The sequence below is a fragment of the Streptomyces sp. VTCC 41912 genome, assembly GCF_045799175.1.
GTDB lineage: Bacteria > Actinomycetota > Actinomycetes > Streptomycetales > Streptomycetaceae > Streptomyces > Streptomyces albulus_C.
In genome coordinates this window covers 1-50,361 of the sequence record NZ_JBJMAB010000052.1, presented here as the reverse complement: position 1 = coordinate 50,361, position 50,361 = coordinate 1, and the positions used below count along the sequence as shown (strand labels likewise).

General features: G+C 73.7%; 46 protein-coding genes. 13 read left to right on the top strand and 33 right to left on the bottom strand.

The window, feature by feature from the left end; translation table 11 throughout:
- Window positions 1-184: 184 nt before the first annotated feature.
- Entirely contained in the window at window positions 185-1,126 is a 942-nt protein-coding gene (locus ACJ6WD_RS37770; RefSeq protein ID WP_233658876.1) for an SDR family NAD(P)-dependent oxidoreductase, read from the bottom strand.
- 209 nt (window positions 1,127-1,335) lie between these two features.
- Here ACJ6WD_RS37770 and ACJ6WD_RS37765 point away from each other — a divergent pair, with 209 nt between their 5' ends.
- A complete protein-coding gene (locus ACJ6WD_RS37765) occupies window positions 1,336-2,262 on the top strand; it encodes a cyclase family protein (protein WP_407617503.1) in 927 nt (308 codons plus the stop codon).
- Window positions 2,263-2,364: 102 nt separating this feature from the next.
- Here ACJ6WD_RS37765 and ACJ6WD_RS37760 read toward each other — a convergent pair whose 3' ends face one another.
- From ACJ6WD_RS37760 to ACJ6WD_RS37750, 3 genes are all read right to left on the bottom strand, one after another.
- Window positions 2,365-2,838, bottom strand: coding sequence for an ATP-binding protein (locus tag ACJ6WD_RS37760; protein WP_016575401.1), 474 nt, complete (start codon window positions 2,836-2,838; stop codon window positions 2,365-2,367).
- Between the two features lie 481 nt (window positions 2,839-3,319).
- Window positions 3,320-4,279: an acyl-CoA dehydrogenase family protein gene (locus ACJ6WD_RS37755; RefSeq protein ID WP_331247709.1), complete on the bottom strand. Its 960-nt coding sequence runs from the start codon at window positions 4,277-4,279 to the stop codon at window positions 3,320-3,322.
- Window positions 4,280-4,286: 7 nt separating this feature from the next.
- Window positions 4,287-5,441 (bottom strand): acyl-CoA dehydrogenase, encoded by a 1,155-nt coding sequence (locus ACJ6WD_RS37750; RefSeq protein WP_233658878.1) that lies wholly within the window; start codon window positions 5,439-5,441, stop codon window positions 4,287-4,289.
- 263 nt (window positions 5,442-5,704) lie between these two features.
- Between ACJ6WD_RS37750 and ACJ6WD_RS37745 the strand changes: the two genes are divergently transcribed.
- Window positions 5,705-7,246, top strand: a complete 1,542-nt coding sequence (locus ACJ6WD_RS37745) for a class I adenylate-forming enzyme family protein (RefSeq protein ID WP_407617502.1) — start codon at window positions 5,705-5,707, stop codon at window positions 7,244-7,246.
- 22 nt (window positions 7,247-7,268) lie between these two features.
- On the top strand, window positions 7,269-8,474 hold the full coding sequence (locus ACJ6WD_RS37740; protein WP_233658887.1) for a winged helix DNA-binding domain-containing protein: 1,206 nt from the start codon (window positions 7,269-7,271) through the stop codon (window positions 8,472-8,474).
- 21 nt (window positions 8,475-8,495) lie between these two features.
- Here ACJ6WD_RS37740 and ACJ6WD_RS37735 read toward each other — a convergent pair whose 3' ends face one another.
- Together ACJ6WD_RS37735 and ACJ6WD_RS37730 are read right to left on the bottom strand one after the other, a co-directional pair.
- Window positions 8,496-10,679 carry a serine/threonine-protein kinase gene (locus ACJ6WD_RS37735; RefSeq protein WP_407617501.1) on the bottom strand — a complete coding sequence of 728 codons (2,184 nt, stop codon included), beginning with the start codon at window positions 10,677-10,679 and terminating at the stop codon, window positions 8,496-8,498.
- 162 nt (window positions 10,680-10,841) lie between these two features.
- Window positions 10,842-12,926, bottom strand: a complete 2,085-nt coding sequence (locus ACJ6WD_RS37730) for a protein kinase domain-containing protein (protein ID WP_407617500.1) — start codon at window positions 12,924-12,926, stop codon at window positions 10,842-10,844.
- Between the two features lie 189 nt (window positions 12,927-13,115).
- On the opposite strand from ACJ6WD_RS37730, the gene ACJ6WD_RS37725 reads away from it, so the two are divergent.
- Window positions 13,116-14,324, top strand: a complete 1,209-nt coding sequence (locus tag ACJ6WD_RS37725) for a serine hydrolase (protein ID WP_233658901.1) — start codon at window positions 13,116-13,118, stop codon at window positions 14,322-14,324.
- A gap of 48 nt (window positions 14,325-14,372) precedes the next feature.
- Here the strand turns inward: ACJ6WD_RS37725 and ACJ6WD_RS37720 are convergent, their stop codons facing one another.
- Window positions 14,373-16,082, bottom strand: coding sequence for a glycerol-3-phosphate dehydrogenase/oxidase (locus ACJ6WD_RS37720; RefSeq protein WP_376447070.1), 1,710 nt, complete (start codon window positions 16,080-16,082; stop codon window positions 14,373-14,375).
- 251 nt (window positions 16,083-16,333) lie between these two features.
- Here ACJ6WD_RS37720 and ACJ6WD_RS37715 point away from each other — a divergent pair, with 251 nt between their 5' ends.
- Window positions 16,334-17,581, top strand: coding sequence for a nucleotide sugar dehydrogenase (locus ACJ6WD_RS37715; protein WP_407617499.1), 1,248 nt, complete (start codon window positions 16,334-16,336; stop codon window positions 17,579-17,581).
- A gap of 238 nt (window positions 17,582-17,819) precedes the next feature.
- Here ACJ6WD_RS37715 and ACJ6WD_RS37710 read toward each other — a convergent pair whose 3' ends face one another.
- The 4 genes from ACJ6WD_RS37710 to ACJ6WD_RS37695 all read right to left on the bottom strand — a co-directional run bounded on the left by ACJ6WD_RS37710 (window position 17,820) and on the right by ACJ6WD_RS37695 (window position 22,173).
- The gene (locus ACJ6WD_RS37710; protein WP_020929935.1) at window positions 17,820-18,935 is read right to left on the bottom strand and encodes a GuaB3 family IMP dehydrogenase-related protein; all 1,116 of its coding nucleotides are present in this window, start codon (window positions 18,933-18,935) and stop codon (window positions 17,820-17,822) included.
- A 99-nt stretch (window positions 18,936-19,034) separates the two neighbouring features.
- Window positions 19,035-20,537 carry an IMP dehydrogenase gene (gene guaB, locus ACJ6WD_RS37705; RefSeq protein ID WP_016571316.1) on the bottom strand — a complete coding sequence of 501 codons (1,503 nt, stop codon included), beginning with the start codon at window positions 20,535-20,537 and terminating at the stop codon, window positions 19,035-19,037.
- Between the two features lie 169 nt (window positions 20,538-20,706).
- Entirely contained in the window at window positions 20,707-21,282 is a 576-nt protein-coding gene (locus ACJ6WD_RS37700) for a sigma-70 family RNA polymerase sigma factor (RefSeq protein ID WP_308401768.1), read from the bottom strand.
- A gap of 279 nt (window positions 21,283-21,561) precedes the next feature.
- Window positions 21,562-22,173 carry a response regulator transcription factor gene (locus ACJ6WD_RS37695; protein ID WP_003948568.1) on the bottom strand — a complete coding sequence of 204 codons (612 nt, stop codon included), beginning with the start codon at window positions 22,171-22,173 and terminating at the stop codon, window positions 21,562-21,564.
- 382 nt (window positions 22,174-22,555) lie between these two features.
- On the opposite strand from ACJ6WD_RS37695, the gene ACJ6WD_RS37690 reads away from it, so the two are divergent.
- Window positions 22,556-22,888: a WhiB family transcriptional regulator gene (locus ACJ6WD_RS37690; protein ID WP_016571318.1), complete on the top strand. Its 333-nt coding sequence runs from the start codon at window positions 22,556-22,558 to the stop codon at window positions 22,886-22,888.
- Between the two features lie 90 nt (window positions 22,889-22,978).
- Here ACJ6WD_RS37690 and ACJ6WD_RS37685 read toward each other — a convergent pair whose 3' ends face one another.
- Entirely contained in the window at window positions 22,979-23,890 is a 912-nt protein-coding gene (locus ACJ6WD_RS37685; RefSeq protein WP_016571319.1) for a LysR family transcriptional regulator, read from the bottom strand.
- Window positions 23,891-23,968: 78 nt separating this feature from the next.
- On the opposite strand from ACJ6WD_RS37685, the gene ACJ6WD_RS37680 reads away from it, so the two are divergent.
- Window positions 23,969-24,640 (top strand): MOSC domain-containing protein, encoded by a 672-nt coding sequence (locus ACJ6WD_RS37680; protein WP_407617498.1) that lies wholly within the window; start codon window positions 23,969-23,971, stop codon window positions 24,638-24,640.
- A gap of 66 nt (window positions 24,641-24,706) precedes the next feature.
- On the opposite strand, the gene ACJ6WD_RS37675 is transcribed toward ACJ6WD_RS37680, so the two are convergent.
- The gene (locus tag ACJ6WD_RS37675; protein WP_016571321.1) at window positions 24,707-25,480 is read right to left on the bottom strand and encodes an SDR family oxidoreductase; all 774 of its coding nucleotides are present in this window, start codon (window positions 25,478-25,480) and stop codon (window positions 24,707-24,709) included.
- Between the two features lie 180 nt (window positions 25,481-25,660).
- On the opposite strand from ACJ6WD_RS37675, the gene ACJ6WD_RS37670 reads away from it, so the two are divergent.
- Window positions 25,661-26,671 carry a hydroxyacid dehydrogenase gene (locus ACJ6WD_RS37670; protein WP_407617497.1) on the top strand — a complete coding sequence of 337 codons (1,011 nt, stop codon included), beginning with the start codon at window positions 25,661-25,663 and terminating at the stop codon, window positions 26,669-26,671.
- A gap of 123 nt (window positions 26,672-26,794) precedes the next feature.
- On the opposite strand, the gene groL is transcribed toward ACJ6WD_RS37670, so the two are convergent.
- Both groL and groES read right to left on the bottom strand, forming a co-directional pair.
- On the bottom strand, window positions 26,795-28,417 hold the full coding sequence (gene groL / locus ACJ6WD_RS37665) for a chaperonin GroEL (RefSeq protein WP_233658907.1): 1,623 nt from the start codon (window positions 28,415-28,417) through the stop codon (window positions 26,795-26,797).
- A 135-nt stretch (window positions 28,418-28,552) separates the two neighbouring features.
- A complete protein-coding gene (groES, locus tag ACJ6WD_RS37660) occupies window positions 28,553-28,861 on the bottom strand; it encodes a co-chaperone GroES (RefSeq protein WP_233658908.1) in 309 nt (102 codons plus the stop codon).
- Window positions 28,862-29,269: 408 nt separating this feature from the next.
- Here groES and ACJ6WD_RS37655 point away from each other — a divergent pair, with 408 nt between their 5' ends.
- Both ACJ6WD_RS37655 and ACJ6WD_RS37650 read left to right on the top strand, forming a co-directional pair.
- Window positions 29,270-30,703, top strand: a complete 1,434-nt coding sequence (locus tag ACJ6WD_RS37655) for an FtsW/RodA/SpoVE family cell cycle protein (protein WP_233658931.1) — start codon at window positions 29,270-29,272, stop codon at window positions 30,701-30,703.
- Window positions 30,704-30,770: 67 nt separating this feature from the next.
- Window positions 30,771-32,018: a class I SAM-dependent methyltransferase gene (locus ACJ6WD_RS37650; protein ID WP_331247717.1), complete on the top strand. Its 1,248-nt coding sequence runs from the start codon at window positions 30,771-30,773 to the stop codon at window positions 32,016-32,018.
- A 7-nt stretch (window positions 32,019-32,025) separates the two neighbouring features.
- On the opposite strand, the gene ACJ6WD_RS37645 is transcribed toward ACJ6WD_RS37650, so the two are convergent.
- From ACJ6WD_RS37645 to tsaB, 4 genes are all read right to left on the bottom strand, one after another.
- Entirely contained in the window at window positions 32,026-32,394 is a 369-nt protein-coding gene (locus ACJ6WD_RS37645) for a hypothetical protein (protein WP_407617496.1), read from the bottom strand.
- Between the two features lie 104 nt (window positions 32,395-32,498).
- Entirely contained in the window at window positions 32,499-33,632 is a 1,134-nt protein-coding gene (tsaD, locus tag ACJ6WD_RS37640; RefSeq protein ID WP_407617495.1) for a tRNA (adenosine(37)-N6)-threonylcarbamoyltransferase complex transferase subunit TsaD, read from the bottom strand.
- A 2-nt stretch (window positions 33,633-33,634) separates the two neighbouring features.
- Entirely contained in the window at window positions 33,635-34,156 is a 522-nt protein-coding gene (gene rimI / locus ACJ6WD_RS37635) for a ribosomal protein S18-alanine N-acetyltransferase (protein WP_016571329.1), read from the bottom strand.
- The gene (tsaB, locus tag ACJ6WD_RS37630; protein ID WP_275464165.1) at window positions 34,153-34,860 is read right to left on the bottom strand and encodes a tRNA (adenosine(37)-N6)-threonylcarbamoyltransferase complex dimerization subunit type 1 TsaB; all 708 of its coding nucleotides are present in this window, start codon (window positions 34,858-34,860) and stop codon (window positions 34,153-34,155) included. Before tsaB ends, rimI begins: the two co-directional genes overlap by 4 nt.
- Before the next feature lie 120 nt (window positions 34,861-34,980).
- On the opposite strand from tsaB, the gene ACJ6WD_RS37625 reads away from it, so the two are divergent.
- A complete protein-coding gene (locus ACJ6WD_RS37625; RefSeq protein ID WP_331247719.1) occupies window positions 34,981-35,559 on the top strand; it encodes a hypothetical protein in 579 nt (192 codons plus the stop codon).
- A 47-nt stretch (window positions 35,560-35,606) separates the two neighbouring features.
- On the opposite strand, the gene ACJ6WD_RS37620 is transcribed toward ACJ6WD_RS37625, so the two are convergent.
- The 8 genes from ACJ6WD_RS37620 to ACJ6WD_RS37585 form a co-directional block, all read right to left on the bottom strand.
- Window positions 35,607-35,870 carry a hypothetical protein gene (locus ACJ6WD_RS37620; protein WP_331247720.1) on the bottom strand — a complete coding sequence of 88 codons (264 nt, stop codon included), beginning with the start codon at window positions 35,868-35,870 and terminating at the stop codon, window positions 35,607-35,609.
- Window positions 35,871-36,047: 177 nt separating this feature from the next.
- Window positions 36,048-36,596: a tRNA (adenosine(37)-N6)-threonylcarbamoyltransferase complex ATPase subunit type 1 TsaE gene (tsaE, locus tag ACJ6WD_RS37615; protein WP_233658914.1), complete on the bottom strand. Its 549-nt coding sequence runs from the start codon at window positions 36,594-36,596 to the stop codon at window positions 36,048-36,050.
- A 70-nt stretch (window positions 36,597-36,666) separates the two neighbouring features.
- Entirely contained in the window at window positions 36,667-37,953 is a 1,287-nt protein-coding gene (locus ACJ6WD_RS37610) for an alpha/beta fold hydrolase (protein ID WP_233658915.1), read from the bottom strand.
- Window positions 37,950-39,149 carry an alanine racemase gene (gene alr, locus ACJ6WD_RS37605; protein WP_233658916.1) on the bottom strand — a complete coding sequence of 400 codons (1,200 nt, stop codon included), beginning with the start codon at window positions 39,147-39,149 and terminating at the stop codon, window positions 37,950-37,952. The genes ACJ6WD_RS37610 and alr overlap by 4 nt, the downstream gene beginning before the upstream one ends.
- A gap of 186 nt (window positions 39,150-39,335) precedes the next feature.
- The gene (locus tag ACJ6WD_RS37600; RefSeq protein ID WP_407617494.1) at window positions 39,336-40,769 is read right to left on the bottom strand and encodes an NAD(P)H-hydrate dehydratase; all 1,434 of its coding nucleotides are present in this window, start codon (window positions 40,767-40,769) and stop codon (window positions 39,336-39,338) included.
- An 87-nt stretch (window positions 40,770-40,856) separates the two neighbouring features.
- Window positions 40,857-41,228, bottom strand: a complete 372-nt coding sequence (locus tag ACJ6WD_RS37595; protein ID WP_037633743.1) for a holo-ACP synthase — start codon at window positions 41,226-41,228, stop codon at window positions 40,857-40,859.
- Between the two features lies 1 nt (window position 41,229).
- A complete protein-coding gene (glmS, locus tag ACJ6WD_RS37590) occupies window positions 41,230-43,077 on the bottom strand; it encodes a glutamine--fructose-6-phosphate transaminase (isomerizing) (protein ID WP_233658918.1) in 1,848 nt (615 codons plus the stop codon).
- A gap of 25 nt (window positions 43,078-43,102) precedes the next feature.
- On the bottom strand, window positions 43,103-43,339 hold the full coding sequence (locus ACJ6WD_RS37585; RefSeq protein ID WP_016575941.1) for a hypothetical protein: 237 nt from the start codon (window positions 43,337-43,339) through the stop codon (window positions 43,103-43,105).
- Window positions 43,340-43,503: 164 nt separating this feature from the next.
- Here ACJ6WD_RS37585 and coaA point away from each other — a divergent pair, with 164 nt between their 5' ends.
- Complete coding sequence (gene coaA / locus ACJ6WD_RS37580) at window positions 43,504-44,493, top strand: type I pantothenate kinase (protein WP_016575942.1); 990 nt, start codon at window positions 43,504-43,506, stop codon at window positions 44,491-44,493.
- Window positions 44,494-44,514: 21 nt separating this feature from the next.
- On the opposite strand, the gene glmM is transcribed toward coaA, so the two are convergent.
- The 3 genes from glmM to rplM form a co-directional block, all read right to left on the bottom strand.
- Window positions 44,515-45,873, bottom strand: a complete 1,359-nt coding sequence (glmM, locus tag ACJ6WD_RS37575) for a phosphoglucosamine mutase (RefSeq protein ID WP_233658919.1) — start codon at window positions 45,871-45,873, stop codon at window positions 44,515-44,517.
- Between the two features lie 140 nt (window positions 45,874-46,013).
- A complete protein-coding gene (gene rpsI, locus ACJ6WD_RS37570) occupies window positions 46,014-46,526 on the bottom strand; it encodes a 30S ribosomal protein S9 (protein ID WP_016578436.1) in 513 nt (170 codons plus the stop codon).
- A gap of 44 nt (window positions 46,527-46,570) precedes the next feature.
- Window positions 46,571-47,014, bottom strand: coding sequence for a 50S ribosomal protein L13 (rplM, locus tag ACJ6WD_RS37565; protein WP_016578437.1), 444 nt, complete (start codon window positions 47,012-47,014; stop codon window positions 46,571-46,573).
- A gap of 431 nt (window positions 47,015-47,445) precedes the next feature.
- On the opposite strand from rplM, the gene ACJ6WD_RS37560 reads away from it, so the two are divergent.
- Window positions 47,446-48,309, top strand: a complete 864-nt coding sequence (locus tag ACJ6WD_RS37560; RefSeq protein WP_233658920.1) for a hypothetical protein — start codon at window positions 47,446-47,448, stop codon at window positions 48,307-48,309.
- Window positions 48,310-48,360: 51 nt separating this feature from the next.
- Here ACJ6WD_RS37560 and truA read toward each other — a convergent pair whose 3' ends face one another.
- The 3 genes from truA to ACJ6WD_RS37545 form a co-directional block, all read right to left on the bottom strand.
- The gene (gene truA / locus ACJ6WD_RS37555) at window positions 48,361-49,212 is read right to left on the bottom strand and encodes a tRNA pseudouridine(38-40) synthase TruA (RefSeq protein ID WP_044376194.1); all 852 of its coding nucleotides are present in this window, start codon (window positions 49,210-49,212) and stop codon (window positions 48,361-48,363) included.
- A gap of 85 nt (window positions 49,213-49,297) precedes the next feature.
- The gene (gene rplQ, locus ACJ6WD_RS37550; protein WP_016571072.1) at window positions 49,298-49,762 is read right to left on the bottom strand and encodes a 50S ribosomal protein L17; all 465 of its coding nucleotides are present in this window, start codon (window positions 49,760-49,762) and stop codon (window positions 49,298-49,300) included.
- A gap of 192 nt (window positions 49,763-49,954) precedes the next feature.
- On the bottom strand, window positions 49,955-50,361 hold a 407-nt coding region (locus ACJ6WD_RS37545), incomplete at its 5' end, for a DNA-directed RNA polymerase subunit alpha C-terminal domain-containing protein (RefSeq protein WP_355843952.1).

Sequence of the window (50,361 nt, the reverse complement as noted above, 5' to 3'; positions counted from 1 at the left end):
AGGACGTAAAGCGCAGCAGTCCTGCACACCACCCCCGCAGGCCCGTCACCGCCACCCAACAGCCCCGCGCAGCGGACAACGCCCGCGCCGCAGGCGCAAACAGCACCCCCACGGCGGGAAAGCCGACAACGTGGGAAGAAGCCCACGCCGCAGACGCAACGGCGCAAACGCCGACAACGTGGGCCTACGAATTGGGCCGCTCCTTGGCCGCCGCCGCCCTGGCCATCTCCTCCAGTTGCGCCAGCATCGGCATGGGGTCGACGCCCACCGGCCCGGCCACCGCCTCGGCGACCCGCTCCGGCGTCCACCACCGGCCCCCGTCGGCGCCGTCCGGCCGCTCCTCGTCGGCGTGCACCGCCCGCAGTTCCACCGGCTGGGCCCACACCGCGATCTTCGGCCCCGCCACGGTGTAGACCTGGCCGGTGACCCCGTCGGTGCGCGCCCGTTCGCTGAGCAGGTAGACGACGAACGCCGCCACGTCCTCCGGCTCGCCGATCTCCTTGAGCTCCATCGGGACGTTGGCCGACATCCGCGTCCGGGCGACCGGCGCCACCGCGTTGGCCGTGACCCCGTACTTGTGCAGGCCGAGCGCCGCACTGCGCACCAGCGAGATGATCCCGCCCTTCGCCGAGGCGTAGTTGGCCTGGGCGACGCTGCCCTGGTGGTTGCCGCTGGTGAAGCCGATCAACGTGCCGGACTTCTGCTTGCGCATCACCGCGGCGGCGGCCCGGAACACCGTGAAGGTGCCCTTGAGGTGCGTGGCGACGACCGGGTCCCACTCCTCCTCGGACATGTTGAAGAGCATCCGTTCGCGCAGGATGCCGGCCACGCACACCACGCCGTCGATCCGGCCGTACTCGGCCAGCGCGGTGTCCACGATGCGCTGGCCGCCGGCCATGGTGGCGACGTCGTCGGCGACGGCGACGGCGGTGCCGCCGGCCGCCTCGATCTCCTTGACGACCGCCTGGGCCACCGCGCTGCTGGGCTCACCGCCCTCGATGGAGACGCCGTAGTCGTTGACCACCACCTTCGCGCCCTCGGCGGCCGCCGCCAGGGCGACGGCCCGGCCGATGCCGCGGCCGGCCCCGGTGACGGCGACCACCTTGCCGGCCAAGAAGTTCCCCATGCCGCGCCCCTTCCCACGGTTTCTGACGGACCGTTAGATTTTTGAGCAGACGCGGTGCGAGCACAAGACCCCGGACGCAACCCCGAAGGCCCAAGGTGGCACGATGCGCCAGTACGGCACAGGACGCACCATCGGAGACATCGGCGCACCGCCCCCGCCCGCGCCCCTCTTCGGCACCGACCGACCGCACCCGACGCCAAGGAGCACCCATGCCCCTGCCGCAGGAGTTCCACGACCTCGCCCGACGCGTGAACAACTGGGGCCGCTGGGGACCGGACGACGAACTCGGCACCCTGAACCTGATCACCCCGGACGTGGTGCGCGCCGCCGCCGCGACCGTCCGCAGCGGCCGCCGCGTCCCGCTCGCCCTCCCGCTCCAACAGGACGGCGTGCAGAACGGCATGATCCTGGGGCGGGTCAACCCGCTGCACACCATGGTCGCCATCAACCACGAGCTCTTCGGTCCGGACACGGTCGCCGTCTCCGACGACACCGTCACCATGGGCCTCCAGGCCGCCACCCACTGGGACGCCCTGACCCACGTCTCGCACTCCGGGCGGTTCTACAACGGCCGGCCCGCCGGCATCGTCACCCCGCACCGGGGCGCCACCGCCCTGGGCATCGAGAAGGCCGCTCCGGTCGTCTCCCGCGGCGTGCTGCTCGACGTGGCCCGGGCCCGCGGCACCGAGCGGCTGCCGGGCGGGCACGCGATCACGCCGGAGGACCTGGACGCCGCCGAGGAGTGGGCCGGCACGACGGTCCGCGCCGGCGACGTCGTGCTGGTCAGGACCGGACAGCTCCAGCACTACCTGGCCGGCGACCGGGACGCGTACGCGATGCCGACGCCCGGACTGTCGCTGCGCACGCCGGAGTGGTTCCACGCCCGCGACGTCGCCGCGGTCGCCAACGACACCCTGGTCTTCGAGACCTTCCCACCGGAGATCGAGGGCCTGTGGCTGCCGGTGCACGCCCTGCACCTGGTCGAGATGGGCATGCTCCAGGGCCAGAACTGGAACCTGGAGGAGCTGTCGACGGCCTGCGCGGAAGAGGGCCGCTACGCCTTCCTGCTGACCGCGATGGCGGAACCCTTCGTCGGCGGCACCGGGAGTCCGGTCGCACCGGTGGCGGTGCTCTGAGGCGCGGCGGGGCGCCTCGGGCCGGCCCGGTGGCGGCGCGGGGCACACCGCATCAACACCTGACCTGGACCCACTCCCCGCCAGGCGAACCGATTCAGCGGCCTACGCCCTATTTGTCGCGGCGCAAGCGGGGTCGTACGTGCCCAGGTCCGCGCCGGCCGTCATCAGGAGCGACTGCCCACGGTCCACCTCGCACCAGATCCGCTTGCCGGCCCCCTCCTGCTGCCACCCCCAGCGGTCCGCGAGGCCGTCGACGAGTTCCAGGCCGCGGCCGTTGGTGTCGTCCCCCTCCGCGTGCCGCGGGCGCGGCGGGCGGGCGCTGGCGTCCACCACCTCGACCCGCACGGTGGCCACCACGGCACCGGACCCGGAGAAGCACATCCGCAGCCGGGCCGCCGAGCCGGTGTGCACCACCGCGTTGGTGACCAACTCGGAGATCAGCAGGATCAGCGTCTCGGCGAGCGGCTCGTCCGCCCCTATGCCCGACCCCGCGAGCCTCGACCGGGCCCACCGTCGGGCCCGCCCCACTTCCGCGGGGTCGGGCCGCACTTCCAACTGCACCTGAAGCACCTGCACCGCTCACACCATCCGAACCGGCGGAAACATCGCCTCGCGCCTCCACGGAGTCACGGTGCGTGACTCCGACGAAGCACAGCATGGTTGACGTTCAGTCACCGCAACAACCGCTTCGGGCATATTCCAGCGCAAGGGAGTATGCGTGCGGCATACTGTGCGACGCACAGCGCGGGGAGTCGAACATGGGGGGTCGTCGGGGCCTCGCCCGAGGCGAGCGGCGTGCAGTCGGTACCCCGGAGCCGTCCTTCCGACGGCACCGTGACCGTTGCGCCAACGCACCACTCGCACCCCACGGAGCGTACCCGAGCGGGCCGCCGACTCCCGCCTGTGACGAGTCACGCCTAGGACACAACCCGATATCGACCCTCCGTGACCGCTTCTGCATGCGGCATCCGACATTCCGCACACGGGTTGCCAGAGTCTGACACCGACGCCGCGACCGCCACGCTCCGTGATCATCCACGAGCGCCGGCGCACGCCCTCACTCCACCAGGGCGTCCGCCCACCGCTCCGTCGCGTCCTGCGCACCGCCCCACGCCGCGGCCCGCAGCCAGGCCCGTTTGAGGTGCAGGTGGACGTCGGCCTCCCAGGTGAAGCCCATGCCGCCGTGCACCTGGAGGCAGTCCCGGGCGTTGTGCACCGCGGCCTCGTCGGCCAGCAGTTTGGCGCCCGCGACGTCGAGCGCGTCGCCGGTCACCGCCGCCGCGTAGACCGCGGCGCGGGCCAGCTCGGCGCGGACCAGCATCCCGGCGCACAGGTGCTTGACGGCCTGGAAGGAGCCGATGGGCGCGCCGAACTGGGTGCGCTGCCGGGCGTGTCCGACCGCCATCTCCACCGTCCGGGCCGCGCTGCCGAGCTGCTGGGCGGCGGTCAGCAGGGCCGCCTCGCGGCGCAACCGGGGCACGTCGAGGCCGTCACAGGGGGTGCCGTGCGCGGAGTCGGTGACGCGGGCGAGCGGGGTGAGGGGGTCGACGGAGGCGTAGGGGGCGCGGGCGACCTCGGCCGGCGCACTCTGGCGCGCCCGGCCGACGTGCTCCGGCGCACTTCCCTCCAGGAAGATCAACAGGTCGCAGTCGGCCGGGTGTTCGCACAGCACCGGCTCGGCCGATCCGTCACACAACGCGACGATCCGCTCGCCGGTCGCCACGCCGTCCACCGCGTCGGCCAGCAGGTGGCCGGCCACCAGCGGCCCCGGCAGCAGCGCCCGGCCGGCCTCCTCGAAGACCAGGACGGCCTCGGGCAGTCCCAGCCCGACCCCGCCGTCCGCCTCCGGCAGCCGCAGCGCGAAGAACCCGGCGTCGGCCAGTTCGCGCCACAGCGCGCGGTCCAGTGCGGGGTCGTCGACGGCCGCGCGCAGCCGGTCGCGGTCGAAGCGGCCGGTCAGCAGCTCCCGGGTGCCATCCCGCAACGCCCTTTGGTCCGCGGTGAGTTGGAAGTCCACCGGCCGCTCACCGCCCCTTCGGCAGGCCGAGGATCCGCTCGGCGACGATGTTGCGCTGGATCTGCGAGGTGCCCGCGGCGATGGTGTACGACAGGGCGGAGAGCCGGTCGGCGACCCAGGGGTGCGCGGCGTCCAGCGCCTGACCGCCGAGCACCTCGGCCGCCGCGTCGTAGAGCTCCTGGCGGGCGTGCGAGTAGCGCAGCTTGAAGACCGAACCGCCGGTGCCGGGGACGCCGCCGGTGCGCTGGGCCTCGCTGACGTTCCACTGGGTCAGCCGCCACAGGGCGGCGAACTCGACGTTCAGCCGGCCCAGTCGGCGGCGGAGCACGGCGTCGTCCCAGCGGCCGTTGGCCCGGGCGGTGCGGGCGAGTTCGGCGAGCACCCGGCGGCAGGCCACCACTTCGCCGACGAAGGCGGTGCCGCGCTCGAAGGAGAGCGTCACCATGGTCACCCGCCAGCCGTCGTGCTCGGCGCCGATGCGGTGGTCGACCGGGACCCGGACCTCGTCGAGGAACACCTCGGCGAACTCCGTGGAACCGGCGAGCGTGCGCAACGGCCGCACGGTCACCCCGGGGGCGTCCATCGGCATCGCCAGCCAGCTGATGCCGCGGTGCCGGGGCGCCTCGGGGTCGGTGCGGACGAGCAGTTCGCACCAGTCGGCGACCTCGGCGTGCGAGGTCCAGATCTTGCTGCCGGTCACCACGTACGCGTCGCCGTCCCGGACCGCCCGGGTGCGCAGCGCGGCCAGGTCGGAGCCGGCGTCCGGTTCGCTGAAGCCCTGGCACCAGATCTCGTCGCCGCGCAGGATCGGCGGCAGCCAGCGGGCGCGCTGGGCGGCGGTGCCCTCGGCGGCGATGGTCGGGCCGGCGTGCAGCAGTCCGACGAAGTTGGCGCCGACGTAGGGGGCGCCGGCCTTCTCGGTCTCCTCCAGGAAGATCAGGTGCTGGGTGGGGGTGGCCCCCCGACCGCCGGCGTCGACCGGCCAGTGCAGTCCGGCGTACCCGGCGTCGTAGAGCATCCGCTGCCAGGCCGCGTCATGGCGCCGCCGGCCGGGCCAGTCGGTGGCGGCGGGCTTCGGCGGCAGCTTCGGCAGCACGTCGGCGAGCCAGGTCCGCAGGCGGGCCCGGAAGGCTTCCTCCTCCTCGGTGAAGGTGAGGTCCATCAGCGGTCCCGGTGGGTCGGCGCCGGGTGGGCCCCGGGGCGGTCGGCGGGCGCGCCCGCGGTGCGGTCGGCGCCGGTGCCGCGCGGCGGCTCGGTTCGGTTCGCCATCGTTTCCCCTCACCGGGTGCCGGTCGCCCCGCACCACCCATATCTGATGACTCGTCAGTTTCAGGCTAGCGCCGGCCCCCTGGACCGACAAGGCGTCGCCCCTTACCCTCGGGCCCTGATCTGACGAAGCGTCAGTAACGAGTCGGGGAGGGCCACATGACCGGCGGCACCCTGTGGGACCTGGTCGCCTGGCGCGCCGCCCGCACACCGGACGCCACCGCCCTGATCCAGGGTGCCGAGGCCGCCCGGGACGAGCGCCGGATCACCTTCGGCCACCTGCGCGAGCGCGCCGAACGGGTCGCCGCCGGACTGGCCGCGCACGGCGTCGCACCCGGCAGCCCGGTGGTCTGGCAACTCCCCACCCGGATCGAAACGGTGCTGGTCAGCCTGGCCCTGGCCCGGCTCGGCGCGGTGCAGAGCCCGGTCCTGCCGCTCTACCGCGAGCACGAGCTGGGCCAGGTGCTGCGCCGCACCCGCGCCACCCACGTGCTCGTCCCCGGCGTCCGGCGCGGCGTCGACCACACCGCGATGGCGCACCGCCTGGCCGCGGAGCTGCCCGCGCCGCCGACCATCGTCGAGGCGTACGACACCCTGCCGGACGGCGACCCGGCCGCCCTGCCCCCGCCGCCCACCGACCCCGACGCACCCCGCTGGATCCACTGGACCTCCGGCACCACCGCCGCCCCGCGCGGCGTGCTGCACACCGACCGCAGCCTGCGCACCGCCGGCAGCTGCCTGGCCGCCGCGCTGCGCCTGGGCCCGGACGACGTCGGCTCGATGGCCTTCCCGTACGCCCACGTCGCCGGGCCCGACTACACCGTCATGCTGCTCGTCCACGGCATCCCGGCCGTCCTGATGGAGCACTTCGCCCTGCCCGCCGCGCTCGCCCCCTACCGCCGCCACCGGGTCACCGTGGCCGGCGGCTCCACCGCCTTCTACTCCCTCTTCCTCGCCGCCCAGCGCGCCCTGCCGCCCGGGCGGCGCCTGCTCCCGTCGCTGCGCCTGCTGGCCGGCGGCGGCGCCCCCAAACCGCCCGCGCTCTACCACGAGGTGGTGGCCGAGCTGGGCTGCCAACTCACCCACGGCTACGCCCTCACCGAGGCCCCGATGGTCACCATGGGCGACCCGCACGACACCCCCGAGGCGCTGGCCACCACCGACGGCCGACCGCCCGCCGGCATGGAGATCCGGATCGCGCCGGGGAGCGGGGAGGTCCTGCTGCGCGGCCCGGCCGTCTGCCGCGGCTACCTGGACGAACCGACCCCGTTCGACGCGGACGGCTTCCTGCGCACCGGCGACCTCGGCCACCTCACCCCCACCGGGCACCTCGTCATCACCGGCCGCCTCAAGGACATCATCATCCGCAAGGGCGAGAACGTCTCCGCGCGGGAGGTCGAGGACCTCCTCTACGGCCACCCGGACATCGCGGACGCCGCGGTCATCGGACTGCCCGACCCCGAGCGCGGCGAACTGGTCTGCGCCGTGGTCGAACAGCCGCCGGGCGCCGCCGCGGTGACGCTGGCGACGGTCACCGCGCACCTGCTCGCCCAGGGACTGGCCCGGCACAAGCTCCCGGAACGGCTGGAGGTACTGCCCGCCCTGCCGCGCGGGGCGACCCTGCGCAAGGTGCTCAAACAGGAGCTACGCGAACGCTTCGGAGCCCCGCCCCCCACCCCTCGCGGACAGGCACTGTCCTAGATCGCCACTACCGTCGGGCGCCATGAGCCCCGCACCCGCCACCCGGCCCCGGATCGACGCCGCCCAGCGCCGCGCCCGCCTCGCCCGGCGACACCTGCTCGCCCCCGAGCACCGGGCGGCCACCGCCGAGGAGACCGCCGACGCGGTCGTCGCCCTGCACGCCAGCGACCCGGCCACCGTCCACCTGGCGGCCTGCGCCCGCCTGCGCGCACCGGACCGCACGAAGGTCGAACGGGCGCTGTACGACGACCGGTCGCTGGTGCGGATGCTGTGCATGCGCCGCACCCTCTTCGCACTCGGCACGGAACTGGCACCCGTCGTCGCGTCCGCCGCGGCCCGCCCCATCGCCGCGCGGGAACGGCGCGGCCTGGTGAAGTGGGTCCGGGACGGCCTGGGCTGGGACGAGGCGCGCCTGGCGGAGGTGACCGACCGGGCGCTGGCCGCGCTGGCCGCCCGCGGCGAGGCGACCGCCACCGAGCTCGCCGCCGACGTCCCCGAACTGCGCGCCACCGTCGTGGACTCCCCCGGCAAGCCCTACCAGGCCACCGTCTCGGTCAACAGCCGGCTGCTGCGGGTGCTGGCCGCCGAGGGCAGCGTCCGCCGCAGCCGGCCGCGCGGCGGCTGGACCAGCAGCACCTTCCGCTGGGCACCGGGCACCGCGCTCGCCGACCTGCCCGCCCCGCCGGCCCCCGAGGCGCGGGCCGCGCTCGCCCGCCGCTGGCTGGCCGCCTACGGCCCGGCGACCGTCGAGGACCTCAGGTGGTGGACCGGCTGGACGCTCACCGACACCCGGCGCGCCCTGGCCGACCTCGGCGCCGCAGAGGTCACGCTGCACGGCGACGACGGCACCACCACGCCCGGCGTCGCCCTGCCCGACGACCTCGACCCCGTGCCGACGCCCGGCCCCTGGGCCGCCCTGCTGCCCGCGCTCGACCCGACCGCGATGGGCTGGAAGGCCCGCGACTGGTACCTCGACCCGGCACTGACGCCCCGGCTCTTCGACCGCAGCGGCAACATCGGGCCGACGGTGTGGTGGAACGGCCGGATCATCGGCAGCTGGGCGCAGCGCCCCGACGGCGAGATCGTCTGGCGCCTGCTGTCCGACGGGGGCCGCGCCGCCGACGACGCGGTGGCGGCCGAGGCGGCCCGGCTGGCCGACTGGCTCGGCGACACCCGCGTCACCCCGCGCTTCCGCACCCCGCTGGAACGCGAACTGAGCAGGCCGTGAACCCTGACGGCACCCGACGCCTCAGGGCCGGTCGGGGCGGTAGGCGCTGCTCGCCTGGGCGTAGAACCGGTCCACCTCGGCGCGGCCGGCCTCCGGGCCGATGACCAGGACGAGGTGGTAGCGGCCCCGGTCGATCATCGCGAGGTTGCGGGCGTAGACCTGGCGGCCGCCGCCGTCCCGCCAGCTGAAGGTCCCCTCGGCCATCGCGGTCTGACCCACGTCGATGCGCCGCAGCCCGGCGGCCGACGACCAACCGGCGCCCCGGAACGCCGCCAACTCGGGCTCCGCGTCCTGCTGGTACGCCAGCGGATCGGCGCCGAACCGCGCGGTCGTGTCGCGGCCGGGCACCACCAGCAGCTCGTAGCCGCCGCCCGCGTAGCGCACCTGGCCGCGCTCCGGGCCGGTGCGGCGCTGCCAGCCCTTGGGCACCGCGATCTGGAACCCCGCGGGATCGGTGCGCAGCGTGAAACCGGGGGCGAGATCCCCGGGGGTGGTGGTCTGCGGCGTGCCGGCGCCCGGCGGGCGGCCGGCGCCCTTGCCGTCGTCCGCGCCGGACGAGGGGGCGGGGCTGCTGCCGGGCGCCGCACCCGCGGACCCGGAGAGGTCCGCGCCGGACGGTCCGCCCGCCGCGTTCCTCCCGGACTTCGGCAGGAACACCACGGCGTAGGCGATCCCCGCCACCACCAGCAGCAGGATCACGGTGAGCAGCACCCTGCCCAGGCTGCGCGGGGCACGCCCCCGCCGCCCGGGCTCCCGCTGCGCCGCGGGACCGACCCCGACCCGCCCCAGCGACTCCCCCGCCTGGGGCCCCGCACCGGTCGAACGCGCCGAGGACCGGGGCGCCCTGGGCGGACGGGCCACCGCGGACCGCCCGGCGGACCGGGACGGCCCCGCGGACGCGGACCGCGGACGGACCCGCGGCCTCTTCGGCCGCCCCCGGCGGACGAGTTCGCCCCGCCGCCGCAGGATCGGCAGCCGCCGCGGATCGGCGGGCCCCTCCAGCGCGGGCAGGGACACCATCCGACGGCCGAGGTCCGGCTCCGGCGCCGTCCGCACCAGGGCCCGCAACCGACCGCGCAGTTCCTCGGCCCCCGGCCGCCCGGCCGGATCGAGGCAGAGCAACGCCTCGATGACCGGCCGCAGCACCCCGCCCGCCGCCGCCTCGGCGGGCGCCTGCGCCCGCACCAGCCGCGTGAGTTCGACGGCACTGTCCTCCGGGAACGGCGGCTGCCCCTGCACCGCACGGAACAGCAGGGCGCCCACCGCCCACAGGTCCGCGGCCGGCCCCAGGGGCCCGCCGCTGCCGTCCACCGGTCCGGCCTGCTCCGGCGCCCAGCGCTCGGTGACCGGGCCGACCACCTGGAGCCGCGCCTGCCGGGCCCGCTCGGCGGCCAACCCGGTCAGGCCGCCCTCCGTCGCGCCCGCGCCGCCCTCCTCACAGGCGTCCCCGGCACCGCTCCCGGCGGCCGCCTTCATCAGCGAGACCGCCGCCGGCGCCCTCGGCACCGGGTCGTACCCGCACAGCGCCTCCTGGGCCGCGCCGGCCGCCAGCCCCGTCAGCACGGCCCGGCCGTCGTCGCAGACCAGGACCGTGTGGGCGGTGACGTTGCGGTGCAGCCAGCCGTGCGCGTGCAGGGCGCGCAGCGCGGTGAGCAGGTCGGCGGCGATCTCGGCCGCCCGGTGCGGGCTCAGCGGCCGGCCGGCGAGCAGCGCGGCCAGCGGCCGGGCCGGCAGCAGCTCCCCGACGATCCACAGGCTGCCGTCCTGCGTGAAGACGTCGAAGACCTGGTCGAGCAGGGGGTGGTCGGGGAGCTGGGCGGCGGCCGTCGCGGCCTGTAGGGCGCGCCGGACGACCGGGTCCCGGGGGTCGCGGTCGGCGCCCGACGCGACCCAGCGGCCGGACCGGCCGGCCGGAGCCCCGCTGGCGAAACCATCCTGCGCACGCCCGTCCGCCGCGAACCCGTCCGCTCCGCCGTCGCCGCCCGCCACGATCTCGGCGTCCACCACCTCCGGCAGCGGCACCTGACGGATCAGCACTTCCTGGCCGCTGTAGGTGTCGAAGGCCCGGGTCACGGGGGACCGGTCGGGGCAGGAGACGTCGAAGGTGACGTCGAAGCCGTCCGCTGCGGCGTCGGGCCCGTCGGCGGCCGGCCGGGCCGGCAGGCGGTAGCGCTCGGCGAGCACTCTCCCCGCGTACTCGTCCACGACGCGCCTCCCCTCAGCGTGCGCCGCTCCCGCCGGGGGCGGATGCGTACGACTGTGGACTTCTCACGATACGGGGCAGCACCGACAGTTGAGCCCGTCGGACCGCGCCGCGCGCCGTGTCCGTCCGCGCCGGCCGGGGGCCGGCCGGCGCACGGCGTCGGGTCAGTCCTTCACCGCGAAGGTGCGGAAGGCGGTGTTCCGCAGCTCCCGGCACTCCTTGTCGTCCCAGGCGCCCGCCTTGCAGGTGATCATGATGGCGTAGCCGTGGTTGTCGTCGGCGCGGAAGCCGCGGTTGAGCACCCGCACGTCCTCACCGTGCTGCCGGCGGGTGAACGACCAGTCGGCGACGGTCGGGTAGCCGCGCCAGCCGATGGCCTTGATGCCCAGCAGGTGGTAGTTGTCGCTGGAGCCGGCCACGCCGGGTTCCTGACCACGCCAGGCGGCCGCGGCGTCCTGGCCGGGCGAGTCGTTGTAGTCGACCTGGATGCGCGGGAAACCGCCGGAGGCGCTGTATATGGCGCCGGAGTTCTGCCCGGCCGTGTCGGTCTGCTTGAACCCCTTGGGCATCACCATGGCGAAGTGGAACCCGCCGTTGGTGACCTGCGCGAAACCGTCCGGGACCGCCGCCCCGCCCTTCTTGTCGCCGGCCCCTTCCTTGCCGCCGCCCGGCGTGCCGCCCGGCTTCGGCCCGCCCGGCGCGGACGCACCGTCCGACGCGGAGCCCTGGCCCGCGTCGGCCGACGGGTTCGCGTCCCGGCTCGCGGCCGTGGGGTTGGCGTCCTTGCCGCCCTTGCCGGCGGAGTCGGTGCTGTCGCCGTTGCTGAACACCAGGGCCAGCAGCGTCCCGAGGACGACGACGACCACGACCACCCCGATGATCAGCGTGCGGCGCGGGACGACATCGGTCACCGAGGCGCGCGGCGGGGCGGGACGGCCGTCCCCGTCGCCGGGTCTGGAGTCCGACCGGGCCGCGGCGGCGGCGTTGCGCACCGACGTCAGGGCCGCCCGCACCCGCTCCTTGGCGGCCTCCGCGTCGAACCCGGGACGCGCCGCGGAACCGCTCGCGGCGGTCGTGGACGCGGCCGGCTTCGCCGCGGTGGTGTCCTTGGCGTCCCTGCCGTCCCTGCCGTCCTCGGCACCCTGGCCGGACTCCCGCGCCGGCGCCGGCTTCGCCACAGCGCCGGCGCCGCCCGTCGCCTCCGGTGCCTGCCGGGCCGCACCGGCCGCACCGGCCGCGCCAACCGTCGGCTTCCCCTTCGGCTTCCTCGGCACGCGGGGCTTCGCCGCGGGCTTGGCGGGCCTGGTGGTCTTGGGGGCCTTCCCCGGGGTGCGCTCCGCCGGCTCCACCGGCGCGGTGGGCAGCGTCATCGCCCGCGTCGCGTCCAGCGGGGGCTCCGGCTTCGGCTCCGGGGCGTGCACGACCTCCTGGAGCAGCACCCGCGCCCCGGCCTCGTCGAGCCGGCTCGCCGGGTCCTTCACCAACAGGCCGTAGATGACGTCCTCCAGCGGCCCGGCGCTCTTGGGCGGCTCGACCGGTTCGGTCATCACGGCGGTCAGGGTGGCGATCGCCGACCCCTTGTCGTACGGGGGCACGCCCTCGACGCAGGCGTACAGCAGGCCGCCGAGCGACCACAGGTCGGCGGGCGGGCCCGGCTTCTGGCCGCGGGCCCGCTCCGGCGAGATGTACGAGGGCGCGCCGACCAGCATGCCGGTCGAGGTCACCGAGGGGTCGCCCTCGACCTGGGCGATGCCGAAGTCGGTGAGCACGACCCGGCCGTCGTCGGAGATCAGGACGTTGGACGGCTTCACGTCCCGGTGCAGGATGCCCTGACCGTGGGCGGCGCGCAGGACGTCGAGCACCGCGAGGCCGACCTCGGCGGCGCGCCGCGGGGTGAGCGGGCCGTCGTCGCGGACCGCTTCGGCCAGCGAGCGGCCCTCGACCAGCTCCATCACGATCCACGGCCGGTCGTCCTCGTCGACCACGTCGTAGACCGTCACCGCGCCGTTGTTGCGGATCCGGGCGATCGCCTTGGCCTCGCGCAGGGTGCGGGTGATCAGACGACGCTTCTCGTCCTCCTCGACCCCGCCGGGGAAGCGCAGCTCCTTGACCGCGACCGTGCGGCCCAGGACCTCGTCGCTTGCCCGCCAGACGGTGCCCATCCCGCCCCGGCCGAGAACATCGGCGAGCCGGTACCGGCCGGCGAGCAGCCTGCCCTCCTTGCCGTCCATCTCGACCTCGTCGCCCACTGAATCCCCTCTGCAATCCAGCCGAGTTGGCAGCCTCGATTCTCCATCGATCACCAAACTGGCCCAACTCGGACAACCCACCCTGGCAGAGCCTTCATTCTCTCTCATCCGCGGCCGTGCGGAAGGCCCGGGTGGGTGCCGGGAGGTGCCCCGCACCCGTCATGATGGCCCCGACGACGGGAGATCTTTTTGCCCCTCCGCCCGCTCCGCCCGGCCGCGCCGGGCCCGTCGCGCCCGTCCGCCCGCACCGCCGTGGCCGCCCTGGCCGCCCTGCTCCTGACGGCGTGTTCGAGCACCCCGCCGGCCGCCGTGCGCCCCCCGGCCGCGCCCCGGCCGCCGGCCTCCACGGCGTTCGCGCTGCACCGCCTGGTGGCCGACGGCGCGCCCGGCGCGGCCTCGTTGGTCACCCGGGACGGCCGCCTCGGCGCCTCGCGGTTCGCCGCGGTCGGCGTGGCCGATCTGCACAGCGGCCGGAAGATGGGCCGCCTGGACCGCTTCCGGGCCGGCAGCCTCACCAAGACCCTGGTCGCGACGGTGGTCCTGCAACTCGTCGGGGAGGGCCGGCTCCGGCTGGACGACCGGGCCGCCGACCACCTGCCGCCCGGCGTGCCGCTGACCGGCGCGGGCGGCGCGAGCGACCTGCGCCGGGTGACGGTCCACCAGTTGCTCGACCACACGAGCGGCCTGTTCAACTACACCGAGGACCCGCACCTCGCCGAGCAGCTGTACGGCGCCGGCTTCCCGGCCCACCGCTACGACCGCTACACCCCCGCCGAGCTGCTGCGGGTCGCCCTCGACCACCCGCCGACCGCCCCGCCCGGCGCCCGCTACGCCTACTCCAACACCAACTACCTGGTCCTCGGCCTGCTCATCCAGGGCGTCACCGGCCACCCGTACGCCGACGAGCTGCGGCGCCGCATCCTGACCCCGTACGGCCTGACCGGCACCTCGTTCCCCGGCAACAGCGCGGCCCTGCCCGCACCGCACGGCCGCGGCTACTCCCGGATCGACGGCCGCCAGGTGGACAGCACCACCCTCAACCCCAGCCGGGCCGGCGCCGCCGGCGAGATGGTCACCACGCTGGTCGACCTCAACCGGTTCTTCGCCGCGCTGCTCGGCGGCAAGCTGCTGGCGCCCCGCCAGATGACCGAGCTGCGCAGCGAACAGGCCACCGGCGGCCGGTACGGCCTGGGCGTCTACGCCACCCGCCTGCCCTGCGGGGTGACCGTCTGGGGCCACAACGGCGACATCAACGGCTCCTACGCCCAGACCGCGGGCACCACCGACGGCCGGCACCTGGTCAGCTACCGCGTCAACACCGACGCCCCGACCGGCCGGACCGACGGCACCGCCGTCCTGACCGCCGAGTTCTGCCCGTCCCGCGGCCGACCGGACTGACCGGTCTTACCGGACTGACCGGACTGACCGGACTGACCGGACCGGCGGCTACGTCAGCGGCACGATGTCCGGCGCGCCCAGCCGGGCCGCATCGGCCGTCAGGTCGTCGGGCTGCCGCTGCGATTCGCGCTCCGCCTCCACCCGCTTCTTGTAGTGCGCGACCTCCTTGTCGACCTGCGCGCTGTCCCAGCCCAGCGCCGGCGCCATCAGCTCGGCCGCCTCCCGGGCGCTGCGGGTGCCGCGGTCGAAGGTCTCGATGGAGATCCGGGTGCGCCGGGTCAGCACGTCGTCGAGGTGCCGGGCGCCCTCGTGCGTGCACGCGTAGACCACCTCGGCGCGCAGGTAGTCGTCGGCCCCGGCGAGCGGCCGCCCGAGCGCGGGATCGGCCACCACCAGCTCCAACAGCTCCTCGGTCAGCGATCCGTAACGGTTCAGCAGGTGCTCTATCCGGGCCACGTGCAGTCCGGTCCGGGCGGCGATCCGGGCCCGCGCGTTCCACAGCGCCCGGTAGCCCTCGGCGCCGGCCAACGGCACGTCCTCGGTGACGCACTCGGCGACCCGCGCGTCGAGCGCGTGCACCGCCTCGTCCACCGCGTCCTTGGCCATCACCCGGTACGTCGTGTACTTGCCGCCCGCGACGACCACCAGGCCCGGCACCGGGTGGGCGACGGTGTGCTCCCGCGACAGCTTGCTGGTGGCGTCCGACTCGCCGGCCAGCAGCGGCCGCAGCCCGGCGTAGACGCCCTCCACGTCGTCCCGGGTGAGCGGCGTGGCCAGCACCGAGTTCACGTGCTCCAGCAGGTAGTCGATGTCGGCGCTGGAGGCCGCCGGGTGCGCCTTGTCCAGGTCCCAGTCGGTGTCCGTGGTGCCGATGATCCAGTGCCGCCCCCACGGGATGACGAAGAGCACGCTCTTCTCCGTCCGCAGGATCAGCCCGGTGGTGGAGTGGATCCGGTCCTTGGGCACGACCAGGTGGATGCCCTTGGACGCCCGCACGTGGAACTGGCCGCGCTCCCCGATCAGCGCCTGGGTGTCGTCGGTCCACACGCCCGTCGCGTTGACGACCTGCCGGGCCCGGATCTCGTGCGCCACCCCGCCCTCGACGTCCTGCACCCGCGCGCCGACCACCCGCTCGCCCTCGCGCAGGAAGCCCACCACCCGCGCCCGGTTGGCGACGTGCGCCCCGTAGGCGGCCGCGGTCCGCACCAGGGTGGTGACGTAGCGCGCGTCGTCCATCTGCGCGTCGTAGTACTGCAACGCCCCGACCAGCGCGTCCTTGCGCAGACAGGGCGCCACCCGCAGCGCCCGGCGGTGCGAGAGGTGGCGGTGGACGGGCAGCCCCCGGCCGTGGCCGGACGACACCGACATCGCGTCGTAGAGCGCCACGCCGGAGCCGGCGTACCAGCGCTCCCAGCCCTTGTGCTGGAGCGGGTAGAGGAACGGGACCGGTTTGACCAGGTGGGGCGCCAGCCGCTGGAGCAGCAGCCCGCGCTCCTTCAACGCCTCCCGCACCAGCGTGAAGTCCAGCATCTCCAGGTAGCGCAGGCCGCCGTGGATGAGCTTGCTCGACCGGCTGGAGGTGCCCGACGCCCAGTCACGGGCCTCGACCAGCCCGGTGTCCAGTCCGCGGGTGGCGGCGTCCAGGGCGGTGCCGGCGCCGACCACGCCGGCGCCGACCACCAGCACGTCCAGTTCCCGCTCCGCCATCTGGGTGAGTGCCTTGGCGCGCTGCGCCGGTCCGAGTGTCGCTGTCTTCACCACTGCCTCCCGCTGTGATTCGGAACTGGACCCCCCGTCCGTCGATTCTGTCCGCGCCTGCTTCCGGCAACCGCCTTCCGTTCGCGGTGGCAACACCCGACCAGCTTGATCCACCAATACCCATTCTGGGTCAAATATCCGCTTAGTCTACTTATGCCACTTCGGTGGTCGGCCCGCCCACGCGGCGCCCGACCGCCGCGAGGACACCGCGCAGGGCACCCACACACTCGCTCGGGAAGGACGGCCGCAGCATGCCCGCAGATCTCGCCGTCATCGGACTCGGACACCTGGGTCTCCCCCTCGCCCAGGCCGCCACCACCGCCGGCCTCACCACCATCGGCTACGACCCCGACCCCCGGGCGGCCGCCCTCCCCGGCGCCGGCGGCCCGCTGTCCGCCACCGAGGTCCGCCGTCTCATCGCCGCCGGCTTCCGCACCACCACCGACCCCGGCGCGCTCGGCCGGGTCCGCACCGCCGTCCTCTGCGCCCCCACCCCGGTCGACGAGGACCGCACCCTGGACCTGTCGGCACTCGCCGAGGCGGCCCGCACGCTGGCCACCCGCCTGCGCCCGCACACCACCGTCATCCTCGAATCGGCCGGCTACCCGGGCACCACCGAGGACGTCCTGCGGCCCCTGCTCGAAGCGGGCTCCGGCCTCACCGCCGGCCGCGACTTCCACCTCGCCTGCTCCCCCGCCCGCCACGACCCCGGCAACCGCACCCACCGCTACCGCAACACCCCGAAGGTCATCGGCGGCCTCACCCCCGCCTGCACCGAGGCCGCCGCCGCCTTCTACGGCCGGCTCACCGACAAGGTGGTCCGCGCCCGCGGCCCCCGCGAGGCGGAGACCGCCCACCTGCTGGAGACCAACTACCGGCACATCAACATCGCCCTGATGAACGAGATGGCGGTCTACTGCCACGAGATCGGCGTCGACCTGTGGGACGTCATCCGCTGCGCCGAGACCAAGCCGTTCGGCTTCCAGTCCTTCCGCCCCGGCCCCGGCGTCGGCGGCCACGCCACGCCCCTCGACCCCAACCTCAGCCCCCCGCGCAGCCGTTCGACCGGCACCCCGCTCCGGATGGTGGAACTCGCCCGGGAGATCAACGACCGGATGCCGGCCTACGTCATCCAGCGCTGCACCACGCTCCTCAACGAGCACGGCAAATCCGCCCGCGGCGCCCGCGTCCTGCTGCTCGGCGTCACCTACAAGCCCGACCTCGCCGACCTCGCCGGCACCCCCGCCCGCGAGGTCGCCGCCCGCCTGCGCACCCTGGGCGCCCACCTCACGTACCACGACCCCTACGTCCCGCAGTGGGAGGTCGACGGCCGCCCGGTCCCCCGCGCCGAGTCCCTCTACGACGCCGCCTCCGCCGCCGACCTGACGGTGCTGCTCCAACCGCACCGCACCTACGACCTCCAGGGCCTGGCCGTCAAGGCCCCACTCCTCCTGGACACCCGCGGCGCCACCCCCACCGGCGCCGCCCACCGCCTCTGAACACGACGAAGCCCGGCCGCGCGGCAGCACACGACCGGGCTTCGCCCCACCCCCTCGGCGAAAGCCGCCACACGACGGAAGGGGTCAGGTCTCCGGTGCGGGTCGTTCGGACGCAAAGCGCAGCAGTCCGAACGACCCGCACCGGAGACCTGACCCCGAACCCCTCCACGCGCGAGGGCCGCCCCGCACAAGACGGAGCGGCCCGACGCACGGCGAAAGAGCCGACGACGCGGTGCGACTACCGCCCCGGCGCCACCGTGACCTCCACCCGCTGGAACTCCTTCAGCTCGGAGTACCCGGTGGTGGCCATCGCCCGACGCAGCGCGCCGAAGAAGTTCATCGTCCCGTCCGGCGTGGTCGACGGCCCGCAGAGGATCTCCTCCGTCGTACCGACCGCACCGAGGTCCACCCGCTTGCCGCGCGGCACGTCCTCGTGGACCGCCTCCATGCCCCAGTGGTGGCCACGGCCCGGCGCGTCCGTCGCGCGCGCCAGCGGCGAACCCATCATCACCGCGTCCGCACCGCAGGCGATCGCCTTGGGCAGGTCGCCGGAGTAGCCCACGCCACCGTCGGCGATCACGTGCACGTACCGGCCGCCGGACTCGTCCATGTAGTCCCGGCGGGCGGCGGCGACATCGGCCACCGCGGTCGCCATCGGCACCTGGATGCCCAGGACGTTGCGCGTGGTGTGCGCCGCCCCGCCGCCGAAGCCGACCAGCACGCCCGCCGCGCCGGTCCGCATCAGGTGCAGCGCCGCCGTGTACGTCGCGCAACCGCCGACGATCACCGGCACGTCCAGCTCGTAGATGAACTGCTTGAGGTTCAGCGGCTCGGCGGCGCTGGAGACGTGCTCGGCGGAGACCGTCGTCCCGCGGATCACGAAGATGTCCACGCCGGCGTCCACGACCGCCTTGGAGAACTGCGCGGTGCGCTGCGGGGAGAGCGCGGCGGCGGTGACGACACCGGCCTCGCGCACCTCCTTGATCCGCTGCCCGATCAGCTCCTCCTTGATCGGCGCGGCGTAGATCTCCTGGAGCCGCTTGGTGGCGGTGGCACCGTCCAGCTCCGCGATCTCCGCGAGCAGCGACTCGGGGTCCTCGTAGCGGGTCCACAGCCCTTCGAGGTTCAGCACCCCCAGGCCGCCCAGCTCACCGATGCGGATCGCGGTCTGCGGGGAGACCACCGAGTCCATCGGGGCCGCCAGGAACGGCAGCTCGAAGCGGTAGGCGTCGATCTGCCAGGCGATCGAGACCTCCTTCGGGTCGCGGGTGCGCCGACTGGGTACCACGGCGATGTCGTCGAACGCGTATGCCCGGCGGCCGCGCTTGCCGCGCCCGATCTCGATCTCAGTCACTGGTTCTGCCTTCCTACGGATACGCCCCCAGTATCCCCGACGGGGAAGACTGGGGGCGCATCCGGCCGCCGCTCGGCGGAGCGGGCGGCGAGGAAACCGTCAGCTGCGCGCGTAGTTGGGCGCCTCGGTGACCATCTGCACGTCGTGCGGGTGGCTCTCCTTCAGACCGGCGGCGGTGATCCGCACGAACCGGCCCTTCTCCTTGAGCTCCGGGACGTCGGCCGACCCGACGTAGCCCATGGAGGCGCGCAGGCCGCCGACGAGCTGGTGCGCGACCGAGGCCAGCGGGCCGCGGTAGGGCACCTGGCCCTCGATGCCCTCCGGCACCAGCTTGTCCTCGGAGAGCACGTTGTCCTGGAAGTAGCGGTCCTTCGAGAACGACTGCGCCTGGCCGCGCGACTGCATCGCGCCCAGCGAGCCCATGCCCCGGTAGGACTTGAACTGCTTGCCGTTGACGAAGACCATCTCGCCCGGCGACTCCTCGCAGCCGGCCAGCAGCGAACCGAGCATCACGGTGTCCGCACCGGCCGCGATCGCCTTGGCGATGTCACCGGAGAACTGCAGACCACCGTCGCCGATCAGCGGCACGCCCGCCGCGTGGCACGCCTGCGCGGCCTCGTAGATCGCGGTGACCTGCGGGACGCCGATGCCGGCGACCACCCGCGTGGTGCAGATGGAGCCGGGGCCGACGCCGACCTTCACGCCGTCCACGCCCGCGTCGATCAGCGCCTGGGCGCCCTCGCGGGTGGCGACGTTGCCGCCGACGACGTCGACGCTGATGTTGGACTTGACCTTGGAGATCATGTCGAGGATGCCGCGGCTGTGGCCGTGCGCGCTGTCGATGACCAGGAAGTCCGCGCCCGCCTCGACCAGCGCCTGCGCCCGGTCGTAGGCGGAGTCGCCGACGCCCACCGCGGCACCGACGATCAGCCGGCCCTCGGCGTCCTTCGCGGCGTTCGGGTACTTCTCCGCCTTGACGAAGTCCTTGACCGTGATCAGGCCCTTGAGCACGCCCGCGTCGTCGACCAGCGGCAGCTTCTCGATCTTGTGGCGGCGCAGCAGCTCGATGGCGTCCTCGCCCGAGATGCCGACCTTGCCGGTGACCAGCGGCATCGGCGTCATGACCTCGCGGACCTGGCGGCTGCGGTCCATCTCGAAGGCCATGTCGCGGTTGGTCACGATGCCCAGCAGCTTGCCCGCGGCGTCGGTGACCGGCACCCCGCTGATCCGGAACTTGGCACACAGCGCGTCCGCCTCGGTCAGCGGCGCGTCCGGCCGGACCGTGATCGGGTCGGTGACCATGCCGGACTCGGAGCGCTTGACCAGGTCGACCTGGTTGGCCTGGTCCTCGATCGACAGGTTGCGGTGCAGGACGCCCGCGCCGCCCTGACGCGCCATGGCGATCGCCATCCGCGCCTCGGTGACCTTGTCCATCGCGGCGGAGAGCAGCGGGATGTTCACCCGGACGTTCCGCGAGACGCGGGACGCGGTGTTCACGGTGTTGGGCAGGACCTCCGACGCGCCGGGCAGCAGCAGCACGTCGTCGTATGTCAGCCCGAGCATGGCGAATTTGGCGGGCATACCCTCGACGTTGTCACTCATGACACCTTCCCCAATGCTCTTGCCTCAGCGCGGACTCCCATGCTAACGGCCTTGTAGGGTGTCCCATTCCACGAGCACTGAGGGGCTCGTCACTCGTGCTTTCCTACGGCGACTTCCCGCCGCACGCGGGGCGAATTCGCGGCACGTCGGACGGTGCACGCTCCGTGGACTACTGCTCGGCCAACGCCCGCAGCCTGCTCAGTGCGCGGTGCTGGGCGACCCGCACCGCGCCGGGCGACATCCCCAGCATCTGCCCGGTCTCCTCGGCCGTGAGCCCCACCGCCACCCGCAGCAGGACCAGCTCCCGCTGGTTCTCCGGCAGGTTGGCCAGCAGCTTCTTGGCCCATTCGGCGTCGCTGCTCAGCAGCGCCCGCTCCTCGGGACCCAGCGAGTCGTCCGGCTGCTCGGGCATCTCGTCCGACGGCACGGCCGTACTGCCCGGGTGCCGCATCGCGGCCCGCTGGAGATCGGCGACCTTGTGCCCGGCGATGGCGAAGACGAACGCCTCGAAGGGCTTGCCGGTGTCGCGGTAGCGCGGCAGCGCGCACAGCACCGCGACGCACACCTCCTGCGCCAGGTCCTCGACGAAGTGCCGGGCGTCGCCGGGCAGCCGGGACAGCCGGGTGCGGCAGTAGCGCAGGGCCAGCGGATGGACGTGGACCAGTAGGTCGTGGGTGGCCTGCTGGTCGCCCTCGACGGCGCGTGCGACGAGAGCGCCGATCTCCTGCTTCCCGTCATCGCGCATCGGTCCATGGTGCCTTGACGGCGAACGATCCGCGGCATCAGGTCCACGCTTGTGCGCCGAAGCGTTATGCGCGGCAGGTGCGCCGGGTGTCATCTCCTGCGCCCTCCCCTCGTGCCCGAACGACCCGTCCCCGAGGAACTCCATGCCTCAAGCATGCGGCACCGCGCGGGGAATCGGGCCGCCGTGGCGCCCGCCGGCGTGCGGGGCATCATGCCGCCCCGCCCGCCGCAGGGCGGGCGGGGATCTTCATTCCCCCGCATCGCTGCACGTCACGACGGTTCAGCGGACCAGCCCCCAGCGGAAACCGAGCGCCACGGCATGCGCCCGGTCGGAGGCGCCCAACTTCTTGAACAGCCGCCGCGCGTGCGTCTTGACGGTGTCCTCGGAGAGGAACAGCTCACGTCCGATCTCGGCGTTGGAGCGGCCGTGACTCATGCCCTCCAGCACCTGGATCTCGCGGGCGGTGAGCGTCGGTGCGGCGCCCATCTCGGCGGACCGCAGCCGGCGTGGGGCGAGCCGCCACGTCGGGTCCGCCAGGGCCTGGGTCACCGTCGCGCGCAGCTCGGCGCGCGAGGCGTCCTTGTGCAGATAGCCGCGGGCGCCGGCGGCGACCGCGAGCGCGACCCCGTCGAGGTCCTCGGCCACCGTGAGCATGATGATCCGGGCACCGGGGTCGGCGGACAGCAGCCGACGCACGGTCTCGACACCGCCGAGGCCGGGCATCCGCACGTCCATCAGAATCAGGTCCGAGCGGTCGGCCCCCCAGCGGCGGAGGACCTCCTCGCCATTGGCCGCGGTGGTCACGCGCTCGACACCGGGCACGGTCGCAACCGCCCGTCGAAGCGCCTCTCGGGCAAGCGGGGAGTCGTCGCAGACGAGGACGGATGTCATGACCGCCCTCCGCAGCTGATGCGCGTCACCTTGAGCCTCCAGGCTGGTACGTATCGTCACCTGGGCGATTGACGAACCCCTCGGACACCTGCCCGAGGGCTACCTCTGCCAACCGCCTCCGCACACTCAACGACGGTCACTCGAAAGAGTTACGGCTTCGGCGACCGAGTTCAGCACGCTCCGTGAGGAGCCGGATACGCAGACGACTCACTGAGCAGTCGGCATCCGCGCGTGCACCCTATGCCCTATTTGGCTCTGTTTCTTCCATTTTGGCGTTGACTGCGACTAGATTCGCAATGAGTCATATTTACATCTACTTAGACAGTAGATGTACCGTCGTGAGCACCGAGCCCGCTCCGCATCGCCTCCGAGGGGACACGCAATGGCAGATTTCTCCCGCCTCCCGGGCCCGAACGCAGACCTCTGGGACTGGCAGCTGCTGGCCGCTTGCCGCGGCGTGGACAGCTCGCTCTTCTTCCATCCCGAGGGCGAGCGGGGAGCGGCCCGCAGCGCGCGGGAGGCGTCGGCGAAGGAGGTCTGCATGCGCTGCCCCGTGCGGGCCCAGTGCGCGGCGCACGCGCTGGCCGTCCGGGAGCCCTACGGCGTGTGGGGCGGCCTCACCGAGGACGAGCGCGAGGAGCTCATGGGCCGGGCCCGTCACCGGATGGTCCCGGCCAGTTCGTTGCCCGGCCACGCGAGCATGCCGGGCGCCTGACCGGCGCCGCGACCCAGCGTTCGAAGAAACGTTCCTGCGCAGCTCACGACACCTGGCCCGCGGGCCTCGCCCCTCCGGGGCCCGCGACCGTCACCGGCCCGCGGCGTCCGCCAGCTGGTCCAGCATCGCCCCGACCGCGGGCACGTGCGCCAGGTCCGGCAGCGTGAGCGCGACGATCTCGCGGTGCACGGCCGGCTCCATCCGGACCGTCGCCGCCCCCTTGGGCCGCACCGACTCCAGAGTCAACTCCGGCAGCGCCGCGACCCCCAGCCCCGCCCCGACCAGGCCGATCACCGCCGGATAGTCGTCGGTGGCGAAGTCGATGCGCGGGGTGAACCCGACCCGCTCGCAGACCTCGACCAGGTGCGTGCGGCAGCGCGGGCAGCCCGCGATCCACGGCTCGTCGGCCAGGTCCGCGAAGCGCGCGGTGCCGGCCCGTGCCAGCCGGTGGCCCTCCGGCACCAGCCCCACCAGCCGGTCGGACAGGACCGGCCGGACCACCAGGTCGGCCCACTCCGCCCCGGCGGACGGATCGGCGCCGGGCACCTCCGGGTAGCGGAAGGCCAGCGCGATCTCGCAGTCGCCGTTGCGCAGCAGGTCGATCGAGCGCGGCGGTTCGGCCTCGTCCAGCGACACCCGGACGCGCGGGTGCGCGGCCCGCATCTTGGCCAGCGCGGTCGGCACCAGCGTCGAACTCCCCGACGGGAACGACACCAGCCGCACCCGCCCCGCGCGCAGCCCCGCGATCGCCGCGACCTCGTCCTCGGCCGCGGTGAGCCCCGCCAGGATGCCGACCGCGTGCCGGACCAGGGCTTCACCCGCGTGCGTCAACCGCATCTCGCGTCCCGTGCGCACCAGCAGCGGGGTGCCGACGGACTGCTCCAGGGCCTTCATCTGCTGACTGACCGCGGGCTGGGTGCAGCCGAGTTCCCGTGCGGCGGCGGAGAAGGAACCGGTCCGGGCCACGGCGCGCAGCACCCGCAGATGACGAGCTTCGATCACCCTTCAAGCATAAGCGAATCTTGGACAGACCGTGAAAAATCGAAAGACGCCTTTTGCCGGATGTCTTACCGTACGGACATGAACGCGAAGCTGCTGTCCGTGAACGTGGGGCGGGCCTTCACCGCTCCGTACACCTCGGCCGAGGGCGGCACCGGCATCGACAAGCGCCCCGTGACCGACCCCGTCGCGGTGGCCGCCCCCGGCCCCAAGGGCATCGGCGGCAGCGGCCTCGCCGGCGACGCGGTGGTGGACCGGCGCCACCACGGCGGCGACGACCAGGCCGTCTACGCCTACGCCCGTGAGGACCTCGACGACTGGCAGCGGCAACTGGACCGCACACTGCCCAACGGCGTCTTCGGCGAGAACCTCACCACCACCGGCCTGGACGTCACCGACGCCCGCGTCGGCGAACGCTGGCGCGTCGGGCCCGAGGTGTTGCTGGAGGTCACCTGCCCGCGGATCCCCTGCCGCACGTTCCAGGGCTGGCTGGACGAGCGCGGCTGGATCAAACGGTTCACCGCGGCCGCGACGCCGGGCGCGTACCTGCGGGTGCTCCGGCCCGGGGAGATCCGGGTCGGCGACCCGGTGCGCGTCGAGCACCGGCCCGACCACGACGTCACCGTCGCGCTGATGTTCCGCGCCCTGACCACCCGGCGCGAACTGCTGCCGCGCCTGTTGGAGGCGGGCGATCCGCTGCCGGCGGAGGCCCGGGCGACCGTGCTGAAGCACCGCGCGCGGACGGCGAACTGACGGCGCGGGGCCCGGTCGCCCGGGCCCCGGGGCGCACCGCCTCCCGACGGGCGTGCGTCAACTCCCCTACTGCGGGCCGTACTTGCGACCCGTGCGCGAGGTGAGTCCGCCGAGCAGGCCGCGCGGCGCCAGCTTCACGGCGCCCATCAGGGCCTTGTAGCGCGGGTCCGGGACGGACAGCGACTTGCCGCGCGCCAGGTCCTTCATGGCCGCGTCGACGAGGTTGTCCGCGTCGAGCCACATCCAGCCCGGGATGTTGTCCGTCCCCATCCCGGCCCGCTGGTGGAACTCGGTCCGCACGAAGCCCGGGCACAGCGCCATCAGGCGCACCCCGCTGCCGGCCAGGTCGCGGGCGGCGCCCTGGGTGAACTGCACGACCCACGCCTTGCTCGCGCCGTACGTGCCGCGCGGGACGAACGCCGCGACCGAGGCCACGTTCACCACGGCGCCACGCCGGCGCTCGCGCATCCCCCGCGCCGCGGCCGTGGTCAGCCGCAGCACGGCCTCGCAGTGCACCTTGAGCATCGCCAGCTCGTCGGCCATCGGGACTTCGAGGTACTCGCCCTTGTTGCCGAAGCCGGCGTTGTTGACCAGCAGGTCCACCGGGTGCTTGGGGTCCGCCAGGCGTGCCTCGACGGCGGCGATCCCCTCTTCGGTCGCCAGGTCGGCGCTGAGCACCTCCGCCTCGATCCCGTGCCGGTCGTGCAGTTCGGTGGCCTGCTCGCGGAGCCGCTTCTCGTCGCGGGCCACCAGCACCACGCTGTGCCCGTCGCCCGCGAGCCGACGGGCGAACGCGGCGCCGATGCCGGCCGTCGCTCCTGTGATCAGTGCAGTCGTCATACCGGAACGGTAGCGGGGCGGCGGGGCGTGTCCCGTGGTGGCCGGGGTGGCGTGTGGCCTTCCGGTGGGGTGCGGCGGTGTGCCGCCGGTGGGATTGCCCGCCCTTTCGACGGGCAGTCAGCAACCGCCGGGGCGGCGGGAGCCGCACGCCGCCCGCCACCACGCAGGAGGAGTCGACAGATGCGCCCAGCCCTTCTTCTGGCCATGGGTCCAGGCATCGCCGAACGGCTGCTCGGGCCGTCGCAGCGGGCCCGGTTGGCCCGCCTGGCCCGTACGGACGACCGGCTCGTCGCGCACGACCTGGCCGCGCCGGAGCCCGCGGTCGCGGCGGCCCTGGCCAGCGCGGAGGTGCTGCTGACCTGCTGGGGCGCGCCGCCGCTCACCGCCCGGGTGCTGGCCGCGGCGCCCCGGCTGCGGGCCGTCGTGCACGCCGCCGGATCGGTCAAGGGCCATGTCACCGACGCCTGTTGGGACCGTGGCGTCGTCGTCAGCTCGGCCGCCGCGGCGAACGCGCGGCCGGTCGCGGAGTACACCATGGCCGCCATCCTGTTCGCCAACAAACGGGTGCTGCCCGCCGCGCACCGCTACCGCACCCTGCGCACCCGGCACGACTGGCTGCGCGAGCTGGACGGTGCCGGCAACCACGACCGCACGGTGGGGATCGTCGGCGCCTCCCGCATCGGCCGCCGCGTCATCGAGCTGCTGCGCCCGTTCGCGCTGCGGGTGCTGCTGCACGATCCGTTCGTGACCGCCGAGGAGGCCGCGGGGTGGGGCGTGCGGAAGGTCGCGCTGGCCGAGCTGTGCGCGGGCAGCGACGTGGTCAGCGTGCACGCGCCGGAGGTACCCGCCACCCGGCACCTGATCGGCGCCCGCGAGCTGGCCCTGATGCCGGACGGGGCGACGCTGGTCAACACCTCGCGCGGGTCCCTCGTCGACGAGGCGGCGCTGCTCGCCGAGCTGTCCAGCGGCCGGCTCGGCGCGGTGCTGGACGTCACCGAGCCCGAACTCCCGCCCGCCGACTCCCCGTTGTACGACCTGCCGAACGTGCTGCTCACCCCGCACATCGCCGGTTCGTTGGGCACCGAGCTGCACCGGATGGCCGACCACGCCCTGGACGAGCTGGAACGGTACGCGGCGGGGCGGCCGTTCGCGGATCCGGTGCGGCGGGAGGGACTGGGGCACTCGGCCTGACACACCGTCAGACCCCGGTCTCCGGCGGGGCGCCGGACGCGGGCGAGGCCCGGTCCCGCGGGGAGCGGGACCGGGCCTCGACGGGTGCCGGCGGGCGGGCCGCCGGCGGATGCGCGCGGTGCGTCAGTGCGCGTGGCCGTGACCGTGGGCGGCGGCCGGCTCTTCCTCTTCCTTCTTCTCGACGACCAGGGTCTCGGTCGTCAGGAGGAGGGAGGCGATGGAGGCCGCGTTCTCCAGGGCGGAGCGGGTGACCTTGACCGGGTCGATGACGCCGGCCTTGACCAGGTCGCCGTACTCGCCGGTGGCGGCGTTGAAGCCGTTGCCCTTGTCGAGCTCGGCCACCTTGGCGGTGATCACGTAGCCCTCGAGGCCGGCGTTCTCGGCGATCCAGCGCAGCGGCTCGACGGCGGCGCGGCGGACCACGGCGACACCAGTGGCCTCGTCGCCGTCCTTGCCGAGGTTGCCCTCCAGGACCTTCACGGCGTGGACGAGCGCGGAGCCACCACCGGAGACGATGCCCTCCTCGACCGCGGCGCGGGTCGCGGAGATGGCGTCCTCCAGACGGTGCTTCTTCTCCTTGAGCTCGACCTCGGTGGCCGCGCCGACGCGGATCACGCAGACGCCGCCGGCGAGCTTGGCGAGGCGCTCCTGGAGCTTCTCGCGGTCCCAGTCGGAGTCGGTGGCCTCGATCTCGGCCTTGATCTGGGCGACGCGGCCCGCGACGTCCCCGGAGTTGCCGCCACCGTCGACGAGGGTGGTGTCGTCCTTGGTGACGGTCACGCGGCGGGCGGTGCCGAGCACGTCCAGGCCGACCTGGTCGAGCTTGAGGCCGACCTCTTCGGCGACGACGGTGCCGCCGGTGAGGGTGGCCATGTCGCCGAGCATCGCCTTGCGGCGGTCACCGAAGCCGGGGGCCTTGACGGCCACCGCGTTGAAGGTGCCGCGGATCTTGTTGACGACGAGGGTGGAGAGGGCCTCGCCCTCGACGTCCTCGGCGATGATCAGCAGCGGCTTCGAGGCGCCGGCCTGGATGATCTTCTCCAGCAGCGGCAGCAGGTCCTGGATGGAGGAGATCTTGCCCTGGTGGATCAGGATGTAGGGGTCGTCGAGGACGGCCTCCATGCGCTCCTGGTCGGTGACCATGTACGGCGACAGGTAGCCCTTGTCGAAGGCCATGCCCTCGGTGAAGTCCAGCTCCAGGCCGAAGGTGTTGGACTCCTCGACGGTGATCACGCCGTCCTTGCCGACCTTGTCCATCGCCTCGGCGATCAGCTCGCCGACCTGCGGGTCCTGGGCGGACAGCGCGGCCACGGCCGCGATGTCGGACTTGTCGTCGATCGGGCGGGCGGTCGCCAGCAGCTCGTCGGAGACGGCCTTGACGGCGGCGTCGATGCCCTTCTTCAGGGCGGCCGGGGAAGCACCCGCGGCGACGTTGCGCAGACCCTCGCGGACCAGGGCCTGGGCCAGCACGGTCGCGGTGGTGGTGCCGTCACCCGCGATGTCGTTGGTCTTGGTCGCCACCTCCTTGACGAGCTGGGCGCCCAGGTTCTCGTACGGGTCCTCGACCTCGACCTCGCGGGCGATGGTGACACCGTCGTTGGTGATGGTCGGCGCACCGAACTTCTTGTCGATGACGACGTTGCGACCCTTGGGGCCGATGGTGACCTTGACCGTGTCGGCCAGCTTGTTGACGCCGCGCTCAAGGGCGCGACGGGCGTCCTCGTCGAACTTCAGGATCTTCGCCATGGGTGCTTCAAGTCCTCTCGTTGCGATCGTCGGCCTCGCCGCCGTGACCGCTTTCGCTCAAACGAACTGCGCCCCTGCCCCGGGTCGATGAGAACGCGGGAACCAGGGGCGCAGATCAGGGCAAATCCGGGTGACTTACTTCTCGACGATCGCGAGCACGTCGCGAGCCGAGAGGACGAGGTACTCCTCGCCGCTGTACTTCACCTCGGTGCCGCCGTACTTGCTGTAGAGCACGACGTCACCGACCTTGACGTCGAGCTCGACGCGCTTGCCGTCCTCGAAGCGGCCCGGACCGGTCGCCAGGACGACGCCCTCCTGGGGCTTCTCCTTAGCAGTGTCCGGAATGACCAGGCCTGAAGCCGTGGTCTGCTCGGCGTCGAGCGGCTGGACCACGATGCGGTCCTCAAGCGGCTTGATGGCAACCTTGGAGCTGGCGGTCGTCACGATCCGACCTCCCCCTTCGGAGATCTCACGGGGTTAACTGTCTGAGGTGGCGACCAGGTCGATCCGTCGTCGCGGGTGCCGGACCTGCCCGTCGCTGTGTTGGCACTCCCTTAGGGAGAGTGCCAACGCTGAGACTATGACGCGGTTAGCACTCGGTCAAGCGGAGTGCCAGCGCGCCGGGGACGCGTACCGTGTCTGCTGCCCGTGGCCGGGCGTGGAGTCGGACACACCTTCCGCCCGGCCGCAACCCGGCCCCTACGCTGCCCCGTCTTGCCTCCGGGACCGCCGAGTCCGGGCCACGACCCGGCCGCCCCGCGGCCCAGACCCATCGATGGCGGAGGAACCGTGCGTGGACTGACCAGCGCTCCCCGGGATTCCGGGGGGCCGGAGAGCGACGCCGAGCGCACCATGACGTTCGCCGCGCTGGCCCAGGCCCCGAACCGTCGGCGCACCGAGGCGTGGCTGCTCGGCTTCGTCGTGTTCATCACCGTCTTCGGCTACGCCTACACCGAGCTGTCCATGAAGGGGCAGCTCGGGGGCGGGCTGGGCGGTTTCGCGGTGAGCGTCTTCTTCATCGCGCTGGTGGCGCACCTGGTGGTCCGCCGGTTCGCGCCGCGCGCCGATCCGCTGATCCTGCCGCTGGCGACCCTGCTCACCGGGATCGGCCTGGTGCTGCTGCACCGGCTGGACATCACCTACGCGGAGAAACCCCGGCTGCACATCGCCCAGGCGGCGACCGGGCAGTTGGTGTGGACCGTGATCGGCGTCGCGGTCTGCGTCGTCATCCTGATCGTGCTGCGCGACCACCGGCTCCTCCAGCGCTACATCTACCTGACGATGGCGGTCGCGCTGGTGATGCTGATGGCGCCGGCGTTCTTCGGCGCGGACAAGTTCGGCGCCAAGCGCTGGATCATGCTCGGGCCGTTGTCGCTCCAGCCCGGCGAGTTCGTGAAGATCATGATCGTGGTGTTCTTCGCCGGCTACCTGACCGTCAGCCGTGACGCGCTGGCGCTGTCCGGGCGCCGGGTGCTGGGCATGCAGCTGCCGCCGGGCCGACAGCTCGGCCCGATCTTCACGATCTGGGTGATCAGCCTGCTGGTGCTGGTCTTCGAGCGCGACCTGGGCACCTCGCTGATCTTCTTCGGCGTCTTCGTGATCATGCTCTACATGGCCACCGAACGCACCAGTTGGGTGGTCTGCGGCCTGCTGATGGCCGTGATCGGCGCCGGCGTCGTCGGCTCCACCGAACCGCACGTCAAGGGCCGCGTGATGGCCTGGCTGCACCCGATGGACATCTTCCTGCCGGAGAACAAGCGGCCGCCGGGCCTGATCTCCGACCAGGCCGCGCAGGCGCTGTTCAGCTTCGGCAGCGGCGGGATCGGCGGCACCGGCCTCGGCCAGGGCCACCCCGAGCTGATCGGCTTCGCCGGCAACAGCGACTTCATCCTCACCACCGTCGGCGAGGAGTTGGGACTGGCCGGAGTGATGGCCATCCTGCTGCTGTACGCACTGCTGGCCCAGCGCGGCATGCGGGTCGGACTGACCGCCCGCGACCCGTTCGGCAAGTTGCTGGCGGTCGGCCTCTCCGGGGCGCTGCTGCTCCAGGTCTTCGTCGTCACCGGCGGCGTCACCGGCCTGATCCCGCTCACCGGCAAGGCGCTGCCGTTCCTCGCCGCGGGTGGTTCGTCGATGGTCGCGAACTGGGTGATGGTGGCGTTGCTGCTGCGGGTCAGCGACAGCGCGCAGCGCCGGCGGGAACCGGTCCGACCGGCACCGCCGCGGCCGGACGCCGATGCCACCCAACGGGTGCCGCGGGTCACCGACCCCACGCCCGGCGCCTGACGGACCCCGCCGCCGGGCGGGACCGCGGGCCGAGCCGTCCGCGGGCCCGCCCGGCGGCTGGCCCACAATGGTGCGGGTGACCGACCTCGACACCTTCTCCGCGCTGCTCGCCCCCGAAGGACAACAGCTCCTGGCCGTCCTGCGGGACCACGACCCGGCGGACGAACTGGCGACCGCCACCCGGCTGCGCCGCGACCACCCCGCACCGCTGGTCTCCGCCGCCCTCGGGCAGGCCCGGCTGCGGCAACGCGCGGCCGCGAAGTTCGGCCCCGACGCGGCGCGGATGTACTTCACCCCGAACGGCGTCGAGCAGTCCACCCGCGCCCCGGTGGCCGCCCACCGCGCCGCCCGGCTCGCCGCGCTCGGTGTGCGGACCCTGGCCGACCTGTGCTCCGGGATCGGCGGCGACGCGCTCGCCCTGGCCCGGGCCGGGATCCGGGTGCTGGCCGTGGACCGCGACCCGCTGGCCTGCGCGGCCGCCCGGGCGAACGCCGAGGCGCTGGGCCTGGCGGACCGGATCGAGGTGCGGTGCGCGGACGTCACGGAGGTCGACACCGCCGGGTACGACGCGGTGTTCGTGGACCCGGCGCGCCGCACCCAGGCGCCGACGAGAGGGGTGGCGCGCAGCGCCTCGGCCAGGGGCGGTGGTCGGGCGACGGGTGGGCGAGTCTTCGACCCCGAGGCGTACTCGCCGCCGCTGTCCTGGGCCGTCGAGGCGGCCCGCGCCGCACCGCACGCGGCCTTGAAGATCGCGCCGGGGGTGCCGCACGAGGCGCTGCCCGCGGACGCCGAGACCGAGTGGATCTCCGACGGCGGGGACGTGAAGGAGGCCGTGGTGTGGTTCGGCACCGGCCGGGCCGGCGCCCGGCGGGCCACCCTGCTGCCGGCCGGCGACTCGCTGCTCGGCGCCGGACTGCCCGATCCCGAGCCCGGTCCGGTCGGCGGCTGGCTCTACGAGCCGGACGGCGCGGTGATCCGCGCCCATCTGGTCGCGGACGTCGCCGAGCAGGTCGACGGGCGACTGATCGACCCGACCATCGCCTACGTGACGGCGGACCGACTGCGGCCGACGCCCTACGCCACCGCGTACGCGCTCACCGACGTGCTGCCCTTCAACGTCAAGAAGCTGCGGGCGCTGCTGCGGGAGCGCGGGGTCGGCGTCGCGGTGATCAAGAAGCGCGGGTCCGCGGTGGAACCCGAGGAACTGCGCAAGAAGCTCAAGCTCGCCGGGCCGCACACGTGCACGGTCTTCCTCACCCGGGTCGCCGGCGCGCCGACGATGCTGCTCGGGCACCCCGCCGGACCGATCGCCTGACGGCGGCTCAGGCCAGGTCGGTCAGGTCCTCGGCGTAGACCTGGGAGAGCGGCTGCGGGCCCACGTACCGCTGGCAGTTGCACCGGCGGGCCTCGTACCGGACCGGCGCGTGGTCCGCGTCCCAGGCCACGGCCGTGGGCACCGTCTCGTGGCAGGTGCCCTGCTTGTCGTGCTTGGCGAGGTGGTGCTCGCAGCCGCAGACCGGGGCGGGCGGCCGGTCCGCGGCCTCCAGGGCCAGGCGCTCCTCGCGGCGGGCCTCGATGAGGGCCAGCTTGCGCCGGTGCCGGGTCTTCAGCGCCTTGCGGGCCGCACCCCGCGCCGCGGAGGCGGCGTAGAAGGCCGGCCCGGTCAGGACGAAGAGATACCACCACTGCACTGCGTCGACCCCCGTCGTCCCCCGGTGTGCGAACGGGGCGGCTCCCCGGCCGCCCGGCCCTCAAGGATAGGACGCCGCACCGGGGCCGCCACGGTCCCGGCCGCCTACGGGTACAGGTTGTCCTTGCTGAGCTCGTGGAAGTGATCGTGATCGTGATCGTGCGCGTGGCCGTGCCCGTGCGCGTGCGGGTCCGGGACGTGCGGCTCGGTGACCGGCAGCGAGGAGTCCGCGGAGAGGTCCCAGGCGGAGGCCGGGCGGTTGCGGGCCACCATCTCGGCACCCAGTGCCGCGACCATCGCGCCGTTGTCGGTGCACAGCTTGGGGCGCGGCACCCGCAGTCGGATGCCGGCGTCCTCGCAGCGCCGCTGGGCCATCGCCCGCAGCCGGGAGTTGGCCGCCACCCCGCCGCCGATCATCAGGTGGTCCACGCCGTTGTCCTTGCAGGCCCGCACGGCCTTGCGGGTCAGGACGTCGACGACCGCCTCCTGGAAGGACGCCGAGACGTCCGCCACCGGCACCTCCTCGCCGGCCGCCCGCTTGGCCTCGATCCAGCGGGCCACCGAGGTCTTCAGGCCGGAGAAGGAGAAGTCGTAGGCGGCGTCGCGGGGGCCGGTCAGCCCGCGCGGGAAGCGGATCGCCTCCGGGTCGCCCTCGCGGGCCCAACGGTCGATGACCGGGCCGCCGGGGAAGCCGAGGTTGAGCACCCGCGCCACCTTGTCGAACGCCTCGCCCGCCGCGTCGTCGATGGTGGCGCCCAGCGGCCGGACGTCGGAGGTGATGTCCGGGGCCAGCAGCAGCGACGAGTGGCCGCCGCTGACCAGCAGCGCCATCGTCGGCTCCGGCAGCGGGCCGTGCTCCAACTGGTCGACGCAGATGTGCGAGGCGAGGTGGTTGACGCCGTAGAGCGGCTTGCCGAGGGCGTAGGCGTACGCCTTGGCGGCCGAGACGCCGACCAGCAGGGCACCCGCCAGGCCGGGGCCGGCGGTGACCGCGATGCCGTCCAGGTCCGACGCGGTGACCCCGGCGTCCTTCAGCGCGCGCTGGATGGTGGGGACCATCGCCTCCAGGTGCGCGCGGGAGGCCACCTCGGGCACCACTCCGCCGAAGCGGGCGTGCTCGTCGACGCTGGAGGCGACCGCGTCGGCCAGGAGGGTGTGACCGCGGACGATGCCGACACCGGTCTCGTCGCAGGAGGTCTCGATGCCGAGGACGAGCGGTCCGCCGCGGGAGTCAGCCATGTTCACGTTCCTTGTACGGAGGGTGCTTCGGAAGAGGTCTGGGTCGGGCGGCGCATCACCAGCGCGTCGACGTTGCCGGGCTGGTAGTAGCCGCGGCGGAAGCCGATCGGTTCGAAGCCGAACCGCTCGTAGAGGCGCTGGGCGCGGGCGTTGTCGACCCTCACCTCCAGCAGCACCTCCTGGCACTCGAAGTCGGTGGCGGCGGCCAGCAGCGCGGTCAGCAGCCGGGCGCCGAGGCCGGTGCCCCACTGGTCGCGGGCGGTGGCGATGGTCTGCACGTCACCGGTGCCGCAGGTCGCGGCCAGTCCTCCGTAGCCGAGGATCCGGCCGGCCGACTCGGCGACGAGGTAGCGGCGGTTGGCCAGCGGGCCGCGGGCGTGCGCGAGTTCGGACCAGAACATCCCCGGCGACCAGGCGTCCTCGGGGAACAGCTCGCGCTCCAGCTCCAGCACCGCGTCCAGGTCCCACCAGCGCATCTCCCGCAGTTCGACGGGGCGACCCGGCGCCTCGGGTTGGCCACTCACTGGGGAGTGACCACCTTGTAGTTGGCCGGCACCTGGGCGTCGGGCCGGCGCAGGTACAGCGGGCGCGGCGGGAGCAGTTCCTCGCCGGCGGCCAGCTTCCGGGCGGCCAGCTCGGCCAGCGCGGCGGCGGACTGGTGCGCGGGCCCGTCCCGCAGCACGCCGGTGAAGACGGTGTCGTAGAGCAGCGCGCCGGCCCCCACGGCGGGGACCCCGGCGACCTGCTCGGCGAGGTCGGCGGGGCGGTCCACCGCGGGCTCGGTCAGCCGGGTCAGGGGGAGGGGCGCCGCGGAGCGGCTCGTGCCGGGGCGGTGGTCGGGCGACGGGCGGGCATAGCGTGCCCAGTAGACCTCCTTGCGGCGGGCGTCGGTGGCCACGACGAAGGGTTCGGTCAGGCCGGAGGCGTGGGCGATGCCGTCCAGCGAGCACAGGCCGTGGACCGGGACGCCCAGGGCCGCGCCGAAGGTGGTGGCGGTCACCAGGCCCACTCGCAGCCCGGTGTACGGGCCGGGGCCGACGCCGACGACGACGTCGCTGACCTCGGCCAGCTTGTGTCCGGCCTCGGCCAGCACCCGGTCGACGGCGGGCAGCAGCAGTTCGCCGTGCCGGCGGGCGTCCACCTCGCCGGCGGCGGCGAGGACGCGGGAGCCGTCGTGGAGCGCGACCGTGACGGCGGGGGTGGCGGTGTCAAGAGCTAGCAGCAGCACGCCTTAAAGACTACGGCGCGGCCGGCGGTGCCCCGTCCGGTGCTACCGTCGATCCGCAGTCGGCACAGTCAGCAGCCTCCCCGCCGGTGGCCGGGAGCGGACGGAAAGGTGGCACCCGCGGTGCCCTCGAAGAGCAGCACGATCGTCACCGGTCTCACCGCGGCCGCCCTGGTCGCGATCGGCCTGCTCGGTTTCCAGGCGTCCGCGTCCGCCTCCGGCCCGCTGACCCCGGTCCGCGGCAGCGTCCGGACCGCCGACGAGAAGCCGGCCGCCCGCGACCAGCACGACAAGAAGGACAAGCCGCCGGCCCCCGCCCCGGTCCCGGCGCAGTCCGGCAGCGGCAAGCGCGTGGTGTACGCGCTGGGCGCCAAGCGGGTCTGGCTGGTCGGCGCCGACGGCGCGGCGCAGCGGACGTTCGCGGTGGCGCCGAGCACGGTGTCCCCGGTGCCCGGGACGTACCCGGTCAGTTCGCGGTCGGTGAGCGTGACCGGCTCGGACGGGGTGGCGATCGAGCACGTGGTGCGGTTCGCCAGCGTGGACGGGGTGGTCGTCGGCTTCAGCGCGGCGGTCGACGGCTCCACGCCCGCCCCCGGCGGGGGGAACGCGAAGAAGACCGGTGGCATCCGGGAGTCGCGCGCGGACGGCGCGGCGCTGTGGGACTTCGCGGTGCGCGGCGTGAAGATCGTCGTCGTCCCCTGAGCCGGCGGCGCGGAGCCGTCCGCGCCCGCCCACTTCGCCCCTGTGGGTTACGCGGCGTCGCGTCCCGGAGTGGACGCCCGACCGCCCGGCCCGGCGTTTTTCCCTGACTCGCCCGAGTCGTCGTTTTTCTCCGTAGCGGGCCGCTCCGCGGCGTCCGGCGGCGTGGAGACGGCGTTGGCCGCGGCGCCCGCGGCGAGCAGTTCGTTCATCGTCGGCGGGGTCTTCCGTGCGGTCCGATCGGCGCGCCCGGCCGCCGCGACGGGGGCGTCCGCGCGCCGCTCGGGCGCGGACGGGGGCTGGTGGGGGGACATGGACGCCTCCCGGGCTCCTGGGGCAAGCGACAGCGGTTAGGCTCTACTTAGGCACACCTAACCAGGGCTCTTCCACCCATGTGACCACGCCCGACACCGCGCGCGCAACATCTTGCCGACGGCTTGTCGGAAACTCTCGGCGCGCCTGGCCCGATAAGGGCCTTTACGACCCTTTCGTCAGCAGATCTCCAGCTCGGGAAGGCCGGCGTCCGCCCACCGCGCACCGAGCCCGGTGACCGTCACCTCCCGGACGTCGTCCACGTCGTCCAGTGCCTCCTCCAGGTGACCGGCCCGCCCACCAGGGGCGTCGTCCCCTCCCACGGCCCGCCCGATGACGACGTGCAGCCGGTCCTCCGACAGCTCCTCGACCTTGCCGTCGCCCCACTCGACGACCACCACCGACTCCGGCAGCGAGACGTCGAGGTCCAGGTCCTCCATCTCGTCCAGGCCGCCGTCGAGCCGGTACGCGTCGACGTGCACCAGCGCCGGACCGCCGGTGAGCGACGGGTGGACCCGCGCGATGACGAAGGTCGGCGAGGTCACGGCACCCCGCACGCCCAGGGCCTCGCCCAGGCCGCGGGTCAACGTCGTCTTGCCCGCGCCCAGCTCACCGGTGAGCAGCACCAGGTCGCCGGGGCGCAGCAGCGGCGCCAACCGGCGACCCAACTCCTGCATCTGATCGGGGGACTTGACGGTTACGCGGGCGGTCACGCCAGTGGTGCTCATGCCGCAAATGGTACGGCCCGGACGGGCTGCCGGTCCCGCGTCGGGCCCGGCACCGGCGCCGGGGCCCGGCTCAGGCCCGCGCGGTGCGCGACCGGCGGGCCGCCGCGCTCGCCCGTTCCACCAGCCCCACCAGGTGGTCGTTGACCAGCTCGGGCCGCTCCAGCATCACCAGGTGCCCGGCGTCCGGGACGCACACCAGCTCGGCGTCCGGCAGCACCTCGGCGATGGTCCGGCTGTGCTCGGCCGGCGTGATCAGGTCCTTCTCCCCGGCCAGCACCAGCGCCGGCACCGCGTCGTACGCCACCAGCGCCTCGGTCTTGTCGTGCACCGCGAACGCCGGGAAGAACTCGGCGACCACGTCGATCGGGGTCGCCTCGATCAGCCGCTCCCCGAACCGCGCGATCGCCGGGTCCACGTCCTGCGCGCCGAACGAATAGCGCTTGATCAACCCCGCGAACAGGTCGGCGGTGGCCCGCCGGCCCCGCTCGACGATCTCGCTCTGCCGCCCCAGCGCCTTGAGCACCCCCGGCGCCAGCAGGTGGAACGCCTTCGAGCCCATCGACGGCAGCCCGAAACCCACCTCGCTCAGCCGGCCCGCCGACGTCCCGATCAGCGCCACGCCGACCACCCGCTCCGCCACGTACTCGGGGAACTGGTCGGCCAGCGCCATCACCGTCATCCCGCCCATCGAGTGCCCGACCAGCACGATCGGCCCCTCGGGCACCGCGGCGTCCAGCACCGCCTTCAGGTCCCGGCCCAGCAGGTCGATGGTGACCGGTTCGGTCCCCTCGATCTGCCCGTGGCCGCGCGCCGAGCGGCCGTGGCTGCGCTGGTCCCAGTGCACCGTGCGGACCGCGCCACGCAGCGCGGCGCGCTGGAAGTGCCAGGAGTCCTGGCCGAGGCAGTAGCCGTGGCTGAAGACGACCGTGGGCGCCGGGGAGCGCCGCCCCAGGGCCGCCGTCAGCCGCTTGTGCAGCCCGGTCCGGGCCTCGTGCGCGGCCCGCGTCTCCTTGCCCGCGCGGCTGCCCCCGGCTGCCCTGCCGCCCTTGGCAGCCGGACCGGTCGCCACCTCGTCGACCTCGTAGTACAGCTCGGTCCCGTCCTCGGCGAGCGCCACCCCCGAGGTGCCGCGCAGCGTGCCGTACGGGCCCGCCGCGTCCAGCGCCAGCCGCGCCCGGCGCCGCATCCCGCGGCCGACCGTCAGACGCTCTATGGCCACCCCGGCCGCCGCACCCGCCGCGACCACGCCGATCGCCAGGCCCGCGAAGCCCGCCTGACGCCCCGCCTTGGCCCAGTTGCCGGCCGCCTCCGCGGCGGTCTCGACCGCCTGCGCCGCGGCCTCCGTCCCGTCGGTCATGCCACGCCCCCCGTCAGCGCCGTGTCACCCTCGCTCCGGTCCCCGGCCTGCGCCGGCACCTCGCTGTCCACGTAGACGCGCGGCACCCGCTTGCCGATCCGCGTGACGATCTCGTACCCGATGGTTCCGGCCGCCCGCGCCCAGTCCTCCGCGCTCGGCTCCCCGCGGTCCCCGGGGCCGAACAGCACCGCCGGCTCGCCGACCTCGGCCTGGTCGCCGCCCAGGTCCACCACGAACTGGTCCATCGCGATCCGCCCGGCGACCGTCCGCCACTTCCCGGCGACCAGCACCGGTCCGGTGCCCGAGGCGTGCCGCGGGATCCCGTCGGCGTACCCCAGCGGGACCAGCGCCAGCGTCGTCTCCCCCGGCGTCGTGTAGTGGTGCCCATACGACACCCCGTGCCCGCCCGGCACCCGCTTGACCGACGCCAGCGACGCCTCCAGCGTCATCACCGGCCGCAGCCCGAAGTCCTCGGGGGTGCCGAGCTCGGGGCTGGGCGAGACCCCGTAGACGCCGATGCCGGTGCGGACGAGGTCGAAGTGGGCCTCGGGGAGGGTGAGCAGCGCCGGGGTGTTGGCGATGTGCCGCACCTCCGGGCGCAGCCCGGCCGCCTCCGCGACGGCCAGCGCCCGGTGGAACTCCGCCAGCTGGGCGGCGATCGACGGGTGCCCGGGCTCGTCGGCGCAGGCGAAGTGCGACCAGACGCCGGTGACCGCGAGCAGGCCCTCGGCCTCGGCGGCCCGGGCGGCGGCGGTCAGTTCCGTCCACTCCGCGGGCGGGCAGCCGTTGCGCCCCAGCCCGGTGTCGACCTTGAGCTGCACCCGCGCGGCGCGCTGGCAGTCGCGCGCCGCGGCGACGACCTCCCGCAGCGCCCACAGGCCGCTCACCGCGACGTCGACGTCCTGCTCGATCGCTCTGCCCCAGGGCCCGCCGGGCGTCCACAGCCAGCACAGCAGCCGGCCGGCGTCCCCGGCCGCGCGCAGCGCGAACGCCTCCTCGGGCAGCGCCACGCCCAACCAGGGCGCGCCGGCCTCACGGGCGGCGCGGCCGCAGCGGACCGCGCCGTGGCCGTAGGCGTCCGACTTCACGACGGCCATCAGCTGCGCCCGTGGGGCACGCTTCCGCAGTGCACGGACGTTCGACCGCACGGCGGCGAGGTCAATGGCGGCACGGGCTCGCATCGCTGTCTCGTTCATCCCCCTCAGTGTCGCAGGCGAGGCGCTGAGCCGGCCGCCTTCCCACGTTGTGGTGCGGGTGCGTTCCTCCTCCGCGGGGGTCCGGGGGCGGGGTCGCGCGGCGTGGCGGCGGGTGGCGAGGGGCGTCGCCGCCCCACGGCGCGGCGACCGTCGACGGGCCCCGCCCCGCCGCGCGACCCGCCCGTCCTACGAGGACACCACGTTCTCCCACGCCGCCCCCAGCGCCCCCGCCACCTCCGACGCCACGATCGGCTCCCCGTGCCGGCCGGCCGCCAGCCGCCCCGCGAGGCCGTGCAGGTAGGCGCCCGCCGAACCGGCATCGCGCGGGTCGAGGCCCGCCGCCAGCAGCGCGCCGGTGAGGCCGGAGAGCACGTCCCCGCTGCCGGCGGTCGCCAGCCACCCCGTTCCGGTGGGGTTGACCCGCACCGGAACGCCCTCGTCCGGATCTGCCACCAACGTCGTCGAGCCCTTCAGCAGCACCGTCGCCCCGTACCGCCCCGCCAGCTCCCGCACCGAGGCCAGCCGCGCCGCCTCGACCTCCGCGCGCCCGCGCTCCAACAGCGCCGCCGCCTCCCCGGCGTGCGGCGTCAGCAGGGTCCCGGCCGTCCGCCGCCGCACCTGCTCGGGCGTCAGGAAGCGCAGCCCGTCCGCGTCCACCAGCACCGGGACGTCCGCCGCCAGCACCTCCGCCAGCGCCCCCGACTCGTCGCCGAGGCCCGGCCCGATCACCCACGACTGGACCCGGCCGGCCTTCTCCGGCGGGCCGGCGTGCACCAACGTCTCCGGGAACCGCGCCAGCACCGCCTCCGCCGCCGGTCCCACGTACCGCACCGCCCCGGCACCGCCCCGCAGCGCACCGGCCACCGCCAGCACCGCCGCCCCCGGGTAGCGCGCCGACCCGGCGACCACCCCGACCACGCCCCGCCGGTACTTGTCGCTCTCCGCGGCCGGCCGCGGCAGCAGTTCCGCCACGTCCGCGTGCTGGAGCGCCTCCACGTCCGCACCGGCCGGCGGGCGCAGGCCGATGTCCACCAGGCGGAGCGCCCCGGCCCGTTCGCGCGCGGGGTCGATCAGCAGGCCCGGCTTGTACGCGCCGAACGTCACCGTCGCGTCCGCGCGCACCGCGTCCCCGGACACCTCGCCGGTGTCGGCGTCCACCCCGCTCGGCAGGTCGACCGCCACCACGGTCGCCGCGGCCCGGGCGGCCCGGGCCAGCCGGGCGGCGTCCGGGCGCAGCCCCCCGCGGCCGCCGATGCCGACGATGCCGTCCAGGACCAGATCGGCCCGTTCGAGGTCGCGCAGCGGCTCGGTCGCCACCCGGCCGCCGGCCGCGCGCAGCGCCGACAGGCCGCCGGCGTGGGCCCGTTCGGGTGCGAGCAGCACCGCGGCCACCCCGGCGCCGCGGCGCGCCAGCCGGGCGCCGGCGTACAGCGCGTCCCCGCCGTTGTCGCCGCTGCCCACCAGCAGCACCACCCGGGAGCCGTACACCCGGCCCAGCAACTCCGCGCAGGCGACGGCCAGTCCGGCCGCCGCCCGCTGCATCAGGGCCCCCTCGGGCAACCGGGCCATCAGTTCCCGCTCGGCGGCCCGCACGGTCTTCACGCTGTAGGCAGTCCTCATGCGGCCAGTGTCACACCGGGCCGCGGCGGGGGCGCGGAGCGCACGCCCCCGCACGCCGCCGGGTGCACCGGGGAGCACCCGGGCCGGCTACCCCTCCGCGATCACCACCGCCGAGGCCACCCCGGCGTCGTGACTGAGCGACACGTGCCAGGACCGCACGCCCAGTTCCGCGGCCCGGGCCGCGACCGTGCCCTGCACCCGCAGCCGCGGCTGCCCGGTCTCCTCCACGTACACCTCGGCGTCCGTCCACCGCAGGCCCCCCGGCGCGCCCAGCGCCTTGGCCACCGCCTCCTTCGCCGCGAACCGGGCCGCCAAGGAGGCGATGCCCCGGCGTTCACCGCTCGACAGGTTCAACTCCGTCTCGTTGAACAGCCGGTGCGCCAGCTCCGGCGTCCGCCGCAGCGCCGCGTCGAACCGGTCGATCTCCGCGACGTCGATCCCAACCCCGATGATCACCAGGTCACTCCACCGTCACCGACTTGGCGAGGTTGCGTGGCTGGTCGACCTCGTTCCCCCGGGCGGTGGCCAGCTCGCACGCGAACACCTGCAGCGGCACCGAGGACACCAACGGCTGCAGCAGCACCGGCGTCCGCGGGATCCGCACGAGGTGGTCGGCGTACGGCACCACCGCCTCGTCGCCCTCCTCGGCGATCACGATGGTGCGGGCGCCGCGGGCCCGGATCTCCTGGATGTTGGAGACGATCTTGTCGTGCAGCACGGACCGGCCGCGGGGCGACGGGACGACCACGACCACCGGCAGGTCCTCCTCGATGAGCGCGATCGGGCCGTGCTTGAGCTCGCCGGCCGCGAAGCCCTCGGCGTGCATGTACGCCAGTTCCTTGAGCTTGAGCGCGCCCTCCAGGGCCACCGGGTAGCCGACGTGCCGGCCCAGGAACAGCACGGTGTTCTTGTCCGCGAGGGAACGGGCCAGCTCCCGGACCGGCTCCATGGTGCCGAGGACCTGCTGCACCTGCGTGCCGATCGCCGCCAGTTCGCGCACCACGTCCCGGATCTCGTCGCCCCACTTGGTGCCGCGCACCTGCCCGAGGTACAGCGCGACCAGGTAGACCGCGACCAGCTGGGTCAGGAACGCCTTCGTCGACGCCACCGCGACCTCCGGCCCGGCGTGCGTGTACAGCACCGCGTCCGACTCGCGGGGGATGGTCGAGCCGTTGGTGTTGCAGATGGCGAGCACCCGCGCGCCCTGCTCCCGGGCGTGCCGCAGCGCCATCAGGGTGTCCATGGTCTCGCCGGACTGGCTGATGGCGATCACCAGCGTGCGGTGGTCCAGGATCGGGTCGCGGTAGCGGAACTCGCTGGCCAGCTCGGTCTCGCAGGGGATCCGCGTCCAGTGCTCGATGGCGTACTTGGCGATCATGCCGGCGTGGTAGGCCGTCCCGCACGCCACGATGACGACCTTGGAGACCTCCCGCAGCACCGCCGGCGGGATCCGCACCTCGTCCAGGGACAGCACCCCGGCCGCGTCGACCCGGCCCAGCAGGGTGTCCGCGACCGCCTTCGGCTGCTCGGCGATCTCCTTGAGCATGAAGTAGTCGTAGCCGCCCTTCTCGGCGGCCGAGGCGTCCCAGTCCACGTGGTACGAACGGACCTGCGCCGGCGCCCCGTCGAAGTCGGTGACCGTCACCCCGTCCCGGCGCAGCTCCACGACCTGGTCCTGCCCCAGCTCGACGGCCTGCCGGGTGTACGCGATGAACGCCGCCACGTCCGAGGCCAGGAACGCCTCGTCCTCGCCGATGCCCACCACCAACGGGGAGTTGCGGCGCGCCCCGACGACCACGTCCGGCGCGTCGGCGTGCACCGCGACGAGGGTGAACGCCCCCTCCAGCCGCCGGCACACCTGCCGCATCGCCTCGGCCAGCTCCCCGCACGAGGAGTACTCCTCGGCCAGCAGGTGCGCGACCACCTCGGTGTCCGTCTCGGACGCCAACGCGTGGCCGCGGTCGGCGAGTTCGGCGCGCAGCGCGGCGAAGTTCTCGATGATGCCGTTGTGGACGACGCTGACCCGTCCGGCGTTGTCGAGGTGCGGATGGGCGTTGGCGTCCGTCGGGCCGCCGTGGGTGGCCCACCGGGTGTGGCCGATGCCCACCGCGCCCGTGGGCAGCGGCCGATCGGCCAGCTCCTTCTCCAGGTTGGCCAGCTTGCCGGCCTTCTTGGCCGCCGCCAGCCCACCGTCCGCCAGCACCGCGACCCCGGCCGAGTCGTAGCCCCGGTACTCCAGCCGTTTCAGCCCGGCCAGCACCACCTCAAGGGCGCTCTGCCCGCCCACGTATCCCACGATTCCGCACATGGGGGCAGCCTACGCCGGGGCCTTGTCAATACCCGCGAGCTATCCGGTCCCGCGCCTCGCGGACGCGTTCGCGCAGTTCCTCGTCGGCCTCCGGGTCGGCGCCCGGCTCGTAGCGGTCCAGGAAGTCCGTCAGGTCCTCCCCGAGGTCCTCGTCCGGCAGGTCCTCGGCCAGTTCGGCGTGGACCCGCGCGGCGAAGCCGTCCGCCCGCAGCCGTCGTTGCCTGGCCCGTTCGCGCAGTAGTTCCCGCAGGCGCGCTCGCACGCCACCCCCCTGTGTCGCCACGGCGCCCCCTGGCGCCGCCCCCGGTCACCGACCGTACCGGGCTCCGCCCAGGCCGGCCACAAACGCACAGGTCCGGTCGGGCCCGGCCACCGCACCACCACCCCGCCGCCGGGCCGCCCGCGCCGGCCCCGGACAATGGGCCCGTGCCCCTGACGACGGATCCGCAGCAACGACGCCGCACCGACAGCTCGCCGTACGTCGACCTGACCCGCGCGGAGTGGAGCGCCCTGCGGGAGAAGACCCCGCTGCCGCTCACCGCCGAGGAGGTCGAACGGCTGCGCGGCCTGGGCGACGTCATCGACCTCGACGAAGTGCGCGACGTCTACCTCCCGCTGTCCCGGCTGCTCAACCTCTACGTCGGCGCCACCAGCAACCTGCGCGGCGCGCTCAACACCTTCCTCGACGACACCGGCAACGGCCACGGCGCCCAGCCCGGCACGCCGTTCGTCATAGGCGTCGCGGGCAGCGTCGCGGTCGGCAAGTCCACCACCGCCCGGCTCCTCCAGGCCCTGCTGGCCCGTTGGCCGGAGCACCCGCGCGTCGAGCTCGTCACCACCGACGGCTTCCTCTTCCCCAACGCCGAACTCCACCGCCGCGGCCTGATGTCCCGCAAGGGCTTCCCGGAGTCCTACGACCGCCGGGCCCTGACCCGCTTCGTCGCGGACGTGAAGTCCGGCAAGGCGGAGGTCACCGCGCCCGTCTACTCGCACCTGATCTACGACATCGTGCCCGACGAGCGGCTGACCGTGCACCGGCCCGACATCCTCATCGTCGAGGGCCTCAACGTCCTCCAACCGGCCCTGCCCGGCAAGGACGGCCGCACCCGGCTGGGCCTCGCCGACTTCTTCGACTTCTCGGTCTACGTGGACGCCCGCACCGAGGACATCGAGCGCTGGTACCTCGGCCGGTTCCGCAAGCTGCGCGGGACGGCCTTCCAGGACCCGTCCTCGTACTTCCGCAAGTACACCCAGGTCTCCGAGGACGAGGCGCTGGAGTACGCCCGCATGATGTGGCGCACCATCAACCGGCCCAACCTGGAACAGAACGTGGCTCCCAACCGCGGCCGCGCCACCCTCGTCCTGCGCAAGGGCCCGGACCACAAGGTGCAGCGGCTGTCGCTGCGGAAGCTGTAGACCCCGCCGATCGGAACTCCGTTATCCCAGCGCGGACTTGACCGCGTCGGCCAGCCGCTGCGCGACCGCCCGGGCCTGCTCGATGTCGGCGGCCTCGACCATCACCCGGACCAGCGGCTCGGTGCCGGACGGCCGCAGCAGCACCCGCCCGGTGGCGCCCAGTTCCTGCTCCGCCTCGGAGACCGCCGCGGCGACCTCGGCGGAGCTGCCCACCCGCGCCTTGTCGACGTCGGGGACGTTGATGAGGATCTGCGGCAGCCGCTCCATCACGCCCGCCAGCTCGGCCAGCGACCGGCCGGTCGCCGCGACCCGGGCGGCCAGCATCAGCCCGGTCAGCGTGCCGTCACCGGTCGTGGCGTGGTCCAGCACGATGACGTGCCCGGACTGCTCGCCGCCCAGCGCGTAGCCGTGCGCCTTCATCTCCTCCAGGACGTACCGGTCGCCGACCCCGGTCTGCACGAGGTCGATGCCCTCGCCCTCCATGGCCAGCTTGAAGCCCAGGTTGGACATGACGGTGGCGACGACGGTGTTCTTGCGCAGCGTCCCGGCCTCGCGCATCCCGAGCGCCAGGACGGCGAGGATCTGGTCGCCGTCGACCTCGTTGCCGGCGTGGTCCACGGCCAGGCAGCGGTCCGCGTCACCGTCGTGGGCGACGCCCAGCGCGGCGCCGTGCTCGACGACGGCGGCCCGGAGCTTGTCGAGGTGCGTGGAGCCGCAGGCGTCGTTGATGTTGAGCCCGTCCGGCTCGGTGCCGAGGGTGACGACCTCGGCGCCGGCCCGCGCGAACGCCTCCGGCGAGACCCGGGCGGCCGCGCCGTGCGCACCGTCGATGACGACCGTGAGCCCGTCCAGCCGGTTGGGCAACACGCCGACCAGGTGCGCGACGTACTTGTCGAAGCCCTCGTCGTAGTCGGTGACCCGGCCCACGCCGCCACCGGTCGGCCGCTCCCACGGCTCACCGGCGCTGTGCGCGCGGTAGGTCTCCTCGATCCGGTCCTCCAGCTCGTCGGCGAGCTTGTGACCGCCCCGGGCGAAGAACTTGATGCCGTTGTCGGGCATCGGGTTGTGGCTGGCGGAGAGCATCACGCCCAGGTCGGCGCCGAGCGCGCCGGTCAGGTACGCCACCGCCGGGGTCGGCAGCACGCCCACCCGCAGCACGTCCACTCCGGCACTGGCCAGGCCGGCGACCACCGCGGCCTCCAGGAACTCCCCCGACGCCCGCGGATCGCGTCCGACCACGGCCACCGGCCGGTGTCCCTCAAACGTCCCCGCCTCGGCCAGCACGTGAGCCGCCGCGACCGACAGACCGAGCGCCAGCTCCGCCGTCAGGTCCGCGTTGGCGACGCCGCGCACACCGTCTGTGCCGAAGAGTCGTGCCACTGGTGTCCTCCGAAGTAGATGAGCTGTGACCGGGGCTTGGATTCCAGGTATACGCCGCCGGTCGCCGAAAGCCGAACGCCCCGGCAGCACGGAAGTGCCACCGGGGCGTTCGACAAGGGCTGCCTGCGTGCAGCGCGCGATTAGCGCTTGCTGTACTGCGGCGCCTTGCGGGCCTTCTTCAGACCGGCCTTCTTGCGCTCGACCGCACGGTCGTCACGCTTGAGGAACCCGGCCTTCTTCAGGGCCGGACGGTTCGCGTCCACGTCGGCCTCGTTCAGCGCACGGGCCACGCCCAGGCGCAGCGCACCGGCCTGGCCGGAGATGCCGCCGCCGGAGATGCGGGCGATGACGTCGTAGCGGTTGTCCAGCTCGAGCACCTTGAAGGGCTCGTTGACTTCCTGCTGGTGCACCTTGTTGGGGAAGTAGCCCTCAAGGGTGCGACCGTTGATCTTCCACTGACCGGAGCCCGGAACGATCCGGACGCGGGCGATGGCGTTCTTGCGACGGCCCAGGCCGGCGGCCGGCTGCGGCTCGCCGAAGCGGGACGCGAGGGACTCGGAGGTGTACTCGCCCTCCAGCGGGACCTCGGTCTCGGTGGTGTACTCCTCGACCTCAACCTCGTCCAGCGGGGTCTCGGGGGTGGTCTCAGCCACGATGCTCCTTAAGAATTCTCTGTCGTCTTAGGGGGTGGCCGGACTTACTGCGCGACCTGGGTGATCTCGAACGGGACCGGCTGCTGCGCAGCGTGCGGGTGCTCGGCGCCCGCGTAGACCTTCAGCTTCGAGAGCATCTGACGGCCGAGGGTGTTCTTGGGGAGCATGCCCTTGATGGCCTTCTCGACGGCCTTCTCGGGGTTCTTGTCCAGCAGCTCGTCGTAACGGACCGAGCGCAGACCACCCGGGAAGCCGGAGTGGCGGTACGCCAGCTTCTGGGTGCGCTTGTTGCCGGAGAGGTGCACCTTGTCGGCGTTGACGATGATGACGAAGTCACCCATGTCAACGTGAGGGGCGTAAACCGGCTTGTGCTTACCCCGGAGGAGGGACGCAGCCTGGCTGGCCAGACGGCCCAGGACAACGTCCTGCGCGTCGATGATGTGCCACTGGCGCTGAACGTCGCCGGGCTTGGGGCTGTACGTACGCACGTCTTAGCCTTCGCTTCGTGAGTTGGGGTATCCCCGTGGTCCGAAGGGACCGCGGGGAAGGGTCCTGTACTGGCACCGCGGCTGCTCGCACAGTGAGATGGCGCTACGGGCGACGCAACCCGATCGTCCACCGCTGGTGAGCGGCTCGGCTAGCCGCGCAAGGCCCCTCACGTGAGATAGAGCAAGCCCATACGCATAACGAACCAGCAGGATACTGACCCAACCCCGTACGGGTCAAAACGCGCCCCGGACAGGCGTGCGGCCGGCCCCCCTCATCCCACCTGCGATCATGGCCCCCGCCCGGCCCCGGCCGGCTCCCTCCCCGGATCCGCACCGCGCCCGCGCCCCCGCGGCACCCCGCTCCAGCACCGGCCGCAACGGGTTCCGCACCGCCCGCCACACCGCCGGCCCGGCGCATTAGGATGCGCGGCATGAGCTTTGGGCAAGGGGGGCCGTTCGGCGGCCCGGGGGGTTCCACTCCGGACTGGGAGGCGCTGGCCGACGAGAGTCAGGCCCGCTCCCGCCGCAAGCGCTGGGTCGTGATCGGCGGAGGTGCCGTCGCCGCACTCGCGGTCGCCGGCATCGTCGCCGTCGCCGTGATCAACAGCAACGGCTCCACCGGCGGCAACGCCACCGCCCGGCCCACCGCGTCCGGCCAGTCCGCGCTGCCGGACGACAAGCCGTCCTTCCCCGACGTCTCGGTCCCGCCCCCGCCCAATCCGCAGGACTACATCTCCGACCCCAAGAAGGACACCGCGCCGCTCACCCCGGCCACCCTCTTCCCGCAGCAGGCCATGGTCGTCGGCGAGCACAGCTACCCGCAGACCAGCACCGCCGGCACCGCGGACTGCACCGCCGGCGCCCAGGGCGCCCTGGTCTCCTCGCTCCACCACAACGGCTGCAAGCAGCTGCTGCGCGCCACCTACTCCCAGGGCGGGGTCGCGGTCACCATCGGCGTGGCCGTCTTCGACTCGCCGGCCCAGGCCGCCGCGGTGATGAACGAGAACAAGCCCAACCTCCTGCCGCTGGCCGGCGGCGGCGTCCCCGCCAACTTCTGCCAGGGCAGCAAGTGCCGGATGACCACCAACGCCACCGGCCGCTACGCGTACTTCACCATCGCCGGCTACACCGACGGCAAGGACGTCACCGCCGGCGAGACCAAGTCCCAGCAGATCAGTCGGGACGGCGGCGCCTACGCCTTCACCCAGATCGCCCAGCGCGGCAAGGACCAGGCCGCCAAGGCCGCCGAGCAGCAACTCAAGGAAGCCCAGCGCAAGGCCGGCCAGACCTCCTGACGCCCCGGGCCGCGCCCGCCCCCGACCGACCGCCCGGGGCGGGCCCCGCCCTCAGCAGCAGCCGGCCGACGGCAGCGACCGCTTGTTGCGCGCCTCCTTGTTCCGGGCCATCAGCAGCTCGTCGGCCGGGTAGCCGACCTCCTCCAGCGTCAGCCCGTGCGGCCGGACGACGTGCACCGCGGAATCCCGCACCCCCGCGGCCAGCACCTTCCCCGGCCAGTCCACCGGCCGGTGCCCGTCGCCGACGAACAGCAGGGCCCCCACCAGCGACCGCACCATGTTGTGGCAGAACGCGTCCGCCCGGACCGTCGCCGTGATGATCCCGTCCGCGTCCCGCTCCCAGCTGAGCGCCTGGAGCGTGCGGATCGTCGTCGCCCCGTCCCGCCGCTTGCAGTACGCGGCGAAGTCGTGCTCCCCCAGCAACGGCCGCGAGGCGGCGTTCATCGCCTCGACGTCCAGCTCCCAGTCGTGCCACAGCACGTGCCCGCGCAGCAGCGGATCGACGCCCCCGTGGTGATCGGTGACGCGGTACGCGTACCGCCGCCAGATCGCCGAGAACCGCGCGTTGAAGCCGTACGGCGCCTCCGACACCCGCCACACCCGGACGTCCTTGGGCAGCCGCCCGGCCAGCCGCCGCAGCAGCTTGTCGTGGTGCTCCGCCCACAGCTCGGCCGGCAGGTCCACGTGCGCCACCTGCCCGCGGGCGTGCACCCCGGCATCGGTCCGCCCGGCCACGGTGAGCTCGTACGTCTCGCCGGACCGCGTCACGGTCCGGAGAGCGTCCTCCAACTCCCCCTGGACCGTGCGCTGTTCGCGCTGCTTGGCCCATCCGGAGAACTCCGCGCCGTCGTACGACAGGTCCAGCCGCACCCGGACGAAACCGGGCTCCACTTCGTCACTCACACCAGCAATCCTCTCAGGCCCGCAGCAGACGAAAGCGGGCCCGCCCCAAAGGGGCGGACCCGCTCACCGTTCAGCGACGACGGACTCAGGCGTCCTTCGACTCCTCGGCCGGAGCCTCGGCCGCAGCCTCGGACTCCTTCACCGCGCGCTTGGTCGCGGCCTCGGCCTCGGCGACGGTCGCCTTCTTGGCGATCTCGCCCTCGACCAGCTCGATGACGGCCATGGGGGCGTTGTCACCGCGACGGTTGCCGATCTTGGTGATGCGGGTGTAACCACCCGGACGCTCCGAGAAACGGGGCGCGATCTCGGTGAAGAGCGTGTGGACGACGCTCTTGTCCGTGATCAGCTCCATGACCTGGCGGCGGTTGTGAAGGTCGCCCTTCTTCGCCTTGGTCACCAGGCGCTCCGCGAACGGACGCAGACGGCGGGCCTTGGCCTCGGTCGTCGTGATGCGGCCGTGCTCGAAGAGGCTGGTCGACAGGTTGCGCAGGAGCGCCTTCTCGTGGGAAGCGCTGCCGCCCAGACGGGCACCCTTGGCGGGCTTCGGCATGGTGTTTCTCCTCAAACGTCTGCCCCGGCCGTATCAGGTACCGGAGTCAGTATCCGAGCAGGCGGTTGCCTGTCGGAGATCCGGACCCCTGCTCGGGGCCCGGAGGACCCGCGCCCCCAGAAGGGGCGCGGGGAACCGCGTGGCCGGTCGAGGACCGGCCCGCGGTCAGGATCGAACAGTGAGCCGGAGCCCTCAGTACTGCTCGGTCTCCACGAATCCGGCGTCCGCGTCGTCGTCCGCACCGAAGGCGTCGGCGGCGGCGGTCGGGTCGAATCCGGGCGGGCTGTCCTTGAGCGCCAGGCCCATGCCGGCCAGCTTCGCCTTGACCTCGTCGATCGACTTCGCACCGAAGTTGCGGATGTCGAGCAGGTCGGCCTCGGAACGCGCCACGAGCTCACCCACGGAGTGGATGCCCTCACGCTTGAGGCAGTTGTAGGAGCGGACCGTGAGCTCCAGCTCCTCGATCGGCAGCGCCAGGTCGGCGGCGAGCGCGGCGTCCGTCGGCGACGGGCCCATGTCGATGCCCTCGGCGTCGATGTTCAGCTCGCGGGCGAGACCGAACAGCTCCACCAGGGTCTTGCCGGCCGAGGCCATGGCGT

Excerpts from the sequence above, each read along its gene's own strand:
- ACJ6WD_RS37770 (WP_233658876.1), bottom strand. The coding sequence starts at position 1,126 with ATGGGGAACTTCTTGGCCGGCAAGGTGGTCGCCGTCACCGGGGCCGGC.
- ACJ6WD_RS37765 (WP_407617503.1), top strand. The coding sequence starts at position 1,336 with ATGCCCCTGCCGCAGGAGTTCCACGACCTCGCCCGACGCGTGAACAAC.
- ACJ6WD_RS37750 (WP_233658878.1), bottom strand. The coding sequence starts at position 5,441 with ATGGACCTCACCTTCACCGAGGAGGAGGAAGCCTTCCGGGCCCGCCTG.
- ACJ6WD_RS37745 (WP_407617502.1), top strand. The coding sequence starts at position 5,705 with ATGACCGGCGGCACCCTGTGGGACCTGGTCGCCTGGCGCGCCGCCCGC.
- ACJ6WD_RS37740 (WP_233658887.1), top strand. The coding sequence starts at position 7,269 with ATGAGCCCCGCACCCGCCACCCGGCCCCGGATCGACGCCGCCCAGCGC.
- ACJ6WD_RS37715 (WP_407617499.1), top strand. The coding sequence starts at position 16,334 with ATGCCCGCAGATCTCGCCGTCATCGGACTCGGACACCTGGGTCTCCCC.
- guaB (WP_016571316.1), bottom strand. The coding sequence starts at position 20,537 with ATGAGTGACAACGTCGAGGGTATGCCCGCCAAATTCGCCATGCTCGGG.
- ACJ6WD_RS37700 (WP_308401768.1), bottom strand. The coding sequence starts at position 21,282 with ATGCGCGATGACGGGAAGCAGGAGATCGGCGCTCTCGTCGCACGCGCC.
- ACJ6WD_RS37695 (WP_003948568.1), bottom strand. The coding sequence starts at position 22,173 with ATGACATCCGTCCTCGTCTGCGACGACTCCCCGCTTGCCCGAGAGGCG.
- ACJ6WD_RS37690 (WP_016571318.1), top strand. The coding sequence starts at position 22,556 with ATGGCAGATTTCTCCCGCCTCCCGGGCCCGAACGCAGACCTCTGGGAC.
- ACJ6WD_RS37680 (WP_407617498.1), top strand. The coding sequence starts at position 23,969 with ATGAACGCGAAGCTGCTGTCCGTGAACGTGGGGCGGGCCTTCACCGCT.
- ACJ6WD_RS37675 (WP_016571321.1), bottom strand. The coding sequence starts at position 25,480 with ATGACGACTGCACTGATCACAGGAGCGACGGCCGGCATCGGCGCCGCG.
- ACJ6WD_RS37670 (WP_407617497.1), top strand. The coding sequence starts at position 25,661 with ATGCGCCCAGCCCTTCTTCTGGCCATGGGTCCAGGCATCGCCGAACGG.
- groL (WP_233658907.1), bottom strand. The coding sequence starts at position 28,417 with ATGGCGAAGATCCTGAAGTTCGACGAGGACGCCCGTCGCGCCCTTGAG.
- ACJ6WD_RS37655 (WP_233658931.1), top strand. The coding sequence starts at position 29,270 with ATGACGTTCGCCGCGCTGGCCCAGGCCCCGAACCGTCGGCGCACCGAG.
- ACJ6WD_RS37650 (WP_331247717.1), top strand. The coding sequence starts at position 30,771 with ATGGTGCGGGTGACCGACCTCGACACCTTCTCCGCGCTGCTCGCCCCC.
- tsaD (WP_407617495.1), bottom strand. The coding sequence starts at position 33,632 with ATGGCTGACTCCCGCGGCGGACCGCTCGTCCTCGGCATCGAGACCTCC.
- ACJ6WD_RS37620 (WP_331247720.1), bottom strand. The coding sequence starts at position 35,870 with ATGTCCCCCCACCAGCCCCCGTCCGCGCCCGAGCGGCGCGCGGACGCC.
- tsaE (WP_233658914.1), bottom strand. The coding sequence starts at position 36,596 with ATGAGCACCACTGGCGTGACCGCCCGCGTAACCGTCAAGTCCCCCGAT.
- ACJ6WD_RS37610 (WP_233658915.1), bottom strand. The coding sequence starts at position 37,953 with ATGACCGACGGGACGGAGGCCGCGGCGCAGGCGGTCGAGACCGCCGCG.
- alr (WP_233658916.1), bottom strand. The coding sequence starts at position 39,149 with ATGAACGAGACAGCGATGCGAGCCCGTGCCGCCATTGACCTCGCCGCC.
- ACJ6WD_RS37600 (WP_407617494.1), bottom strand. The coding sequence starts at position 40,769 with ATGAGGACTGCCTACAGCGTGAAGACCGTGCGGGCCGCCGAGCGGGAA.
- glmS (WP_233658918.1), bottom strand. The coding sequence starts at position 43,077 with ATGTGCGGAATCGTGGGATACGTGGGCGGGCAGAGCGCCCTTGAGGTG.
- ACJ6WD_RS37560 (WP_233658920.1), top strand. The coding sequence starts at position 47,446 with ATGAGCTTTGGGCAAGGGGGGCCGTTCGGCGGCCCGGGGGGTTCCACT.
- rplQ (WP_016571072.1), bottom strand. The coding sequence starts at position 49,762 with ATGCCGAAGCCCGCCAAGGGTGCCCGTCTGGGCGGCAGCGCTTCCCAC.